Origin of the sequence: Pseudomonas sp. FP1154, from assembly GCF_030687245.1 — a bacterium.
Classification (GTDB): domain Bacteria; phylum Pseudomonadota; class Gammaproteobacteria; order Pseudomonadales; family Pseudomonadaceae; genus Aquipseudomonas; species Aquipseudomonas rhizophila.
The window spans coordinates 5278934-5332728 of sequence record NZ_CP117465.1 but is presented as its reverse complement, the minus strand read 5'-3'; the positions used below and the strand labels follow the sequence as shown (position 1 = coordinate 5332728).

Below are 53795 nucleotides of genomic sequence, written 5' to 3'. Positions count from 1 at the left end.
CACTCCAATCATCATCGGTTCGGCTCTGATGGCTCTGAACGGCCAAGACGACAACGAAATGGGCACCACCGCTGTCAAGAAGCTGGTGGAAACTCTGGACAGCTACATCCCAGAGCCAGAGCGTGCTATCGACAAGCCGTTCCTGATGCCAATCGAAGACGTATTCTCGATCTCCGGTCGCGGTACTGTTGTGACTGGTCGTGTTGAGCGTGGCATCGTCCGCATCCAGGAAGAAGTTGAGATCGTCGGTCTGCGCGACACTCAGAAAACTACCTGCACCGGCGTTGAAATGTTCCGCAAGCTGCTCGACGAAGGTCGTGCTGGCGAGAACTGCGGCGTACTGCTGCGCGGCACCAAGCGTGACGACGTTGAGCGTGGCCAGGTTCTGGTCAAGCCAGGCACCGTCAAGCCGCACACCAAGTTCACTGCAGAAGTTTACGTTCTGAGCAAGGAAGAAGGCGGCCGTCATACTCCGTTCTTCAAAGGCTACCGTCCACAGTTCTACTTCCGTACAACTGACGTGACCGGTAACTGCGAGCTGCCAGAAGGCGTTGAAATGGTAATGCCAGGTGACAACATCCAGATGACTGTCACTCTGATCAAGACCATCGCGATGGAAGACGGTCTGCGTTTCGCTATCCGTGAAGGCGGTCGTACCGTCGGCGCTGGCGTCGTAGCCAAAGTCATCGAGTAAGTCTCTTGTAGAGTCAGCTCGATGAGTTGAAGAGCCCCCGCCTAGCGGGGGCTTTTTTATTGGGTTGACACCTATCAGGGGCGTCTATAGAATTGCGCCTCCTTTTAACGGGCGTATTGCGCTCGGTGGGAATAGCAGCCGGAGTCTGAAATCCAATGCAAAATCAGCAAATCCGTATCAGGTTGAAGGCTTTTGACCATCGCCTGATCGACCAATCCACCCAGGAAATCGTGGAAACCGCGAAACGTACTGGTGCTCAAGTGCGTGGTCCAATTCCACTGCCTACCCGTAAAGAGCGGTTCACCGTTCTGGTCTCCCCGCACGTCAACAAAGACGCGCGTGACCAGTACGAGATCCGTACTCATAAGCGCGTTCTGGACATCGTCCAGCCAACGGATAAAACCGTTGATGCACTTATGAAGCTTGATCTTGCGGCCGGTGTGGAAGTGCAGATCAGCCTCGGCTAAGACTCGGTCTTGGTCGTGTAACGCTCTGAAATGGGCGGCCATAGCGGGTGAAAGCCCCGTACACTCATGAGGTTTACAACATGACTATTGGTGTAGTCGGTCGTAAATGCGGTATGACCCGTATTTTCACCGAAGAAGGTGTCTCCATTCCGGTCACGGTCATTGAGATCGAGCCGAATCGCGTCACCCAGTTCAAAACTGAAGAGACCGATGGCTATCGTGCAGTGCAAGTCACTGTCGGCGAGCGTCGTGCTTCGCGTGTAACAGCTGCTCAAGCTGGCCACTTCGCCAAGGCGAACGTTGCCGCTGGTCGTACCGTAATGGAATTCCGCCTTGAAGAAGGCGAGTACCAGGCCGGCGATCTGATCAACGCTGAAATCTTCGCTGCTGGTCAACTGGTTGATGTAACCGGTCAGTCCAAGGGTAAAGGCTTCCAGGGTACGATCAAGCGTTGGAACTTCCGCGGGCAAGATAACACCCACGGTAACTCCGTATCCCACCGCGTTCCAGGCTCTATCGGCCAGTGCCAGACTCCTGGTCGTGTATTCAAGGGCAAAAAAATGTCCGGTCATATGGGCGCTGAGCGCGTGACCGTGCAGTCCCTCGAAGTAGTGCGCGTGGACGCTGAACGCAATCTGTTGTTGGTCAAGGGCGCTGTTCCTGGCGCTACTGGCGGCAACTTGGTTGTACGTCCAGCAGCCAAGGCTCGCGGTTAAGGGGAAGCTGACATGCAATTAAATGTAAATGACGCTCAAGCGATCGAAGTTTCCGAACTGACATTTGGCGGCGAATTCAACGAGACGCTGGTTCACCAAGCAGTCGTGGCCTACATGGCTGGCGGCCGTCAAGGTAGCAAGCAGCAAAAGACCCGTTCCGACGTTTCTGGTGGCGGTAAGCGCCCATGGCGTCAGAAAGGTACTGGCCGTGCTCGTGCCGGTACTATCCGTAGCCCAATCTGGCGTGGCGGCGGTACCACTTTTGCAGCTCGTCCTCAGGATCACTCCCAGAAGCTGAACAAGAAGATGTATCGCGCAGCAATGCGTTCCATCCTTGCTGAGCTGGTGCGTACTGATCGTCTGGTCGTGGTTCAGGACTTCGCTGTTGAAGCACCGAAAACCAAAGATCTGCTGAACAAGCTGAACGGCATGGGCCTGACTGACGTCCTGATCGTGTCTGACGCTGTTGATCAGAACCTGTACCTGGCTGCTCGCAACCTGCCACACGTTGATGTTCGTGACGTGCAAGGTTCCGATCCGGTCAGTCTGATCGCATACGACAAGGTGTTGATCACCGTGTCGGCCGTGAAGAAATTCGAGGAGCTGCTGGGATGAACCAGGAACGCGTATTTAAAGTTCTGCTTGGCCCGCACGTTTCCGAGAAGGCTACGGTTCTGGCAGACAAGAAAGGCCAGTTCGTTTTCAAGGTTGCTACCGACGCAACCAAGCTGGAAATCAAGAAGGCCGTCGAAAGCCTGTTCAGCGTGAAAGTAGAGCGCGTTACTACCCTGAATGTTCTGGGTAAGAGCAAGCGCACTGCTCGCGGTCTGGGCAAGCGTAATGACTGGAAGAAGGCAGTTATCTCCCTTCAGCCAGGCCAAGATCTCGATTTCAGCAGCAGTGCTGAGTAAGGAAGGGGTGCATCATGGCAATCGTTAAATGCAAACCGACTTCCCCTGGCCGCCGTTTTGTGGTCAAGGTGGTCAACCAGGAGCTGCATAAAGGCGCTCCTCACGCACCGCTGCTCGAGAAAAAATCGAAGTCTGGTGGTCGTAACAACAATGGCCGTATTACCACTCGTCACATCGGTGGTGGTCATAAGCAGCATTATCGTCTGGTCGACTTCCGTCGCAACGACAAGGATGGCATCGCTGCCACCGTCGAGCGTATCGAATACGATCCAAACCGTACTGCTCACATCGCTCTGCTGCTGTACGCAGATGGCGAGCGTCGCTACATCATCGCCCCTAAAGGCGTGAGTGCTGGCGACCAGCTGATCGCAGGTGCTTTGGCACCGATCAAGCCGGGCAACGCTCTGCAGCTGCGTAACATTCCAGTTGGTAGCACCGTACACGGCATCGAATTGAAGCCAGGTAAAGGCGCACAGATCGCTCGTTCCGCTGGTGCTTCGGCTCAGTTGATCGCTCGTGAAGGTGTCTACGTGACCCTGCGTCTGCGTTCTGGTGAGATGCGTAAAGTACTGGCTGAGTGCCGTGCGACCCTGGGCGAAGTCTCGAACTCCGAGCACAGCCTGCGTTCGTTGGGTAAAGCTGGTGCCAAGCGCTGGCGTGGCGTTCGCCCAACCGTTCGTGGTGTTGCCATGAACCCGGTTGACCACCCACATGGTGGTGGTGAAGGTCGTACCTCTGGTGGTCGTCATCCGGTATCGCCATGGGGCTTCCCGACTAAGGGCGCGAAGACTCGTGGTAATAAGCGTACCGACAAAATGATCGTCCGTCGTCGCAAGTAAATAGAGGGATACGACAGTGCCACGTTCTCTGAAAAAAGGTCCTTTTATTGATCTTCACCTACTGAAGAAGATCGAAGTGGCGGCGGAAAAGAACGATCGCAAACCAGTTAAGACCTGGTCGCGTCGTTCGATGATCCTGCCACAAATGGTCGGTCTGACCATCGCAGTACACAACGGTCGCCAACACGTCCCAGTTCTCGTTAACGAAGACATGGTCGGCCACAAACTGGGCGAGTTTGCCGGTACCCGCACATACCGTGGGCACGTGGCTGACAAGAAAGCCAAGCGTTAAGGGGTAAGGAAATGGAAGTAGCCGCTAAGTTGTCGGGCGCTCGAATCTCCGCCCAGAAAGCCCGCTTGGTCGCCGACCAGATCCGCGGGAAGAAGGTGGGCGAAGCGCTCAACCTGTTGGCTTTCAGCAGTAAGAAAGCCGCCGAGATCATGAAGAAAGTGCTGGAGTCGGCCGTAGCCAACGCCGAGCATAACGAAGGCGCAGATGTTGATGACCTGAAGGTCAGCACCGTTTTCGTCAACGAAGGGCGTTCGCTGAAGCGCATCATGCCACGTGCCAAAGGCCGTGCTGATCGCATCGTCAAGCGGTCTTGCCATATCACTGTCAAGGTTGCTGACAAGTAACGGAGTCGAAGAGATGGGTCAGAAAGTACATCCCATTGGCATTCGCCTGGGAATCGTCAAGGAGCACACCTCCGTCTGGTACGCAGACGGTCGGACTTATGCGGACTACTTGTTCGCTGATCTGAAGGTGCGTGAGTATCTCCAAGACAAACTAAAAAGCGCGTCCGTAAGCCGTATCGATATCCATCGTCCGGCGCAGACTGCACGCATCACCATCCACACTGCTCGTCCAGGTATCGTTATCGGGAAGAAAGGTGAAGATGTTGAGAAGCTGCGTCAGGACCTGACCAAGCAAATGGGTGTGCCTGTGCACATCAATATCGAAGAGATCCGCAAGCCGGAGCTCGACGGTATGCTGGTTGCGCAGAGCGTAGCTCAGCAGCTGGAGCGTCGTGTAATGTTCCGTCGCGCTATGAAGCGCGCTGTACAGAACGCAATGCGCATTGGTGCCAAAGGCATCAAAATCCAAGTGAGCGGTCGTCTCGGCGGTGCTGAAATCGCACGTACTGAATGGTATCGCGAAGGTCGTGTGCCACTGCACACCCTGCGTGCCGACATCGACTATGCCAACTACGAAGCTCACACCACCTACGGTGTGATCGGTGTAAAGGTTTGGATCTTCAAAGGCGAAGTAATTGGTGGTCGCCAAGAAGAGCTGAAGCCACAAGCACCAGCGCCTCGTAAAAAAGCTGCTAAGTAAGGGGTACGCCAAATGTTGCAACCAAAGCGTACGAAGTTCCGCAAGCAGATGACCGGTCACAACCGTGGCCTGGCATTGCGCGGTAGCAAAGTCAGCTTCGGCGAGTTCGCGCTGAAGTCTGTTGCTCGTGGTCGTCTCACCGCTCGTCAGATCGAGTCAGCGCGTCGTGCTCTGACCCGTCACGTAAAACGTGGCGGCAAGATCTGGATCCGTGTATTCCCGGACAAGCCTGTCACCAAGAAGCCACTCGAAGTTCGGATGGGTAAAGGTAAGGGTAACGTGGAGTACTGGGTTGCCCAGATTCAGCCAGGCAAAGTCCTGTATGAAATCGAGGGTGTTTCTGAAGAGCTGGCGCGTGAGGCTTTCGCCCTGGCTGCTGCAAAGCTGCCGCTCGCCACCTCCTTTGTTAAACGGACGGTGATGTGATGAAAGCGAATGAACTTCGTGAAAAATCAGCACAGCAGCTGAACGAGCAACTGCTCGGCCTGCTGCGCGACCAGTTCAATCTGCGTATGCAGAAAGCAACTGGCCAGTTGGGGCAGTCTCATCTGCTCTCGCAAGTTAAGCGTGACATCGCTCGCGTGAAAACTGTGCTCAACCAGCAGGCAGGTAAGTAATCATGGCTGAAGCCGAAAAAACTGTCCGTACGCTGACTGGCCGTGTTGTCAGCGACAAGATGGACAAAACCATCACCGTTCTGATCGAGCGTCGCGTTAAGCACCCGATCTACGGTAAATACGTTAAGCGTTCGACTAAGCTGCACGCGCACGACGAAACCAATCAGTGCCACATCGGCGACAAAGTCACTATTCGTGAAACTCGTCCGATGGCCAAGACCAAGTCTTGGGCGCTGGTTGATGTTCTCGAACGCGCTGTGGAAGTCTAAGGGCTAGGGGTCGGAGAAATTATATGATTCAGACTCAATCCATGCTCGATGTGGCCGATAACAGCGGCGCTCGCCGTGTTATGTGCATCAAGGTGCTGGGTGGCTCCCATCGTCGTTACGCTGGTATTGGTGACATCATCAAAGTTACCGTCAAGGAAGCAATTCCTCGCGGTAAGGTGAAAAAAGGCCAAGTGATGACTGCTGTTGTAGTCCGCACTCGCCACGGTGTTCGTCGCGCTGACGGCTCCATCATCCGCTTTGATGGCAACGCTGCTGTTCTGTTGAACAACAAGCAAGAGCCAATCGGCACCCGTATCTTTGGGCCAGTGACCCGTGAGCTTCGTACTGAGAAGTTCATGAAGATCGTCTCGCTCGCCCCAGAAGTGCTGTAAGGAGATCCGACATGCAAAAGATTCGTCGTGACGACGAGATCATCGTGATCGCCGGCAAGGACAAGGGTAAGCGCGGTAAGGTGCTGAAGGTTCTCGCTGACAACCGTCTGGTTGTTGGTGGCCTGAACCTGGTCAAGCGCCATACCAAGCCTAACCCGATGTCGGGCGTACAGGGCGGTATCGTCGAGAAAGAAGCGCCACTGCACGCTTCCAACGTCGCCATTTTCAACGGCGAAACCAACAAGGCTGACCGCGTTGGTTTCAAAGTAGAAGACGGTAAGAAAATTCGTGTCTTCAAGTCGACCCAAAAAGCGGTTGATGCTTGAACACTGCTAGGTAGAAGACCATGGCACGACTAAAAGAGATTTACCGGAAGGAAATCGCACCGAAGCTTAAGGAAGAACTTAAGCTTTCGAACGTGATGGAAGTTCCGCGCGTTACCAAAATCACCCTGAACATGGGTCTGGGCGAAGCGATCGGCGACAAAAAAGTCATCGAGCACGCTGTTGCTGACCTGGAAAAGATCACCGGTCAGAAAGTCGTTGTGACTTACGCTCGGAAATCCATCGCTGGCTTTAAAGTCCGTGAAGGTTGGCCGATCGGCGTCAAAGTGACCCTGCGCCGTGAGCGTATGTACGAGTTCCTGGATCGTCTGCTGTCGATCTCCCTGCCTCGGGTTCGCGACTTCCGCGGCCTGAATGCCAAGTCCTTCGATGGTCGTGGTAACTACAGCATGGGCGTTAAAGAGCAGATCATTTTCCCGGAAATCGATTACGACAAGATCGACGCTCTCCGCGGTCTGGACATTACCCTGACCACCACTGCTCGGACGGATGACGAAGGTCGCGCACTGCTGCGCGCTTTCAAATTCCCGTTCCGCAACTGATTGGAGTAGGAAAATGGCCAAGAAGAGCATGAAAAACCGTGAGCTGAAGCGTCAGCTCACCGTTGCCAAGTACGCCACCAAGCGTGCAGCGCTGAAAGCTATCATCGTTGATCTGAACGCAAGTCCAGAAGCGCGCTGGGAAGCTACCGTAGCACTGCAGAAGCAGCCACGTGATGCAAGCGCTTCGCGCATGCGTAACCGCTGCCGCCTGACTGGTCGTCCGCACGGCGTGTACCGCAAGTTCGGCCTCGGCCGTAACATGCTGCGTCAAGCTGCAATGCGTGGTGACGTTCCAGGTCTGGTTAAAGCCAGCTGGTAAGCACTGTCAATGTCTCGGTGTTCGGGGTCGCAAGATCCTGACCGCCGGTGACCTTGAACTTGAATCAAGCCCCTTTTGGGGCTTGATTCATTTGTGGGGTGTGTCTAGAATACCCGGCTCGCCTGAGCCCGTGCTTTTATCGCGCGGATGTACTCGGCGACACGTAGTAGCCGAAAGGCTAATTTTTTGTGTATTAGGAGCGTCTAGCCCATGAGTATGCAGGACCCGTTAGCGGACATGCTAACTCGTATCCGTAATGCCCAGATGGCTGAAAAGTCCGTCGTAAGCATGCCATCTTCTACTTTGAAGGTAGCTGTTGCCAAAGTCCTGAAGGACGAAGGTTACATTGCGGGTTATCAGATCAGCAGCGAAATCAAGCCACTGCTGTCCATCGAGCTGAAGTACTTCGAAGGCCGTCCGGTCATCGAGGAAGTGAAGCGCGTTAGCCGTCCAGGCCTGCGTCAGTACAAGTCCGTCGAGGATCTGCCAAAAGTTCGTGGCGGTCTCGGTGTGTCTATCGTCTCCACCAACAAAGGTGTGATGACGGATCGTGCTGCGCGCGCTGCCGGTGTCGGCGGCGAAGTTCTTTGCACTGTGTTCTAAGGGGGGATAAGCATGTCACGCGTCGCTAAGAACCCCGTTAAGCTGCCAGCCGGTGTCGAAGTCAAATTCGCAGGCCAACAGCTTTCGGTGAAGGGTGCCAAGGGCACTCTGCAACTGAACATCCATTCGTCCGTTGAGATTGTTGAAGAAGCTGGTGAGCTGCGTTTCGCTGCTCGCAATGGCGATCAACAGACTCGCGCAATGGCTGGTACCACTCGTGCGTTGGTAAACAACATGGTCCAAGGCGTAAGCCAAGGCTTCGAGCGCAAGCTCCAGCTGGTCGGTGTTGGTTACAAGGCGCAAGCAAAAGGCACAGTGCTGAACCTGGCTCTTGGCTTCTCGCACCCAGTGGATTATGAACTGCCGGAAGGCATCACCGCTGAGACTCCTAGCCAGACCGATATCCTGATCAAGGGCATCGACAAGCAGCTGGTAGGTCAAGTGGCCGCCGAGATCCGCGACTTCCGTCCACCAGAGCCGTACAAAGGCAAAGGTGTGCGCTACGCGGACGAAGTCGTCCGTCGTAAAGAAGCCAAGAAGAAGTAGGGCATAGCAAATGACCGACAAAAAAGTTACTCGACTGCGTCGCGCTCGCAAAGCACGCCTGAAAATGCACGAACTCGAAGTCGTGCGTCTCTGCGTGTTCCGCTCGTCGCAGCACATCTACGCCCAGGTCATTTCGGCCGACGGCAACAAAGTCCTGGCAAGTGCCTCGACTTTGGATAAAGAACTGCGTGATGGCGCCACTGGCAACATCGACGCGGCCACTAAGGTTGGCCAGCTGGTCGCTACGCGTGCTAAAGCCGCTGGCGTCTCGCAGGTGGCTTTCGACCGCTCTGGCTTCAAGTACCACGGCCGCGTCAAGGCGCTGGCTGATGCTGCTCGTGAAGCTGGGCTGGAGTTCTAAGTTATGTCAAATAACGACCAAAAGCGCGACGAAGGCTACATCGAGAAGCTGGTTCAAGTTAACCGCGTAGCCAAAACCGTTAAAGGCGGCCGTATCTTCACTTTCACCGCGTTGACCGTGGTTGGTGATGGTAAAGGGCGTGTTGGCTTCGGCCGTGGCAAGTCGCGTGAAGTGCCTGCTGCGATCCAGAAGGCAATGGAAGCTGCTCGCCGCAACATGATCCAGGTTGATCTGAACGGCACCACTCTGCAGTACGCAATGAAGTCCGCCCATGGCGCTTCGAAGGTGTACATGCAGCCTGCTTCTGAAGGTACCGGTATCATCGCTGGCGGCGCTATGCGTGCTGTCCTCGAGGTTGCTGGCGTTCAGAACGTTCTGGCCAAGTGCTACGGCTCGACTAACCCAGTAAACGTGGTTCACGCCACTTTCAAGGGTTTGAAAGCAATGCAGTCTCCTGAATCCATTGCCGCCAAGCGTGGCAAAAGCGTCAAGGAGATCTTCTGATCATGGCTACCGTAAAAGTTACGCTGATCAAAAGCATGACCGGCCGCATCCCTAACCACAAACTGTGCGTTAAGGGTTTGGGTCTGCGTCGCATCGGTCACACTGTAGAGGTCCTGGATACTCCCGAGAATCGCGGGATGATCAACAAGGCCTACTACATGCTGCGTGTAGAGGGTTAATCGATGAAACTCAATGATCTGAGTCCAGCGCCGGGTTCCCGTCGCGAAAAGCATCGTCCGGGCCGTGGTATCGGCAGTGGTTTGGGCAAGACCGGTGGCCGTGGCCACAAAGGTCAAACCTCCCGCTCCGGTGGCACCATTGCTCCAGGCTTTGAAGGCGGTCAACAGCCGCTGCATCGTCGCCTGCCGAAGTTCGGTTTCGTTTCCCTGAAGGCCATGGATCGCGCAGAAGTGCGTCTGTCCGAGCTGGCTAAAGTGGATGGCGACATCGTCACCGTGCAGTCCCTGAAGGATGCCAACGTGATCAACCAGAACGTACAGCGTGTGAAAATCATGCTGTCGGGCGAAGTTGCTCGCGCTGTCACCATCGGAAAGGGAATCGGCGCCACCAAAGGTGCGCGTGCGGCTATCGAAGCAGCTGGCGGCAAGTTCGAGGAATAAATGGCTAAGCAAGGTGCTCTCTCTGCGCTCGGCAAAGGCGGTATGTCTGAACTCTGGGCTCGTCTGCGTTTTCTGTTCCTGGCGATTATCGTCTACCGAATAGGCGCACACATCCCGGTTCCAGGTATCAACCCGGACCGACTCGCGGACCTGTTTCGACAGAATGAGGGGACCATTCTTAGCTTGTTCAACATGTTTTCCGGCGGTGCGCTGGAACGGATGAGTATCTTTGCTCTGGGGATCATGCCGTACATCTCGGCATCGATCATCATGCAACTGATGACCGCCGTCAGCCCACAGCTGGAACAGTTGAAGAAGGAAGGTGAAGCTGGCCGTCGCAAGATCAGCCAGTACACCCGCTACCTCACCGTCGTCCTTGCTCTTGTCCAGGCTGTTGGCATGTCCATCGGTCTGGCAGGGCAAGGCGTAGCGTTCACTGGTGACTTTGGCTTCCATTTCGTCGCAGTAACCACGTTTGTGGCGGGTGCGATGTTCATGATGTGGCTGGGTGAGCAGATTACTGAGCGTGGTGTTGGCAACGGTATCTCGATGTTGATTTTCGCAGGTATCGTCGCCGGTCTTCCGAGAGCGATCGGGCAGTCTTTCGAGTCTGCGCGTCAGGGTGACATCAACATTTTTGCCCTGGTTGCGATCGGTTTGCTGGCAGTAGCGATTATCGGTTTCGTGGTGTTCATTGAGCGTGGTCAGCGTCGTATTGCTGTTCACTACGCCAAGCGTCAGCAGGGCCGCAAGGTATTTGCTGCGCAGACTAGCCACTTGCCGCTGAAGGTGAATATGGCCGGTGTTATCCCGGCTATTTTTGCGAGCAGCATTTTGCTGTTCCCGGCTTCGCTGGGTGCCTGGTTTGGTCAGTCTGAAGGTATGGGCTGGCTGCAGGACATCTCGCAGTCGATCGCTCCTGGTCAGCCGTTGAATATTCTGCTGTTTAGTGCAGGGATTATTTTCTTCTGCTTCTTCTATACGGCGTTGATGTTCAATCCGAAAGACGTAGCGGAAAACCTGAAGAAGTCCGGTGCCTTTATTCCGGGTATCCGTCCAGGCGAGCAGTCGGCGCGCTACATTGATGGCGTTTTGACTCGTTTGACCTTGTTCGGTGCTCTCTATATGACGGCCGTCTGCTTGCTTCCCCAGTTCCTGGTGGTTGCGGCAAACGTTCCGTTCTACCTTGGCGGGACCTCGTTGCTGATCGTGGTCGTGGTTGTGATGGACTTCATGTCCCAAGTACAATCGCACCTCGTTTCGCACCAGTACGAATCCCTGATGAAGAAAGCCAACCTGAAGGGCTACGGCAGCGGCATGTTGCGCTGAGTAGCGTCCATAAGGTTCGAGGAGTTGGTGATGAAAGTTCGTGCATCGGTGAAAAAGCTGTGCCGTAACTGCAAGATTATTCGCCGCGAAGGCGTTGTTCGGGTAATTTGCAGCGCGGAACCGCGTCACAAACAGCGCCAAGGCTGAGTGTGATTGTGCTTTAAGCCCGGCAGCTAGTGCGCTGCCGGGTTGATTATTTGTTATTACAGCGATATTATCTCGCGCCCTATTTCTTGGCTTCCGGGGCGTAGGTAGCTGTCAATTGGAGTCCCACTGAATGGCCCGTATTGCAGGCGTTAACATTCCAGATAACAAGCATACTGTTATCTCGCTGACCTACATCTATGGTGTTGGTCGCACTACTGCACAGAAAATTTGTGCAGTGTCTGGGGTAAACCCAGCGGCAAAGATCAAAGATCTGAGCGACGAGCAGATTGAACAGCTGCGTGGCGAAGTGGCGAAGTTCACCACTGAAGGTGACCTGCGTCGCGAAATCAACATGAAAATCAAGCGCTTGATGGACCTCGGTTGCTATCGCGGTCTGCGTCATCGTCGTGGTCTTCCAGTACGCGGTCAGCGTACCAAGACCAACGCGCGTACCCGTAAAGGTCCGCGTAAGCCGATCCGCAAGTAATCGCCCCAGCGAATCGACAGGAATTTAATCATGGCAAAACCTGCTGCTCGTCCTCGTAAAAAAGTTAAAAAGACAGTGGTTGATGGCATCGCCCACATCCATGCTTCTTTTAACAACACCATCGTGACCATTACCGACCGTCAAGGTAACGCTCTTTCCTGGGCAACCTCCGGTGGTTCGGGTTTCCGCGGTTCCCGCAAGTCCACCCCGTTCGCTGCTCAAGTAGCTGCTGAGCGTGCTGGTCAAGCTGCGCTGGAATACGGTCTGAAAAACCTCGACGTTAACGTCAAGGGTCCAGGTCCGGGTCGTGAATCCGCAGTCCGCGCTTTGAACGGCTGTGGCTACAAGATCGCCAGCATCACCGACGTGACGCCAATCCCGCACAACGGGTGCCGTCCGCCGAAGAAGCGCCGCGTGTAATCCAGGAGATTGTAAAGAATGGCTCGTTACATTGGTCCAAAATGCAAACTCGCTCGTCGCGAAGGCACCGATCTCTTTCTGAAGAGCGGCGTGCGCGCGATCGAATCGAAGTGCAACATTGAAGCAGCACCTGGTATCCACGGCCAACGCCGCGGTCGCCAGTCCGATTACGGCACCCAACTGCGTGAAAAGCAGAAGGTCCGTCGTATCTACGGCGTTCTCGAGCGTCAATTCAGCGGCTACTACAAAGAAGCAGCTGGCAAGAAGGGCGCAACCGGCGAAAACCTGTTGCAACTGCTCGAATGCCGTCTGGACAACGTTGTATACCGTATGGGTTTCGGTTCTACTCGTGCCGAATCCCGTCAGCTGGTATCGCACAAGTCGATCAGCGTTAACGGTCAGACCGTAAACGTTCCGTCCTACCAGGTTCGTGCTGGTGACGTGGTTGCTGTTCGCGAGAAAGCAAAGAACCAACTTCGCATTGTCCAAGCTCTCGATCTGTGTGCCCAACGTGGCCGCGTAGAATGGGTAGAAGTAGACACTGAGAAGAAGTCGGGCGTTTTCAAGAACGTTCCTGCTCGCAGTGATCTGTCCGCCGACATCAACGAAAGCCTGATTGTCGAGCTCTACTCCAAGTAAGGGCTAGAAAATAGGTGCATCCATGCAGATTTCGGTAAATGAGTTCCTGACACCCCGCCATATTGATGTGCAGGTTGTCAGTCCAACCCGCGCCAAGATCACACTCGAGCCTCTCGAGCGTGGTTTCGGCCACACCCTGGGCAACGCGCTGCGCCGCATCCTGTTGTCCTCAATGCCCGGCTGTGCAGTAGTCGAGGCCGAGATTGACGGTGTGCTCCATGAGTACAGCGCCATCGAAGGTGTACAGGAAGATGTAATTGAAATCCTGTTGAACCTTAAAGGTCTGGCTATCAAGCTGCACGGTCGTGACGAAGTTACGCTGACCTTGTCGAAGAAGGGTTCGGGGGTGGTTACCGCTGCCGATATTCAGCTGGATCATGATGTCGAGATCGTTAACCCCGATCACGTAATCGCTAACCTGGCGTCTAACGGCGCCCTGAACATGAAGCTCACCGTAGCTCGTGGTCGTGGTTATGAACCGGCAGACTCGCGTCAGAGCGATGAAGACGAAAGCCGCAGCATCGGTCGCTTGCAGCTCGACTCTTCGTTCAGCCCGGTTCGCCGTATCGCATACGTGGTGGAAAACGCCCGTGTCGAACAGCGTACCAACCTGGACAAGCTGGTTATTGATCTGGAAACCAACGGTACCCTGGATCCTGAAGAGGCCATTCGCCGCGCTGCAACCATCCTGCAACAGCAGTTGGCTGCGTTCGTCGACCTCAAGGGTGACAGTGAGCCAGTGGTTGTCGAGCAGGAAGACGAGATCGATCCGATCCTGCTTCGCCCGGTTGACGATCTGGAACTGACTGTACGTTCGGCTAACTGCCTTAAGGCGGAAAACATCTACTACATCGGCGACCTGATTCAGCGCACCGAAGTAGAGCTGTTGAAGACTCCGAACCTTGGCAAGAAATCCTTGACTGAAATCAAGGACGTTCTGGCCTCCCGCGGTCTGTCCCTCGGCATGCGCCTCGACAACTGGCCGCCTGCAAGTCTTAAGAAGGACGACAAGGCGACTGCCTGATCGTCGTAATCACCGAACGTTGTGTTTGGTAAGGAATGAACCATGCGTCATCGTAAAAGTGGTCGTCACCTGAGCCGCACCAGCTCGCACCGCAAGGCCATGTTCCAAAACATGGCGGTGTCGCTGTTCGAGCACGAGCTGATCAAAACTACACTGCCGAAAGCCAAAGAACTGCGCCGCGTTGCTGAGCCGCTGATCACTTTGGCCAAGACAGATAGCTTGGCTAACCGCCGTCTGGCTTTCGACCGTACTCGTTCGAAAGCTATCGTTGGTAAGCTCTTCAACGACCTGGGCAAGCGTTACGCTACCCGTGAGGGTGGCTACCTGCGCATCCTCAAGTGCGGTTTCCGCGCTGGCGACAACGCGCCTATGGCGTACGTCGAGTTGGTTGATCGTGCTACCAGCGGTGAAGCTGTATCCGCTGAGTAAGTCGGCAACATACAAATAACCGGGCCTTGTGCCCGGTTTTTTGTGCCCGGTCAAAAAGTGGCAGTCACCTCTGATGGCTGGCTTGCGCTTGGCAATGCGACAGCATTAGATAATGACTATCGATGTCCATGATTTAATGAATTTGGATACTGTCATTAACATGATCAATACTCCTTTCCAGCCGATTAGCCGGCAGTTTGAAGACCGACCTAGGAAGATTGAGCATGAGCCAGACCAAAACGCTTACGACCGCCAGCGGCGCTCCTGTCGCCGATAACCAGAACTCTCGCTCCGCTGGCCCGCGTGGCCCGCTGTTGCTCGACGACTTCCACCTTATCGAGAAGCTCGCTCACTTCAATCGCGAGAACATTCCCGAGCGCCGTGTACACGCTAAGGGATCGGGCGCTTACGGCACATTTACCGTAACCCGGGATATCACCCAGTACACCAGCGCCAAGCTGTTTGAGTCGGTCGGCAAACAGACCCCGACGTTCCTGCGTTTTTCCACCGTGGGTGGCGAGCGTGGCTCTGCCGATACTGAGCGCGATCCACGCGGTTTCGCCCTGAAGTTCTACACCGAGGAAGGGAACTGGGACATCGTGGGTAATAACACCCCTGTGTTCTTCATCCGCGATCCGCTGAAATTCCCCGATTTCATCCATACGCAGAAGCGCCTGCCCCAAAGCAATCTGAAAAGTGCCCAAATGATGTGGGATTTCTGGTCGCATTCGCCTGAGGCTTTGCACCAGGTCACCATTCTGTTCTCTGATCGTGGCATTCCCGATGGCTACCGTCACATGCACGGCTTTGGCAGCCACACCTATAGCCTGATCAGTGCCCAGGGTGAGCGTCACTGGGTGAAATGGCACTACAAGACCAAGCAAGGGATCAAGAACCTGACGCCGGCTGAAGCTGCACGCCTGGCGGGCACCGACCCGGATTACGCTCAGCGTGATCTGTTCAATGCGATCGAGCGTGGCGATTTCCCGAAGTGGAGCGTCTGCATCCAGATCATGACCGAGGCCCAGGCGGCGGCCCATTACGAGAACCCGTTCGACGTGACCAAGACCTGGTCGCAGAAGGAGTTTCCGTTGATCGAGGTCGGCGAGTTGGAACTCAACCGTAACCCGCTGAACTACTTCGCTGAAGTTGAGCAGGCGGCGTTCGGGCCGAGCAATATGGTTCCAGGGGTTGGCCTTTCGCCAGACCGCATGCTGCAAGGTCGTGTGTTCGCCTACGCTGATGCACACCGCTACCGTGTGGGTACCAATCACCAGCAATTGCCAGTCAACGCCCCGCGCAGCCCGGTCAACACTTACCAGCGCGACGGAGCCATGGCGTTCGGCAGCAATGGCGGTGCAGCACCGAACTACGAGCCCAACAGCTACGTCGAGGCCCCCAAGCAGGCTCCGCGTTATGCTGAACCGGCGCTGGCGCTCGGTGGTTCGGCAGACCGTTACGATCACCGCGAAGATACCGACTACTACAGTCACGCCGGTGCGCTGTTCCGCTTGATGAATGATGCCCAGAAAGCGCTGCTGATCAGCAACATCGCGGGTGCGATGGCCGGTGTATCGGCGGATGTCGTCGATCGTCAGTTGCAGCACTTCTTCAAAGCGGATGTCGCTTACGGTGAAGGCATCGCGAAAGCGTTGGGCGTACAGCTTAACTAAGTCTAAACGAGAAGCAGAACCGCCCTCAATTGGGCGGTTTTTGCGTTATTTAACCGGCTTTTCTCGGATTTTCTTCGCTTTTATCGCGATAGGCGAGTGACCTTGCGGTCAGCTTGGTTCAAACTAGAGCCTTCAAAGCTTGTGGAGATGTAGGGCGATGCAAGGTCACCCAGACGTAATCGATTACCTCAACACGCTGCTGACAGGCGAACTGGCAGCCCGTGATCAATATTTCATCCACTCGCGGATGTACGAGGACTGGGGTTTTACCGAGCTCTACGAACGTATCAACCATGAGATGGAAGAAGAGGCCCAGCACGCCGATGCGTTGATGCGCCGGATCCTCATGCTCGAAGGTACGCCACGCATGCGCCCTGATGATCTGGACATCGGCACCACGGTGCCAGACATGCTCGCGGCCGACCTGCGCCTGGAATACAAAGTCCGTGCCGCGCTGTGCAAGGGCATTGAGCTCTGCGAACAGCACAACGATTACGTGACCCGCGAGATCCTGCGCATCCAGCTCAACGACACCGAAGAAGACCATACCTACTGGCTCGAGAAGCAGCTGGGCCTGATCAAGTTGATAGGCCTGGAAAATTACCTGCAGTCGCAGTTCTGATTGCAGGGAAAGGGAACGCAGAGCGTCCCAAGCTGCATTCCCACGCGGAGCGTAGGAACGATCAAACAAAAAAGCCCCTGTCATTGATGAGATGACAGGGGCTTTTTCGTGGCCGGGGAAAAATCAGTCCCGGTCACGCTCCAGCAACGGCTTGAGGTAGTAGCCAGTGTACGACTGCTTCATCTCGGCCACTTCCTCGGGGGTACCCACCGCGATGATCTGACCACCCTTGGAGCCGCCTTCCGGCCCCAAGTCCACCAGCCAGTCCGCCGTCTTGATCACATCGAGGTTGTGCTCAATTACCACCACGGTGTTGCCATGGTCGCGAAGGCGATGCAGGACGTCGAGCAATTGCTGGATATCAGCGAAGTGCAAGCCCGTGGTCGGCTCGTCGAGGATGTACAGGGTCTTGCCGGTATCACGCTTGGACAGCTCGCGAGACAGCTTGACCCGCTGGGCCTCGCCGCCGGACAACGTCGTTGCCGATTGCCCAAGCTTGATGTACGACAGCCCCACATCCATCAGCGTCTGGAGCTTGCGCGCCAGGGCCGGCACCGCGTCGAAGAACACCCTGGCCTCTTCGATGGTCATCTCGAGGGTTTCGTGGATATTCTTGCCCTTGTACTTGATCTCCAGGGTTTCGCGGTTGTAGCGCTTGCTCTTGCACACGTCGCACGGCACATAGATGTCCGGCAAGAAGTGCATCTCGACCTTGATCAGGCCGTCGCCCTGGCAGGCTTCGCAGCGCCCGCCCTTGACGTTGAACGAGAAACGCCCCGGGCCATAGCCGCGTGAACGGGACTCCGGCACGCCGGCGAACAACTCGCGAATCGGCGTGAACAGCCCGGTATAAGTCGCCGGGTTGGAGCGCGGTGTGCGACCGATGGGGCTCTGGTCGATGTCGACGACCTTGTCCAGATGCTCCAGGCCCTTGATGCTGTCGTGGGCGGCGGCCTCCAGGGTCGTGGCGCCGTTCAGGGCCGTAGCGCTGAGGGGGAACAGGGTGTTGTTGATCAGCGTCGATTTGCCGGAGCCGGACACACCGGTCACGCAAGTCAGCAGCCCAATCGGGATGTCCAGGTCAACGTTGCGCAGGTTGTTGCCACGGGCGCCCTTGAGGCTCAGCGACAGCTTCTTGTTGCGCGGCGTACGCTTGGCCGGCACCTTGATCTTCACCCGGCCCGACAGGTATTTGCCGGTCAGGGAGTCGGGATGCGCCATGACTTCGGCGGCTGTGCCTTGGGCAACGATATGCCCGCCATGCACGCCCGCACCCGGACCGATGTCCACGACGTAATCCGCCAGGCGGATCGCATCCTCGTCGTGTTCGACCACGATCACCGTGTTGCCGATGTCCCGCAGGTGCTTGAGCGTCCCGAGCAGTCGATCGTTGTCCCGCTGGTGCAGGCCAATGGACGGTTCATCGAGGATGTACATCACCCCCACCAGGCCGGCACCGATCTGGCTGGCCAGGCGAATACGCTGGGCTTCGCCGCCGGACAAGGTATCTGCGCTGCGATCGAGGGTCAGGTAGTCCAGGCCAACGTTCACCAGAAATTGCAGGCGCTCGCGGATTTCCTTGAGGATCTTGTCGGCAATTTCGCCCCGGCGGCCGGTGAGCTTCAAGCCGCCGAAGTAGTCGGTGGCGTCCCCAATCGGCAGGTTGGTCACCGCCGGCAGGGTTTTCTCGCCGACCCACACATGCCGCGCCTCCCGACGCAAACGGGTACCGCGGCAATCGGGGCAGGGCTGGGTGCTGAGGAACTTGGCCAGTTCTTCGCGCACGCTGGCCGATTCGGTCTCGCGATAACGCCGCTCCAGGTTCGGCACGATGCCTTCGAACGGGTGGGAGCGTTTGACGATATCGCCACGGTCGTTCAGGTATTTGAAGTCGACACTTTGTGAGCCGCTGCCGTGCAGGATGAATTTCTGCTGGTCGGCGGGCAGCTCGTTGAAGGGTTTGTCCAGGCTGAACTTGTAGTGGGCCGCCAGCGACCCGAGCATCTGGAAGTAGTAGACGTTACGCCGGTCCCAGCCGCGAATTGCGCCCTCGGCCAGGGTCAGTTCGCCATTGACCAGGCGCTTGGTGTCGAAGAACTGCTTGACCCCCAGGCCATCGCAGGTCGGGCACGCGCCGGCCGGGTTGTTGAAGGAGAACAGCTTGGGTTCCAGCTCGCTGATGGCGTGGCCGCAGATCGGGCAGGCGAAGCGCGCCGAGAAGATGATTTCCTCGCCGGGCTCGTCGTCCATCGGCGCTACCAGGGCGATGCCGTCGGCCAGTTTCAGCGCGGTCTCGAAGGATTCGGCCAGACGCTGTTGCAGGTCGGCCCGGACCTTGAAGCGGTCGACCACCACATCGATCGAATGCTTTTTCTGTTTATCCAGCTTCGGCAGTTCGTCCAGCTCGCACAGCTTGCCGTTGACCCGTGCCCGAACGAAGCCTTGGGCGCGCAGTTCTTCGAAGACCATCAGGTGCTCGCCCTTGCGCTCGCGGATGACCGGCGCCAGCAGCATCAACTTGCTGCCTTCGGGCTGGGCCAGCACCAGGTCGACCATCTGGCTGACGGTCTGGGCTTCCAGCGGGATGTCGTGGTCGGGACACCGGGGAATACCGACCCGCGCATACAGCAGGCGCAGGTAGTCGTAGATCTCGGTGATGGTGCCGACGGTTGAGCGTGGGTTGTGGGAAGTCGACTTCTGTTCGATGGAAATCGCCGGCGACAGGCCTTCGATGGTGTCGACGTCGGGTTTTTCCATCATCGACAGGAACTGCCGGGCGTAGGCCGACAGGGATTCGACATAGCGCCGCTGGCCTTCAGCGTACAGGGTGTCGAAGGCCAGGGATGATTTGCCGGATCCGGACAGGCCGGTGATGACGATCAGCTTGTCCCGTGGCAGGGTCAGGTCGATGTTCTTCAGGTTGTGGGTACGGGCCCCACGAATCAGGATCTTGTCCAAAGTGGCCTCGCTCGGCGGGCGTCGAAAACGTAGGAGTATACGGGCAAATACTGGATGGATGCACACTATTGAAAGTGAGTTTGCAGTCATACATGAAGACTGCGCGGCAAACGGTCGCGATATACCCCCTCAATCGATGGGACTGGTAGAATCGCCGCCGGTTCACACGAGGTTTTTCCATGCACGATCCCCACAGCGAACGCATGAGCAGCGGCGAGACACGCGCAGCAAGCGGTCTGGCTCTTGTGTTCGCCTTCCGTATGCTGGGCATGTTCATGGTGTTGCCGGTGCTGGCGACCTATGGGATGGATCTGGCAGGCGCGACCCCGGCCCTCATCGGGTTGGCGATTGGCGCGTACGGCCTGACCCAGGCGATTTTCCAGATCCCGTTCGGGGTCATTTCCGACCGCATAGGCCGGCGTCCCGTCATCTACCTGGGCTTGATTGTCTTCGCCCTGGGCAGTGTGCTGGCGGCCAATGCCGATTCGATCTGGGGCGTGATCGCCGGACGCATCCTGCAAGGCGCCGGGGCGATTTCCGCAGCCGTCATGGCTTTGCTGTCGGACCTGACCCGCGAACAGCATCGGACCAAGGCCATGGCCATGATCGGCATGACGATCGGTCTGTCGTTCGCCGTCGCCATGGTCGTCGGGCCGTTGCTGACCCGCGCCTTTGGCTTGTCGGGGCTGTTTCTGGTCACGGGGGCGATGGCGCTGGTGGGCATCCTGATCGTGGCGTTCATGGTGCCGCGCTCCACCGGGCCGTTGCAGCACCGCGAATCAGGGGTGGCTCGCCAGGCGCTGATGCCGACGCTCAAGCACCCGGACCTGCTGCGTCTGGACCTGGGCATCTTCGTGCTCCACGCCATGTTGATGTCCAGCTTCGTTGCCTTGCCGCTGGCGCTGGTGGAGAAGGCCGGCCTGCCCAAGGAGCAGCACTGGTGGGTTTACCTGACTGCGCTGCTGATTTCGTTTTTCGCCATGATTCCGTTCATCATCTACGGCGAGAAGCGACGCAAAATGAAACGAGTTTTGCTCGGCGCCGTCGTGACGCTGATGCTCACTGAGCTATTCTTCTGGCAGTTCGGCGACAGCCTGCGGGCCCTGGTGATCGGCACAGTGGTGTTCTTCACCGCGTTCAATCTGCTGGAGGCGTCGCTGCCGTCGCTGATCAGCAAGGTTTCACCGGCGGGTGGCAAGGGCACGGCGATGGGGGTTTACTCCACCAGCCAGTTCCTCGGTTCGGCGTTGGGCGGGATCCTCGGCGGCTGGTTGTTCCAGCATGGCGGTTTGTCGGTTGTGTTCCTGGGATGCGCCGCGCTGGCTGCACTTTGGCTGGTCTTTGCTGTTACCATGCGCGAACCTCCGTATGTGACGAGCCTGCGCTTGCCGTTGTCGCCCGAAGCCATCCGCGAAGCAGGCCTGACCGAGCGCCTTAAGGCCGTCGTTGGAGTAACCGATGCAGTGGTGGTCGCCGACGAAGCGGCCGTTTATATCAAACTGGACACCGAATTATTGGATCGCGCGACGCTCGAGCGCCTGGTGAACAACCCGGCCCCGACCACGTGCGAAGCCTAGGAGAACGTTATGGCCCGTGGGGTTAACAAAGTCATATTGGTCGGTACTTGCGGCCAGGATCCCGAAGTTCGCTACCTGCCCAATGGCAACGCTGTGACCAACCTGAGTCTGGCGACCAGCGAACAGTGGACCGACAAGCAGACCGGCCAGAAGGTCGAGAAGACCGAATGGCACCGCGTGTCGATGTTCGGCAAGGTGGCCGAAATCGCCGGCGAATACCTGCGCAAGGGTTCGCAGGTGTACATCGAAGGCAAGCTGCAGACCCGCGAGTGGGAAAAAGACGGCATCAAGCGCTACACCACCGAAATCGTGGTCGACATGCAAGGCACCATGCAACTGCTGGGCGGTCGTCCACAGGGTGACCAGCAGCAAGGTGGCAACAACTACCAGCAGGCTGCTCCGCGTCAGCAAGCACCTCGCCCGCAGTCGGCGCCTCAGCCACAGCGTGAACGTCCAGCGGCTCCGCAACAGGCCGCGCCGCAACCGGCTCCGGATTTCGACAGCTTTGATGACGATATTCCGTTCTAAAGCCGCTGGAAGCTCCAGGCAGCGAGCTTCAAGCTAAAAACAAAACCGCGCTTCGGTTTACGAGGCGCGGTTTTTTTTTAGCCTTGAATTTGCCGCTTGGGGCATCACTCAGTGGCGGGCAGCCAAAAACTGTTCAGTGCTCACCACATCCGCATAGGCAAAACCCAGGGCCGACATGAAGGCCGCATGTACTTGAGCCGCCGGGACGACGAGCCCATTGAATTCCAGATCGCGGCTGGCACAAGCATCGTGAATCACCGTGACCTCATAGCCCATGTCCGCCGCCGCTCGGGCGACCCCGTCGATGCACATGTGGCTCATGCTGCCGACGATCACCAGGTGCTTAATGTCGTGGCGGTCAAGGATGGCTTGCAATTGGGTTTCGCGAAACGAGTTGACGAAGTGCTTGAGCACCACCGGTTCGTCGGTGCGGTTGAGCACTTTGGGATGCAGTTGCGCACCTTCAGAGCCTGGGGTGAAGAACGGTGCGGAATCGGAGGTGAATTCGTGACGGATGTGCACCACCTGATCCGCGGCCTGGCGAAAGGCTTCGATCAGTCTGGCGGCGTTATCGGCGGCCGCTTCGGCACCGACCAATGGCCATTTTCCCTGGGGGAAGTAGTCGTTCTGGATATCGACTACGATGAGCGCTTGCTTGGACATAAGGCTTCCTCGATCAGTGGGGTCTGAAGCCAGTATTGGCTCATGCCACCGGTTTCAGAATGGGCCGTAACGACAATAAGCGAGGGAAAACTGACAATGACGCAGCAAAGGGCAGTCGCTGAGCTCGGGGTGCTCATCTACCCCGGCGCGCAACTGGCGGCGGTGCATGGCTTGACCGATCTGTTCGCCGTGGCGCAGCGGATTGCCGACGAGCAAGCCAGTTCTCAGTTGCCGCGCCTGCGGGTCAGTCATTGGCGAGCGCAGGAGGGAGAAGTGCCGACCCGGGTGTTCGAGAGTTTCGCCGGTCCTCAGGGCAGACTGGTTGCGCTGCTGATTCCACCGTCCATCGCCGGTTTCAGTGAGGGGCTGGTGTCGCAGGCGCTGATGACCTGGTTGCGAGCGCGGCATGCCGACGGCACGGTGCTGGGTGGGGTGTGTGTCGGTTCGATGCTGTTGGCCGAAAGCGGCCTGCTCGATGGGCGCAGCGCCACGACCCACTGGACCTCGGCCAAGACCTTTGCCGCGCGTTATCCGAAGATCAAGCTCGACGCTGATAAACCCATCGTCGACGATGGCGACCTGATTACCACGGCCGGGCTGATGGCCTGGTCAGAGCTGGGGCTACGACTGGTGGACCGCCTGCTCGGCCCCAGCATCGCCACGCGCACGGCGCAGTTTCTGGTGATCGAACACAGCGACAGCGCCAGCCAATGTGGCAGTAACTTTGCGCCCATCCTCGGACACGGTGACGCGGCCATTCTCAAGGTCCAGCACTGGTTGCAAGGCAGCGGCGCAGTGGACGTTTCCCTCGGCGCCATGGCCGAACAGGCCGGGCTGGAGGAACGCACCTTCCTGCGCAGGTTTCGCGCCGCCACCGGGCTCAAGCCCACCGAATACTGTCAGCACTTGCGCGTCGGCAAGGCCCGGGAAATGCTGGAGTTCACCAATGGCACCATCGACCACATTGCCTGGACGGTGGGTTATCAGGACCCGGGGGCTTTTCGTACGACGTTCAAGAAAATTACTGGGTTGGCGCCCAGTGATTATCGGGCGAGGTTTGGGGTCAGCCCGATGAATGCGCCAAAGTAGTCATCGATCTCTTCGCCACCGTCGCAGTCGTCGTGCAATTTGCCGGATGTCCTCAGGGTGTCGTGCAGAATGAAACAGGCCCGGTGCTATCAATCCTCCCTCAGACGCCCGTTTCGTTGCTCGTCCTGGCTCGCAACACCGTTGGCCTGATCTCTGCACCCCTTTATCTAAAGCCATCGAGCGCAGTTAAAAGGGCACCGCATGACGACGGTCAATCGTAACAAACTGGTAGTGGACCATTCGATCAACCCCCACGCGCCGCTTCATGAAGTCGAAACCAATCGGGCGCTGGCCCGTTGGCTGGCGCAGATTCTCGGCCTTGAATACGGCGGCAGTTATGACCAACAGCATCATGCTGGCCATGATCTGTACTTGCTGCCCACGCAAACCGTCATAGGTGCCGAAGCCGCCCTGCGCTTGGGCGTCAAAGGGCCGGAGGATCTATGGGGCGGTTACGTCGAGCATGATTTTATCTGCACCAAGGCAATCACCCACGGTCTGCTGAGCAGGCACGCGGTCGCGCCCTTGGGCTGGTCACCGCTGTTTGCCAAGTTGACCCGGGGGGCGGTGCTCGATGGCGTGACGGTATTTGCGCTCCAGGACGCGCGCCAGGCGGCCGAGCACCTGCTGTACACCGGAGCGATCCGCTTCAAGCCTATCCATGCCTGTGCCGGACGCGATCAGCGGGTGATCAAGAGTCTGGCGCAATTCGATGAAATCGCCGCCGGCCCCGAGGCTCAAGCGCTGTTTCGCGACGGTGTGGTGCTTGAGCAGAACCTCGAACAGGTCAAGACCCAAAGCGTCGGCCAGAGCTTCATCAACGGCAAGGTCTTGAGCTATTGCGGTGTGCAACATCTGACGCGGGACAGTGAAGGGCTGGAGGTTTACGGCGGCTCGGACCTGTTGGCGGTGCAGGGCGGCTATATTGAATTGCTCAAGCTTGAGCTGCCCGACGATGTGCGTGAGGCGGTGCGGTTGGCGCAGGTGTTTGACGATGCCGCCAATCAGGCTTTTCCAACGTTCTTTGCCTCGCGGCGCAACTACGACATCGCCCAGGGCATTGACGTCAGTGGTCAGCCTCGCGGTGGTGTGCTGGAGCAGTCATGGCGCATGGGCGGCGCCAGCAGTGCTGAGCTCGCGGCGTTGCAGGCGTTCATTGAGGATCCTACGTCCAGCGCGGTCCGTGTGTCCTCGGTGGAGACCTACACTGACCAGCCCCTGCCTCCTGGGGCCAGGGAGGTCTATCGCGGCCCCGCGCACAATGGTGACTTTCTTCTTAAATACGTAACGGTTCATTCCTATGACGGCTAGAAGCGAAACCATTCAGATCGAGATCGACGACGAATACATGAACGGCACCTTTCTGAGCCCTAAATCCAAGGTTCCAGGGGTGTTGTTCGTCCACGGTTGGGGCGGTAGCCAGGAGCGTGACCTGGAGCGCGCCAAAGGCATTGCCGGCCTGGGTTGCGTCTGTCTGACCTTTGACTTGCGCGGGCATACCGGCGGGGCGGGCATTCCGTTATCCCGGGTAACCCGGGAAGACAACTTGCGGGATTTGCTCACCGCCTATGACCGGCTGCTCGCCCATCCAGCCTTGGACACCTCGGCGATCGCCGTGGTGGGCACCAGCTACGGCGGTTACCTGGCGGCGATCCTGACGTTGCTGCGGCCAGTGCGCTGGCTGGCTTTACGAGTGCCGGCGCTGTATCGCGACGAGCAATGGCACACGCCCAAGCGTGACCTGGACAAGACTGACCTGCTGGATTATCGCAGTACCCTGGTGCACGCCGACACCAACCGCGCCTTGCACGCATGCTCGCAGTTCACCGGTGATGTGTTGCTGGTGGAGTCGGAGACCGACGACCATGTGCCCCACGCGACGATCATGAGCTACCGAGCGGCGTGCCAGCAGACCCATTCGCTGACGCACCGGATCATCGACGGCGCCGACCATGCCTTGAGCGACCCAGTGTCCCAACAGGCCTACACCTCAATCCTGGTGGACTGGATCACCGAGATGGTAGTGGGTGAGCGGTTGAGCATTATTCAGGCGCGGTGATTGCGTTGTGTTCATGCGGCCCTTATCGCGAGCAGGCTCGCTCCCACAGGAGATCTTTGGTGGACAGGAATCCTATGTTCGCCGCAGATCAATTGTGGGAGCGAGCCTGCTCGCGAAGAGGCCCGCTCAGACAACCCATAACTCAGAACCCTGTCACTTAGGCCCCGGCTTGACCCGCAATGCCTTGGCCTTCGCCTCGATCACCAGGTACATCACCACCGTGATCAACAACGGCAAGATGAAGTAGATCGCTCGATAGGCAATCAGCCCCGCCAGCAGGCTGCCACGAGAAACCTCGTGCTGCAGCAGGGCAATGAACACCGCCTCCAGCACCCCCAATCCCGCCGGAATGTGCGTGATGACCCCGGCAATGCTGCTGATCATCAGCACCCCGAGCACCACCGGATAATCCAGCTTGCCCGGCAGCAGGGTGAAGATCACCGCCGCCATCAGCGACCAGTTCAACGCCCCCAGCGCCAGTTGCAGCCCCGCCATGCGCAGCGACGGCAGGTTGATTTCCATGCCGCGGATGGTCCAGGCCCGACGTTTGGAAAACCGACAGGCCACCAGATAACCGGCACTGATGCACAGCAGCAGCACGCCCACGCCTTGCAGCGCAGTGCTGCTCAGTTTCCACCCCGGCGGCATCGTTACCAGGCCACTGCTGAACACCACCCCGGCCAACGTCATGTAGCCAAACCAGTTCGTGGCCAGGCTCAGGCCGAGGATCTTGGCGATGTTCCCGTTGCTGACCCCCAGCCGTGAATACAGCCGGTAGCGCATGGCGATGCCGCCGACCCAGGCACTGAGGTTCAGATTGAAGGCGTAGCTGATCACCCCCACCGGCAATATCTGCCGCCAGCCCAGTTTCTGCCGTATGTAGGTGCGGCCGATCAGGTCGTAGCAAGCGTAAGTGATGAAACTGGTAACGGTGAGCGCAGCGGCAATGAGCAACGTGCGCAGTTTGAAGTCCGCCAGGGTCGCGAACACTTCGGCCCAGTCAATGCGCCGGGCCAGGGCAGTGAACAACACGATCAGCAACAGGAAGAAGGCCAGGGTCAGTGGGCGTTTCCAGCGGCTCCAGCGTGATTTGGGTTTGCTGTGTTCGGCCGCGTGGGCATCAGATGCGTGGGCATCACTTGGCGCCGTGTGCGCGTCAGAGTGGTTCATGGGGTTCGCTCCGAACCGCCGTGGGCGGCGAAAAAGGTTTCAGGCGCGGCTTATGGGCTGGCAGCCAGCCGGCCCAGGCCGGAAAGTGGCGCAGGAAGTGAAACACCATGAAGCCGATGGTCATGCGCCACAGCAGGCCCCGAGGGGCAGGGTTGGCCGGCATGACGGTGCAATGGTTGCGGCTCAGATCATCGAGGCGCTCGAACAATTCACGGTTGAAGGCCCGGTCGCGGATCAGCACATTGGCTTCCAGGTTCAGGGACAGGCTCAGGGGGTCGAGGTTACTTGAGCCCACCGTGCTCCAGTCCTCATCCACCAAGGCGACTTTGCCGTGCAACGGCCGTTCGCAATACTCGTAGATCACCACGCCGGCCTTGAGCAGATAGTTGTACAGCATCCGCGCTGCGAGCTTGGCGATCATCATGTCCGGCTGGCCCTGCAGGATCAGTCGTACTTCCACGCCACGCCGCGCGGCATTGCGGATCTCGCGCAGCAGCCGGAAACCGGGGAAGAAATAGGCATTGGCAATGACCACGCGTCGCTGGGCGCTGCGCAATACTTGCAGGTACACCTCTTCGATGTCGGTCTGATGCTCATGGTTGTCGCGATAGACCAGCCGCACCTGACCGTCATGATCGTTGAAGGCCAACTCGTTGCGGCGGCTGCGGCGGCGTTGCCACCAATATTTGGCCCGGCTGGGCCGACCGCTCTGCAACAGCGCGAAGTGATGGATATCCACCACCGCCGGTCCTTTGACCTCCACGGAATAATCCTGCTTGGCCTCGGGACCGAAGTCGCCCAGATGGTCTGCGGAAAAATTGATCCCGCCGATAAACGCGATCACACCGTCCACCACGACGATCTTGCGGTGCAGGCGCCGGAACCAGTTGGTGCGGATGCCCAGGTGCCGGGGCGCGGGATCGAATATCTGCAAACGCACCCCGGCGTCGCTCAATGTCGCCAGAAATTCCGGGGTCAGCTCGCCGCAGCCAAAACCGTCCAGGCTGACGGTGATGCGCACGCCACGTCCGGCCGCGTCCACCAACAGGTCCCGTAGTTCGATACCGACTTTGTCCTCGAACAGAATGAAGGTCTCAAGGAGGATTTCCTTTTCGGCCCGGCGTATGGCCTCAAAGACCCTGGGAAAATATTCCTCGCCGTTCTCCAACAGCGTGACCCGGTTATTGCCGTGCCAACCGTACTCGATGTCCACCAGCGCCGGATTGCGCTCGGTCGGCGGAACCTCTACCTGTTCCACCGTCGCCTTGTTCATAGTCGCGCTCATAATTCGATCTCCACCGAAAGCGGTGCATGGTCGGAAAGGTGAGACCAGGGGCGTACGTTCAATACCTTGGGATGACGGGCCTTGAGGTTGCGCACGTAGATGCGGTCCAGACGCAGGACCGGCAGGCGCGCCGGAAAGCTGCGGGCCGGCTTGCCCCATTGCTCGGCGAACACCTCCCGCAGGCCGCTGGGTTCAAGCAGCTCGCTGGCTTTGCCGCGCCAGTCATTGAAATCCCCGGCGACGATGACCGGCGCCTCGGGCGGCAGTTCGCTCAAACGCTGGCAAAGCAGTTTCAATTGCTCGACACGATGCCCCTCGCGCAACCCCAGATGCACGCAGATGGCGTGGATTTCCCGCTCATCGCCGCCCGGCAGACGCAGCACGCTGTGGAGCATGCCGCGGCTTTCATGGCCGCTGATAGACACGTCCAGGTTGTCGTGGCGAATGATCTGGAATTTGGACAGCAATGCGTTGCCATGGTCCCCCGCCGGGTACACCGCGTTGCGCCCGTAGGCGAACTGTGGCCAGAGGCTATCGGCGAGGAATTCGTATTGCGGCATGCTCGGCCAGTTGGAATAGCGCTGCGGGTGGTGCTCGTGGGTGCCGTGGACTTCCTGCAAGAACACCACGTCGGCGGACACACTGCGCACCGCCTCGCGCAGTTCCGGGAGGATGAAGCGCCGGTTCAGGGCGGTGAAACCTTTATGGGTGTTGACCGTCAGGACGGTGAAGCGATTGATCCGGTCGAGGTCTTGCGTCCGTTCCTGGGTTGGATCGCGGGTCGTTTCGGTGAACTCCGGGATGCTCATGGCAATACCCCCTCGGCCGGGCGCTCGCCGGGCGTGGTGGCCAGGTCCTTGTCCAGGTCGAAGTGCTCCAACAAGTGACGCGCGTCATAGGGCGCACGGACTTTGATGTCATTGTCGAAATAGCAGAACACCTCCCGGCTCTTGCGGGCGCGGGGTTTCTTTTTCGGGTCGATCAAATGGGCATCGCGCGGTTGTGTGCCGTGGCTCCAGGCCTCGATCCGCTCGCCCCAGCGTTTCAAGGCCGCATCGGTGTAGCCGCTGGCGTATAGCTCCTCGGCTCCGTGCAGGCGCAAGTACACGAAGTCGCTGGTAACGTCTTCGCGATACGGCCATTTTCCCGCAGTGTCAGCGATCACCAGTGCCACGTCGTAGCGTTTGAGCAAGGTGATGAAGTGTGGATCGATAAAGCTTTCATGACGGATCTCCACCGCGTGACGCAGCGGCCGCTTCTTGTCGGCCTGGGTGCTGGCGTGGCCGTTCAGGCGCGGTTCGTGCTCCCGGGCCAGGGCGGCGGCATCTTCGGTGTTGTGGGGCAGTTGCTTGAGAAAGTCTTCGAACAACTCGGGATCGAATTTGAAACTGGGAGGAAACTGCCAGAGGATCGCGCCGAGTTTCTCCTTGAGCTCCAGCACGCCGGAAGCGAAGAAATTGGCCAACGGCTTGTGAATGTCCCGAAGACGTCTGATGTGGGTGATGAAACGCGGCGCCTTGACGCTGAAGACGAAGCCGGGCGGGGTCTCGGCGTACCACTGGGCATACCGTTCGGGGCGTTGCAGGGCGTAGAACGATCCATTGATTTCGATGCTGTTGACCGCTCGCGAGGCGAATTGCAATTCCCGTTTCTGGGTCAGCCCCTTGGGGTAGAAATCCCCCCGCCAAGGCGTATAACGCCAACCGGAAATGCCAATGTGGATCGCCGTCATGTGTCCCTCCCGTGCCAATGACCTCGTACCGCCTGTGTCTTTTGATGACTGTCGCGCGGGGTAGAAAGTTTCGATGGAGTTACCGATGGTGAGGGCAGGTGAAGTCCTGCAGTCTTGTTCGCTGTGTTTCAGTAGTTGCTGAATGGGCCCCCAGCGCAGATCAAATGTGGGAGCGAGCCTGCTCGCGATGAGGTCCGTCCAGACACCCTCAACTTCTCTGGATCAGCTTGTTCCTTACCTCAGTCATGCCCTGCGCATCCAGCTCCAGCCACACATGCTGTTTGCCCGCGATCTGCGCCGCCGCCGGCAGGCCATCGCGATACACCAGCCGATTGCTCGCCAGCGCCGGTACTTTCGCTCCCGGCAACAAGGTGCCGGCCAGGTTCAGCGGGTCGACACCGCACACCGCGACCAGGGCGCCGTCGCTGGGGCGGCGGCGCACTTCCCGCAGCAATGGAATGGCTTCGGGCAGGGCGAATTGCTCGCCCGCCAGGCCGCTGACAAAACGTCCGCCACGAATCTCTCCCCGCGCCTCCAGGCGATGAAACGTGCGCAGTAACTCGCGCCAGCTCGGCAACCAATCCGCCTCCCGCTCCAACAGGCGCCAGAACACCACGCCATAACGGCGCAGCAAGGTCATGGCGATGTGTTCGAGGGTGTCGGGCGGTATCGCCGTTGGCCGGTTTCCTTCCTCGGGCACTGGGGCGCTACGGCGTAACAAGGCCCAGCGCCCGGCATCGTCCATGCCGCCAACGAATGCCCCGCGCCCGCGCCGACTGCTGCGCGCCTGGCGCTTACTGGCAGGGGTGATCAACGCGCGCAACCCGGCGAAGCTGTCGGCATTCACCAGCCCGGCGCCTACCAGTTCCTGTAGCGCGATTTCCAGTTCGCTGCGCAGCAAGTGCGCCTCGTGCAACAACTCATCGAAAAACAGCGCGCCGTGTTCGCTGAGGGCCTTATGGACTTTTTGCGTCTTGGGTGACAGCTCGCTGGGTGGGGTCTGTTCAGTCAGGCTGCTCCAGAGGGCGACCTGATTGCGCGGCAGCAACACAATCGGCGTGCTGCGCAAGGCGCTGGAAGATGGCTTCTGACGAGCGCTCAGGCGCGTCCACACCAGCTTGCCGCTGCGGCACAGCTCATCGAGCCAGCTCGGGGAATAGTCCTTGATCCGCGCCGGCAACAGGTCACTGTCCCACGCCGAGGCGGCGGCCGGATAGCCTTCGAACTGACTGATGATCGACGGCAGCACCGCGTTGCCCCGGCCTTGGGTGGACGGCGACAGATGCTGCCAGTCGAACAGGAACCGCATGAAATCCTGCAACATCACCGGCTCGATTTCCCGGCGCAGGCGCTTGACGGTGTAGCGGTGGATACGCGCCAGCAAATGCCGCTCGCACCATTCTTCCTGTCCGCTGCCGGGGGTGAATCGGCCACGCAGCACGTAGCCTTGCTGTTCCAGTTGCGCCAGGGCCTGGGTGATGGGCGGGGGCGTTAGCCCCAGCGGGTAGGCGATGGCCTCCAGCGGCAGTGGACCAAAGGCGCTGAGCCGCGCGCGCAGTACCTCCACCATGGCCTCATCGCGGTCCCAGGGTTCATCGAAACCCGCCAGCGGCGTCAGCGGCGGTCGCCATTGAGCCTGTGGATAAATGGCTTGCAGACACGTCAGCCGTTCCAGCGCCACCCACACACCTCGTTCGGTGCTGATCTGTACATGACTGGCGCGGCCGCGCTCGGCCAGGGCCTGCAGCCAGTCCAGCCACGACGGCTGAGCACCTGCCTCGCTGTCGGCGATGCAGGCCAGGCTCATCAGTGCTTCGTGCATTTCATCGAGGTTGGTGGGGGCCGGCCAGGCTTCGTCCCGTACCGCCTGGATGGCGTCGGCGTCGAGTGCACCGAGGTCGTCGGTAGACTGCGGGTCGCTCCAGCGCCGGTTGATCACCGCTTGAGTGCGGCGTTCTTCCAGCGGGGCGTCGTCGAGAAAGGTGTAGGGCCGGGCGCTGAGGATTTCCGCCGCCAGGGGCGAGGGCGCCGGCAGATCGCGGCTGATCAGACGAACCTCGCCGGCTTCCATGCGCCGCAACAGCGTCAGCCAGCCTTCGCTGTCCATGGCTTCGTGCAGGCAGTCGTCGAGGGTCTGTTCCACCAGTGGGTGATTGGGGATTTCCCGTTCGCCGGCGAGGTTCTCCAGGCAGGCGATCTGGTCCGGGAATACGCTGGCGATCAGGTCTTCGCTTTTCATGCGCTGGATCTGCGGAGCGACTTTGCGTCCGCCCGAATAGCGCGGCAAGGCCAGGGCGACACTGGCATTCCAGCGCCAGCGCACGCCGAACAGCGGCGCATCCAGCACTGCCTGGATCAATATCTGTTCGGCGCTATGGCTATTGAGATAGCGCCAGACCTCGTCCAGCTCGAAGCTGTGGCTGGTGGACAGCGACAGCACGATCGCGTCTTCGCTGGCGGCGGCCTGCAATTCGAAATTGAAGGTGCGGCAGAAACGCTTGCGCAGGGCCAGGCCCCAGGCGCGGTTGATGCGGCTGCCGAACGGCGTATGGATGATCAGTTGCGTGCCGCCGGACTCGTCGAAAAAACGTTCCATCACCAGTGTGTCCTGGGACGGCAGGGCGCCGAAGGCCAGGCGTGCCGGGGCCAGATAGTCCACCAGTTGTTCGGCACTGGCCAGGTTCAGTTGCAAGGTGCCGGTCAGCCAGTCGAGGGCCGGTTGCAAGTTGCCCGGCGTGGCACCGAGCAGTTGGTCCAGTTGGGCTTGCAGGCGGGCTACCGCCAGGGACAACTCGGCGCTGCGGCCAGGGGCTTCGCCAAGCCAGAACGGAATGGTCGGCGGCTGGCCCTGGGCGTCCTCGACCCGCACCCGACCGGTCTCCACGCGAATGATGCGGTAAGAGGTATTGCCCAGTTGGAACACGTCGCCGGCAATGCTCTCCACGGCGAAGTCTTCGTTGACGCTGCCGATGTTCAATCCTTGGGGTTCGAGCAGCACGCTGTAGTCGGCGTTGTCCGGGATGGTGCCGCCGCTGGTCACGGCGGTCAGCTTGCTGCCCCGGCGCCCGCGCAGGGTGCGGGTGACGGCGTCGCGATGCAGGTACGCACTGCGCACGCCCTGACGACCATTGAGGCCCTCGGCGAGCATGTGCAGCAGCGCCTGATAGTGGCCGTCGTCCAGCTCGGCATAGGGCGCGGCGCGGCGAAAGGTTTCCAGCAGCGCCTGTTCCGGCCATTCCTGGCAACTGACCTCGGCGACGATCTGCTGGGCCAGCACATCCAGTGGCGCCTTGGGAATGTGCAGAATGTCCAGCTCGCCACGGCGCACGCAATCGAGCAGGGCGACGCATTCGATCAAGTCGTCGCGGGTGGTGGCGAACAGGCGTCCCTTGGGCGTGCCGCCAACCTGATGGCCCGAGCGGCCGACCCGTTGCAAAAACGCCGAGATCGACCGCGGCGAGGCGATCTGACACACCAGGTCGACGTCGCCGATATCGATGCCCAGTTCCAGGGACGCGGTGGCGATCAACACCTGCAACTCGCCGCGCTTGAGCCGTTGTTCGGCGTCGAGGCGAAACTCCTTGGCCAGGCTGCCGTGGTGGGCGGCCACGGCGTGCTTGCCCAGGCGTTCGCTCAAATGACGGCTCAGGCGTTCGGCCAGTCGCCGGGTGTTGACGAAAATCAGGGTGGTGCGGTGTTCCCGGGCCAGTTCGGCGAGGCGGTTGTAGACCAGTTCCCAAACATCATTGGCCATCACCGCCGAGAGCGGCACGGGTGGCACTTCTATGTCCAGGTCCCGGGGGCGGGCGTGGCCGATGTCGACGATTTCACAGCTGCGCCCCTGGCCAACGAGAAAACGCGACACCGCTTCGATGGGTTTTTGCGTGGCGGACAGACCGATGCGCATCAGCGGTTCGGCGCACAGCGCTTGCAAACGCTCCAGGCTCAGGGCCAGGTGACTGCCACGTTTGCTGGCGGCGATGGCGTGGATCTCGTCGACAATGACGGTGCGGGTGCTGGCGAGCATTTGCCGGCCGGAATCGGAGCCGAGCAGCACGTAAAGCGATTCGGGGGTGGTCACCAGAATGTGCGGCGCGGTCTTGCGCATCGCTGTGCGGTCTTTTTGTGGCGTGTCTCCGGTGCGCACGGCGGTGGTGATGTGCAACGGCGGCAGGCCCATCTTCCGCAATTGTTCGGTAATGCCGGCCAGTGGGTTTTGCAGGTTGATCTGGATGTCGTTGCTCAGTGCCTTGAGCGGCGAGACGTAGACCACCAGGGTCTGGTCCGGCAGACCGCCCTGTTCCAGGCCTCGGTGTACCAGGTCATCCAGTACGGCAAGAAATGCCGTCAGGGTCTTGCCCGATCCCGTGGGCGCAGCCACCAGGGTCGAACGGCGCTGCCCGATCAACGGCCAGGCCCGGGCCTGAGCGGCCGTGACCGCCGGGAATGTCTGGCTGAACCAGGCGCGAACGGCGGGATGAAAGCCTGCCATGGCGTGGTCGGCTGGGAAGGGCAGATTCATGTGGGCAGTTATGCGGGTGGGATGGGGAAGATGCAAGTACCTCTGAGCGATGCCTGGCCTGGGAGGGCCTCATCGCGAGCAGGCTCGCTCCCACCGCATTCTTTCTGAAGAGACTCGCTCCATTGTGGGAGCGAGCCTGCTCGCGATAGAGCCTGTGAACCTTACACAAATACCGGATCTGCACTTTACGGATGACGGTTGCGCACTAAACCCGCAAAATGCAACGATTCCGACAACGCCTGCGGGCGTTGTCGACCCAATTCTTTTGCCAACAGACCGGGCCTGCTGACTTTATGCGAATGCGCCTTATGTTACTGGGCGGCGGAAATGCCCTTGGGCAGGCGCTGATTCGCCTCGGTGCGGAAGAAGACATCGGTTTTCTTGCCCCCCGCCCCCCCGAAGACGGCTGGGATGCCGCGAGCCTGACGCAGCTGCTGGACGACACTCGACCGGACGCCTTGATCAACCTGGCGTACTACTTCGACTGGTTCCAGGCTGAGACCGTCAGCGAGCAGCGCCTGGCCAGCCAGGAGCGCGCCGTCGAGCGGCTGGCCGAGCTGTGCCAGCATCACAACATCATTTTGCTGCAACCGTCGAGCTATCGCGTGTTTGATGGATCCCGCGCTACGGCGTACAGCGAAAAGGACGAACCTGTGCCCTTGGGGCTGCGCGGGCAGGCGTTGTGGCGGATTGAGCAGAGCGTGCGCGCCACCTGTCCACAACATGTGCTGTTGCGTTTCGGCTGGCTGCTGGACGACAGCGCCGACGGCATCCTGGGACGTTTCCTGGCCCGGGCCGAACAACCCGAAGACTTGCTGTTGGCCGACGACCGTCGGGGCAATCCGACGCCGGTGGACGACGCGGCGCGGGTGATCATCTCGGTGCTCAAGCAACTCGATTGCGCCGCGCCGTTGTGGGGCACCTACCACTATGCCGGGCATGAGGCGACCACGCCGCTGGCGCTGGGGCAGGCGATCCTCACCGAAGCCCGGGCCCTGCATCCCCTGGCAATCGAATCGCCTACTCCCCAGGCACACGCCGCACGGCCGGACGCCGCGGAAGAACCGCAGCATGCGGTGCTGGCCTGCAAGAAAATTCTGCACACGTTCGGGATCAAGCCCCGCGCCTGGCGCGCTGCACTCCCGGGCTTACTGGATAGGTTTTATCGTCATGGCTGAAGGTCCTGTTTTAATCACCGGCGGCGCTGGTTTCATTGGTTCGCACCTGACCGACGCCTTGCTTGCCAAGGGCCATTCGGTGCGCATCCTCGATGACCTGTCCACCGGCAAGCGCAGTAACCTGCCGCTGGACAACCCTCTGGTTGAACTGATCGAAGGCGACGTGGCCAATGCGGCGCTGGTAGCCCGGGCCGTGGCCGGTTGCAGCGCCGTGGCGCACCTGGCAGCGGTGGCTTCGGTGCAGGCCTCGGTGGACGACCCGGTGCGTACGCACCAGAGCAATTTCATCGGCACCCTCAATGTCTGCGAAGCCATGCGCCAGGCCGGGGTGAAGCGGGTGCTGTTCGCCTCCAGCGCAGCGGTCTATGGCAACAACGGCGAAGGTGAGTCCATCGACGAAGACACGCCCAAGGCTCCGCTCACGCCATATGCTTCGGACAAGCTGGCCAGCGAGTTCTACCTGGACTTCTACCGCCGCCAGCACGCACTGGAGCCGGTGGTGTTCCGCTTCTTCAACATCTACGGCCCGCGCCAGGATCCGTCCTCGCCCTATTCCGGGGTCATCAGCATCTTCAGCGAACGGGCACAGAAAGGCCTGCCGATCACGGTGTTCGGCGACGGCGAGCAGACCCGGGATTTTGTCTACGTCGAAGATCTGGTGGACCTGTTGGTGCAGGCTATCGAAACACCTGAGGTGCAAGTGGGCGCGGTGAACGTCGGCTGGAACCAGGCCACGACCCTCAAGCAATTGCTCCAGGCCCTGGCCACGGTGGTGGGCGATCTGCCGCCGATCAGCTACGGCCCGGCGCGCTCCGGCGACATCCGCCATTCCCGGGCTGACAATCGCCGGCTGTTGGAGCGCTTCAGCTTTCCACAACAGACGCCGATGAGCGTGGGGCTGGCGCGGCTGCTGGGACGCTGAATCCTACGCCACCAAAAACTGTGGGAGCGAGCCTGCTCGCGATAGCGGTTTGTCAGCTGGCATCAATGCCGGCTGATCCAACGCAATCGCGAGCAGGCTCGCTCCCACAGGTTTTTTCTTACTCTCAAGAATGAGTTAGAACTTGTAACCCAACCCCACCATGTAGATCCAAGGGTCCACATCGACATTCACCTTGGCCCGGGTACCGCTGGCCACGGCGTTGTTGTCCACATAGGCGGTGGTGTCGATGTCGATGTAGCGAATCTGGCCGTTGACCATGATGTTGTCGGTCAGCATGTAGTCGGCGCCCACTTGCCACGCCATGCCCCAACTGTTGCTCGCCCGGAAGTTGCTGAAGCCGTTGGCGCTGGCTTCGCTGCCGACGTGTTCATCGTAGATCCAGGTGTAGTTGATGCCGGCGCCGACGTAAGGCTGGAAGGCCGACGTGGCGTCGAGCGGGTAGTAGACCAGGCTCAGGGTTGGCGGCAGGTGCTTGAGGGTACCGAGCTTGTTGTTGGCCGCACCCAGGGCGGTGCCTTTGATCTTCACATCGTGCTCGAACGGCGATGCGGCCAGCAGTTCGATGCCCAGGTTGTTGGTGATCATGTAGGCGAAGTTCAGGCCCAGCTGTGTGTCGCTGCTCATGGTTGCCTTGCCGCCCAGGTCGGCGCCGGCCAGCGGGCCACGATCGACCTTGACGCTGGAACTGTCGGCTTCCGGGTTGACGGTGATGGCGCCGGCGCGAACGATGATGTCGCCAGCGGTATGAGCCTGGGCGAGCGGGGAGGCGAGCGCGAGGGCCACGAGGGAAGCGCTGAGCAGAGACTTTTGCATGGGAGCTCCAGAGGGCATCTAAAATTGATGTCTCATGGTACGCAGCGCTCTAGGGCGGTCTTTTGACTCAGCTCAATGAGTCTGGGTCTATTAATTGACTCAGCTCAATAAAATGATGATGAGGAAATCTTGAGGGCCCCATCGCGAGCAGGCTCGCTCCCACATTGGACCGGATTCCTTCTGAAGCAACTCGGTCAACTGTGGGAGCGAGCCTGCTCGCGATAGCTATTCCATTGCCAACACATCACCACCAGATTCACTCCGGCAGCTCATACACATAAATCTTCTCAGCCGCCATCTGATACCCGGCATCGGCCAGTTCACTGGTGGACGGCTTGACCTGCATCGGCCCTTCGACCCAGTACGGCTGGTACAACTCGTCGAGCTTGACCCCGATTTCACTTTTCACATGCACGATCTGATTCGACGGCGGTGGCGGTACGTGGATGCAAGCGCCGAAATACGGCACCAGCAAAAAGTCCGTGGTGCGGCCTTCTTCGCTGACTTCCAGCGGCACGATGTAACCCGGCAAACGAATCTGCTGGCCGTCGAGTTCCTTGACCACCGGCGCGTTGGGCAGATCCTGCTTGGCCGCGGGGGCCGCTTCGGCGGCCAGGGCATCGCTCATCTGCGACAGGTCGTGCAGCGGCGTCATGTTCGGCACTTCCGGCGGTGCGTCCGGCGGGATCATTTCCTGCCACGACAAGTCCCTCGGTTCGGCCGCCCACAGCGGTAGGGCGACCGTCATCAACAGCGCAAGCAAAGCGCGGGGCATCTTCAACGTCCTCATAAACGGATCGACAGGCCATCGGCCAACGATTGGCGATAGGCGCGCCAGGCCGGCACGCTGCCCATCAGTAGAGCGGCGACCAGAATGCCAGCCATCAGCGTCCATTCATATTCGCTCGGCCAGGCCAAGGGCAGATACAACCCATAGGCCGACTGCACATAACCCTGCGCGGCGGCGATGCCGATGTACAGCAGGGCCAGCCCGGCGGCGACCCCGGCCAGCGCCAGGGCGAAGGCTTCGAGCACCAGCAGGGTCGCGATGTGCCACGGCCGCGCGCCCACCGAGCGCAGGATCGCCATCTCCCGCCGCCGCTCGTTGAGGCTGGTGAGAATCGCCGTGAGCATGCCGATCAGACCGGTCAGCACCACGAACAGCGAAATCACGAACAAGGCTTTTTCCGCCGTGCCCATCAGGCTCCATAACTCCTGCAACGCCACGCCGGGCAGGATCGCCAGCAACGGCTCGCCGCGAAACTCGTTGATCTCGCGCTGCAGGGCGAAGGTGGAAATCTTGCTGTTGAGGCCAAGCATGAACGCTGTGATCGCCTTGGGCGTCAGGTCCATGTTGCGGGCCTGGTCGGCGCTGATGCGGCCCTTGCCCTGGGCCGGCACACCGTTTTTCCAGTCGATGTGGATCGCTTCCATGCCGCCGAGGCTGATGTGCAGCGTGCGGTCTACCGGGGTGCCGGTGCGCTTGAGAATACCGACCACGGTGAAGGGCTTGTCATCGTGCTTGACCAGGCTGACCACCGCCACGCCGTGGGCCAGCACCAGTTTGTCGCCCAGCTTGTAATGCAGCGCCTCGGCCACTTCGGCGCCGAGCACCACTTCGAATGGATCGGTGGCGAAGGCGCGGCCCTCGGCCAGCGCCAGGTGTTGCCGGCGACCGTATTGGTAATGCTCGAAGTAGGCCTCGGTCGTGCCCATCACCCGGTAGCCGCGATGGGAATCGCCCAGGGACATGGGGATCGCCCACTTCACTTTCGGGTTGCTGGCGAACTGCTCGAAGCTGTCCCAGCGGATGTTGTTGGTGGCGTTGCCGATGCGAAACACCGAATACAGCAGCAGGTTCACCGAACCCGAGCGGGCACCGACGATCAGGTCGGTGCCACTGATGGTGCTGGCGAAACTGGCCCGCGCCTCGGTGCGTACCCGCTCTACCGCCAGCAGCAGGCACACCGAAAGGGCAATGGCGAATGCGGTGAGGATCGCGGTGAAACGGCGGTTCGCCAGGCTGGCCATGGCAAGACGGAACAAATACATCTCAGACCTCGAGTGGCGTGGCGGCGCGATTGAGATCGGCCAGCGAGAGGTTGCGGTCGAACAGCGGCGCCAGGCTCTGGTCATGGCTGACGAACAGCAGGCTCGATCCAGCCTCGCGGCATTCAGCGAACAGCAGCCGCAGGAAGTTTTCCCGGGCGTCGTAGTCCAGTGCCGAGGTGGGTTCGTCGGCGATCACCAGTTCCGGCTGGCCGATCAATGCCCGGGCGGCTGCTACCCGTTGCTGCTGGCCGATGGACAGCGAGTCGGCGCGGCGCCCAAGCAGATTCGTGTCGGTCAGGCCCAAGTGCGCCAGCAGCGTGGCAGCAGCTTGATCGACGCTGCCGTGACGCTGGATCGCCCGTTGCGCACGCAGTTTCGAGAAGTGACAGGGCAGTTCAGCGTTCTCGCGCACCGAGAGAAACGGCAGCAGGTTGAATTGCTGGAAGATGTAGCCGGTGTGGTCGACGCGAAAGCGGTCGCGGGCCCCGGCGCCCAGTTCGGTGAGTTCCTGGCCGAGCAGGCGAATGCTGCCCCGGTCCGGTGTCTGCACACCGCCCAGCAGCCCCAGCAGCGTGGTCTTGCCGCTGCCGCTGGGGCCTTTGAGAAACAGCGTCTCTCCCGCCTCCAGGCGAAACGCCGGGATATCCAGCAAGGGTGGATGTCCGGGCCAACTGAAGCCCAGGTCGGACAGTTCGATGAGTGCTTGAGTCATGTTTGCGGGTTCAAAAGATGAATACCTGTGGGAATACCGGTGGGAGCAAAGCTTGCTCGCGATGAGGCCGTCACATTCAACTTGGGTGTCGACAATCGAACCGCCATCGCGAGCAAGCTTTGCTCCCACCAGGCTCGCTCCCACATTGGTTTTGCGGTCAATCAGAATTTCAGGGTGGGTGCCTTGGCCGTCACTTCCACGCCTTGCTGGCCGCTCGGGCTGATCAGTTGTACCTGAATTTTCTGAGTGGCCGGGAAGGTTTTGAACAGGGTCGCCAGGTCCAGGTTTTTCAACGCGCCCGGGGTGGCGCAGGTGAACTGGTAGTGGGCATGGATTTCACTGTGTTCGCCGTGGTGTTCGTCGCCATGCTCATCTTCGTCGTGGTCATCGTGGTCCGGTTCATCGCCAAACAGCGGACTCTCCAGTTCCTGCTGGGCCACGGTGCATTTGGCGGCGTCGGGCAGGCTGAACAGCGCCAGCGGCTTGTCCAGTTGCGCACGCACGGCGGCGACCTTGGCCTTGTCGGCATCGCTGGTGGCGGCGTGTTCGAAGCCCACCAGGTTCATCGCCGGGCTTTCCAGCTCCAGTTCCAGGGTCTGGCCGTCCAGCGCGGCATTCAGCCGGCCGACACCGTGTTCATGGGCGCCGAGGCTGCCGTGCTCGTGATCATGATCGTGGTCATGCTCGACCGCCGCATGGGCGACAGCCAAGGGCAGCAGGGCGAACGGCAGGGCGAGAAGCAGACGGCGCATGACGAGTCTCCAGATAAAATGAGTTTTCTGTTATGTAATCTTATAACGAAAGTGCGCAGAGTTTGACCGGCTGCTTGGCGTCGCGCAAGGCCCATGGGAGCATGGGCACATGAAATTTTCAGGAGCACGGTAATGTTGCGGATACGCGGAACCGTCGGTGATTGGCCGGTGGACTTGTCGATCGACATGGATGAGGGCGACTGGGCGCAGCTCGGCGCGCAGTTGCAAACGGTCAGGCCCGATAACACGGCGACGGCTGCGGCCAGGCCGGCCAACCAGGACGATGCCTTGTGGCAGATCGCCAGGGAATTGCTGCGCAAGGCCGGGCAACTGAGCGGTCCGGACCTGCTGGAACAGCTCGAAGGCCTGACCGGCAGCGCCCCGGCCGGCAAACGCCTGTTAGTGCGCTTGCGCCATAGTCCGGACGTGAAAGTCATCAGCGGCGGCGATACACCGCTCTACAGTTGGCACGCAGATTGAGCCGCAAGCCCCAAGCTGAAACGAATCGCCGCTTGCAGCTCGAAGCTTACAGCTTGCAACGGCTCCTCTAGTACAACGCCGCAAACAGCTTGCGGCGATAGGTCGTCACCAGCGGATGGTCGTTGCCCAGCAATTCGAAGACTTGCAGCAACGTCTTGTGGGGCAGGCCTTCGCTGTAGCTGCGGTTGCGGATGAACAGCTTGAGCAGCGCGTCGAGGGCCGGTTCGTACTGTTGGCGGGCCAATTGCTGGATTGCCAGTTGATACACCGCTTCGTCGTCCTGCGGATCTTTCGCCAGGCGGGCCTTGAGATCGGCGGCGTCCGGCAGATCCTTGGCCAGGCCGAGGAACTGGATCTGCGCCTTGGCCCCGGCCAGCGCGGCCTTGTGCTCGTCGCTTTTCACCGCGTCGAGCACGGTTTGTGCCTCAGTCAGCTCACCGCGCTCGGTCAGGCAGCGGGCATACAGGATCAGCGCCTTGGCGTTGGTATTGTCTTCCCCCAGCAGTGCAGTGAGCACGGCCTCGGCATCAGCGAAACGCCCCTCGTCGAACAGCGCCTGGGCCTGTTCAAACGGGTCGGCGGCGGCCGGAGGCGGCATCTGTACATGAGGTTCGAGCATCGCCCGCACGGCGGACTCCGGCTGGGCCCCGGCGAAACCGTCGACGGGCTGGCCGTCCTTGAACAGCACCACGGTAGGCAAGCTGCGAATGCCGAAGCGGGCGACGATGTCCTGCTCGATGTCGCAGTTGACCTTGGCCAGCAGCAGTTCGCCTCGATAGCTCTCGGCAATGCCTTGCAGCATCGGCATCAACGCCTTGCACGGCGCGCACCACTCGGCCCAGAAATCCACCAGCACCGGTTTGTGAAAAGAGTTGGCGATCACCGACTGGTCGAAGTCGGCGGTGGTGGCGTCGAAGATGTACGGGGTGTCCTGGGTCATGGGGAATCTCGTAGAACGCTTGAATGGGGCAACTATACGGCTTGGTGGGGGGCGGCTGAAAGCGGGGGGGCGGTGCCTTATCGCGAGCAGGCTCGCTCCCACATGGGATTTGTGATGAACACACATTTTGTATTCGACACAAAACCCTGTGGGAGCGAGCTTGCTCGCGATGCTCTTGAGGCTAACGCCGCGCGTGGTACAGGCTCACATGCCGAAACTCCTCGGGCTCGGCCAGATCCGGCAAGGTCATGGCTTCGAGCATTTCGATGCGCCGGTACAGCGGATGCTGGAAATCCCGCACCCGGGAGTCGGCCACCAGGGCCTCGCGGCCGCGACTGAGGAACTGGTCGAGCAACGGCAGGTTGGCGCGGTCGTAAAGCACATCTGCGACCAGGATCAGGTCGAAGCGATCGTCCTCGGCGAAAAAATCCTCCGAGTACCCAAGCGTTACGTCATTGAGCAGGGCATTGGCCTGGCACGCAGCAAGCGCCAGAGGATCCAGATCACAGGCCACCACCTCCAGCGCCCCGGCCTTGAGCGCGGCAATACCCGCCACGCCGGAACCGGCGCCGAAGTCCAGCACTCGCTTGCCTGCGACCCAATGCGGCTGTTCGACAAGGTAGCGTGCCATGGCCAGGCCGCTGGCCCAGCAGAAGCTCCAGTAAGGTGGTTCGTGGAGAATGCGCCGGGTTTCTTCCGGGCTGAACGCGCGGTCCATGTTGTCGCCGTCGATCAGCCACAGTTTCAGCTCAGTCTCAGGCAGTGGGCAAGCCACTAGGCGCGCGTCTCCAAGCAACTGGCCCAACGCGTGTTGCAGGTCTTGCGGTGAATTCATGGCGCTTTGACAAATTGCAGCGCGCCCAGCGCCTGAGTGGTCGGCTGGCTGATGCGTTGCTCCGGCAGATGCAGGATCAACTGGCCCGACTGGCTGGCGCGGCCGCGCAGTTCCACACGGGCGCCAACCGGGAAGGCTTCGGGGTTGAAGCGCAGACGAAAGGGCAGCGCCTGGTTGGTGCCGATCAGGCTGGAGCTGGCGAGCAATTGTTGCGGACGGTCCTTGTCATCGATCACCAGCAGCGCCAGTTCGACCTCGGCCCCGGCCGGTATCCCTTGCAGGGTGCCGCTCAACTCCCGCTGGTGCGCCGGAAGCGGCCCCAGTTCGGCGGCCTGGCGGGCTTTTTCCTGGGCCTGTTTCGGCGCAGGGGTCTTGGCCGGGGCGGGGGCATCGGGTTTGGGGGCGTCGCTGCTGCACGCCATCAGCAGGCTGAATAGACTGAGCAAAACGAGCGATCGTAGCGGCATGTGTGGCTCCAGCAAGGTAAATTCCAGGGGGCTGACGGTAACCCCGTCTGTATACCGTAAACCCTATGGCTTGTCTTGCCAGTGGGATGCGCTACCATGGCCCTCCCTTTTTTTGTTGCCTGCCACCATGCACTGTCCCTTCTGCGGTGCCAACGACACCAAGGTCATCGACTCGCGACTGGTCGCCGAGGGCGAACAAGTCCGCCGCCGGCGCGAATGCCTGGCCTGCGGCGAGCGTTTCACGACGTTCGAGACCGCTGAACTGGTGTTGCCGCGCCTGATCAAGACCGACGGCAGCCGTCAGCCGTTCGACGAAGACAAACTGCGCGCTGGCATGCAGCGCGCCCTGGAAAAACGCCCGGTGAGCGTCGAGCGCCTGGAAGCGGCGCTGGTGCACATCAAGCACAAGCTGCGCGCCACTGGCGAACGCGAGGTCAAATCCCTGGTGGTCGGTGAACTGGTGATGGCCGAGCTGCAGAAGCTCGATGAAGTCGCCTACATCCGTTTCGCCTCGGTCTATCGCCGTTTCCAGGACTTGAACGAATTTCGCGAAGAAATCGACCGCCTGGCCCGCGAACCGGTGAAAGAATGACCAGCCCGGCGCAGCAGGCGGTCCTCGACGCCCAACACATGGCCCGTGCCCTGGAATTGGCGCGGCGCGGTCACTACACCACGCATCCCAATCCCCGGGTAGGTTGCGTGATCGTGCGTGACGGTCAGGTTGTCGGCGAAGGCTGGCACATTCGCACCGGCGAACCCCATGCCGAAGTCCATGCCCTGCGCGCCGCCGGTGAACAGGCTCGGGGCGCCACGGCTTACGTGACCCTCGAACCCTGCAGCCATCACGGGCATACGCCGCCCTGTGCCGATGCGTTGGTCAATGCCGGCGTGGCGCGGGTGGTGGCGGCGATGCAGGACCCGAACCCGGAAGTCGCCGGGCGCGGCCTGCAGCGGCTGGCCCAGGCCGGTATCGCCACCGAAAGCGGCGTGCTGGAAGGCGAAGCCCGCAAGCTCAATGAAGGTTTTCTCAAGCGCATGGAACACGGCTTGCCGTTCGTGCGGGTCAAGCTCGCCATGAGCCTCGATGGCCGCACCGCCATGGAAAGCGGCGAAAGCCAGTGGATCACCGGCCCGGCTGCACGTTCGGCGGTGCAACGCCTGCGCGCCCAGGCCAGTGTGGTGCTGACCGGCGCCGATACGGTGCTGGCCGACAACGCCCGGCTGACCGTGCGCGCCGATGAACTGGGCCTGGATGCGCAGCAGACCGCGCTGATCATGAGTCGTCCGCCGTTGCGGGTACTGGTGGACGGTCGTCTGCGCGTGCCGCTGGACGCACCTTTCTTTAAGGCCGGCCCGGCGCTGGTCGCTACCTGCATGGCGGTGGAAGAACAATACGCCAATGGCCCAGAATGCATGATCGTGGCGGGCGACGATGGCCAGGTCGATCTGCGTCGCCTGCTGATGGAGCTGGCGGGCCGCGGCGTCAATGAAGTGCTGGTGGAAGCCGGCCCACGCCTGGCGGGGGCTTTTGCCCGGCAAGGATTGGTGGATGAGTTCCAGATTTTCATCGCCGGCAAGTTCCTCGGCTCTTCGGCACGACCGTTACTGGATTGGCCGCTGGCGCAGATGAAAGATGCCCCGGAGCTGAAAATCACCGAAATCCGTGCCGTGGGCGATGACTGGCGAGTCATCGCCGTTCCCGTTTCGCAGGCCCGCGTATAATTCCCGGCTTTCGCTCAAGCGGCGGCCCGTTCTCGAGGAGGACTCCATGTTTACCGGCATCATCGAATCCATCGGCAGCATCCGTGCACTGACCCCCAAGGGCGGCGACGTGCGGGTTCATGTCGAAACCGGCAAGCTCGACCTGAGCGACGTCAAACTGGGCGACAGCATCGCGGTAAACGGCGTGTGCCTGACCGCCGTCGAACTGCCGGGCAATGGTTTCCTGGCGGACGTCAGCCGCGAAACCCTCGACTGCACCGCCATGAACGATCTCAAGAGCGGCAGCCCGGTCAACCTGGAAAAAGCCCTGACCCCTACCACCCGCCTGGGCGGACATCTGGTCAGTGGCCATGTCGACGGCGTGGGTGAAGTGGTTGCGCGCAGCGATAACGCCCGGGCCGTGGAGTTTCGCATCCGCGCCCCGAAAGAGCTGGCCAAGTACATCGCCCATAAAGGCTCGATCACCGTCGATGGCACCAGCCTGACGGTCAATGCGGTGGATGGCGCCGAGTTCCTGCTGACCATCATTCCGCACACCTTGAGCGAAACCATCATGGCCTCGTATCGGCCCGGTCGCCGGGTCAACCTGGAGGTTGACCTGCTGGCCCGTTATCTGGAGCGCCTGCTGTTGGGTGACAAGGCAGCAACGCCTGCAGCCGGTAACATCACTGAAAGCTTTCTGGCCGCCAACGGCTACCTCAAATCCTGACCCAAGGGGGTGCCGCGTGGCGCTCAATAGTATCGAAGAACTGGTTGAAGACATCCGCCAAGGCAAGATGGTCATCCTCATGGATGACGAAGACCGCGAGAACGAAGGCGACCTGATCATGGCCGCCGAGTGCTGCAAAGCCGAACACATCAACTTCATGGCCAAGCACGCCCGTGGCCTGATCTGCATGCCCATGACCCGCGAGCGCTGCGAGCTCTTGAAGCTGCCATTGATGGCGCCGCGCAACGGTTCCGGCTTCGGCACCAAGTTCACCGTGTCCATCGAGGCCGCCGAGGGCGTGACCACCGGGATCTCCGCCGCTGACCGTGCTCGCACTGTGCAGGCGGCCGCCGCGAAAGACGCCAAGGCCGAAGACATTGTCAGCCCCGGCCACATCTTCCCGCTGATGGCCCAGGCCGGCGGCACCCTGGCCCGTGCCGGCCACACCGAAGCGGCGTGCGACCTGGCGCGCATGGCCGGTTTTGAAGCCAGCGGCGTGATCTGCGAAGTCATGAACGACGACGGCACCATGTCCCGTCGCGCGGAACTGGAAGCCTTTGCCGCCGAACACAACATCAAGATCGGCACCATCGCCGACCTGATCCACTACCGGATGATCCACGAACGTACCGTTCAGCGGATTGCCGAGCAGCCGCTGGACAGCGAACTGGGCCAGTTCAACCTGGTGACCTACCGCGACTCGGTGGAAGGTGACGTGCACATGGCGCTGACCCTGGGCACCGTGTGCGCCGAAGAACCGACCCTGGTGCGCGTGCATAACATGGACCCGCTGCGCGACCTGCTGATGGTCAAGCAGCCCGGCCGCTGGAGCCTGCGGGCCGCCATGGCCGCGGTGGCCGAGGCCGGCAGCGGCGTGGTCCTGCTGCTCGGACACCCGCTCGATGGCGACGTGTTGCTGGCGCACATCCGTGAAACCGGCGATAACACCATCGTGAAAAAACCGACCACCTACAGCATCGTCGGCGCCGGTTCGCAGATCCTGCGGGACCTGGGCGTACGAAAAATGCGCCTGATGAGCGCACCGATGAAATTTAATGCGATATCCGGTTTCGACCTGGAAGTTGTAGAATACGTGCCCTCCGAATAATGGCCCGGGATTTCCGGCTCAGTATTCGCGGCTAATATCACTAAGGAGCGCGTATTCGAACGCGCTCTGGCTCTTTAAGAGATCTGACGAATGACCCTGAAGACCATCGAAGGTACCTTCATCGCCCCTCAAGGCCGCTACGCTCTGGTAGTGGGCCGTTTCAACAGCTTCGTGGTTGAGAGCCTGGTTGGCGGTGCGGTCGATGCCCTGGTTCGCCATGGCGTGAGCGAAAGCGACATCACCATCATCCGTGCGCCTGGCGCCTTCGAAATCCCTCTGGTTGCGCAGAAAGTCGCTCAAAAGGGCGAATATGCGGCGATCATCGCCCTGGGCGCGGTCATTCGTGGCGGTACTCCGCACTTCGAATACGTGGCCGGCGAATGCACCAAGGGCCTGGCCCAGGTGTCCATGGAATTCGGCGTGCCGGTCGCCTTCGGCGTGCTGACCGTTGATTCCATCGAGCAAGCCATCGAACGTTCCGGCACCAAGGCCGGTAACAAAGGCGCCGAAGCTGCCCTGTCCGCCCTGGAAATGGTCAGCCTGCTGGCGCAGTTGGAGGCCAAGTGATTAGCGACGAAAGCGATCGTTTCAACCCGCGCGATCCCAAGCCAGCCGATGCCGGCAAGCCTTCGAAGAGCGTCAAGCGTCGTGAAGCCCGTCAGCTCGCGACCCAGGCGCTGTATCAATGGCACATGGCCAAGCAATCGCTGAACGAGATTGAAGCGCAGTTTCGGGTCGACAACGACTTCAGTGACGTTGACGGCGCGTACTTCCGCGAGATCCTGCATGGCGTCCCGGCCCACAAGACCGAAATCGACATTGCCCTGGCCCCTTGCCTGGACCTGACCATCGAAGAGCTGGACCCGGTTGAACTGGCCGTGTTGCGCTTGTCCACCTGGGAGCTGATGCAGCGCGTCGACGTTCCTTACCGCGTAGTGATCAACGAAGGGATCGAGCTGGCGAAAGTCTTCGGGTCCACCGATGGGCACAAGTTCGTCAACGGTGTACTCGACAAGCTGGCCCCGCGTCTGCGTGAAGCTGAAGTGAAGGCGTTCAAGCGCTGACCGGCGTTTGCAGCGACTATGGGCGAATTTGAGCTGATCCGTCATTACTTCGCCGCTGCGTCTTGCGCGCAGGGCGGCGAGGGCGTTGCGCTCGGGATCGGCGACGACTGCGCCTTGCTGGCCGTTCCACCCGGGGAGCAGTTGGCGGTGTCCACCGATACCCTTGTGGCCGGTGTGCATTTTCCAGACCCTTGCGACCCGTTCCTGCTCGGCCAGCGCTCGCTGGCCGTGGCGGTCAGTGACCTGGCCGCCATGGGCGCTACTCCTTTTGCATTTACCCTGGCCCTGACCTTGCCGACGGTGACCGCCGATTGGTTGCAAGCCTATGCCCGTGGTTTGAACCAGATGGCCCAGGCGTGTGATGTCGCGCTGGTGGGCGGTGATACTACGCGTGGGCCGTTGAGCATGACCCTGACGGTGTTCGGTCGCGTGCCGTGCGGCCAGGCCCTGACTCGCGGCGGCGCGCAGCCTGGTGATTGGCTATGTGTCGGTGGCGAGTTGGGCAATGGTGCTGGCGCATTGCCGCTCGTGCTGGGGCAGCGCACCGCCGAACCTGATATCGCCGAGCCGCTGCTGGCGCATTATTGGTCGCCACGCCCGCAAATCGACCTCGGCCTGGCGCTGCGGGGCAAGGCTGGCGCGGCGATGGATATCTCTGATGGCCTGCTGGCCGATTGCGGGCATATCGCCCTGGCGTCAGGTGTGGCGTTACACGTTGAACGTGACCGCCTGCCATTGTCCAAGGCTTTGGTAGCGTTCCTGGGCCGAGCGAATGCCGCGCACGCCGCGTTGAGCGGTGGTGACGATTACGTGTTGCTATTCACCTTGCCATCTGTCCGACTGATGGCGTTGCAGGCCGAGGGCTGGCCGATCCATGTGATCGGTCGCGTGGTGGCCGGGCAAGGTGTCGCGCTGCTCGACAGCGATGGACACGACATCACCCCGAAAATCCGGGGCTATCAACATTTTCGGGAGACACCGTGACAGATCATCCCAACCAGGTCCCGGCGGAATTCGTTCCGCCCTCGGTCTGGCGTAATCCCTGGCATTTCCTGGCGTTCGGCTTCGGTTCGGGCACTTTACCTAAAGCTCCGGGCACCTGGGGCTCGCTGGTTGCGCTACCCTTTATACCGTTGTGGCAGATGTTGCCGGACTGGGGCTACTGGCTGATGCTCGGCATCACCATGCTGTTCGGCTTCTGGCTGTGCGGCAAGGTGGCGGATGACCTGCGGGTGCACGATCATGAGGGCATCGTCTGGGACGAAATGGTCGGCATGTGGATTACCCTGTGGCTGGTGCCTGAAGGATGGTATTGGCTGTTGGCGGGTTTTCTGATGTTCCGCTTCTTCGATATCCTCAAGCCATGGCCGATCCGCTGGATCGACCGCAAGGTGCATGGAGGCGTAGGCATCATGCTTGACGATGTATTGGCCGGTGTCTTCGCCTGGCTGGCGATGCAAGGATTGGTGTGGTGTTTCTCCTGAGGGATTCAGGCATGGGCGCAAGCCGCGCACTCTTACTGCTGTTGTGTCTGGTGGGCTGCTTCGGCGCGCGGGCGGCCGAGCCGACGGCGCTGCCCGACAAGGTGCGCGCGGCCAGCGAGGAATGGGCGGATTACTCCCAGGCTGATGGCAAGGGCATGGCGTGGGACATCTTGCGTGAAGTGTTCGAGCCCGCAGGCGTGAGGCTGGAAACCCGCAGCGTGCCGTACACCCGTTCAATCGGGCTGGTGCAGCGCGGTGAGGTCGATGTGCAGGTGGGCGCTTATCTCGATGAGTCGGAGGGGGTGCTTTATCCTCAATGGCACTACGATGTCGATCACATCTACGCCTTGGGGCTGGCCTCCAAACCGTCTCCTACATTGGCAACGGTCGGCAACTATCGGCTGGTGTGGATGCGTGGCTACGAATACGACAGCTACCTGCCTAACATCCGCAAATTCAACGAAATTCACCGTGCTGTGGGCATCCTGCCGATGCTGGTCCATGATCGCGCCGATTTTTATATCGATGCGTTGATGGAAATCGAGAACGTACTTGCCAAGGCCGAGAATCCACAGCAATTCAAACTTTCGCCGCTGATCAATCTGCCGCTCTATCTGGGGTTTGCCAACACCGAAAACGGTCGGGTGCTACGGGGCCTGTTTGACCGGCGCATGGCTGAGCTGGTGAAGAACGGTCGACTGAAGCCGATTTTTGCACGCTGGAAACAACCCTATCCCTTCGACGAGCACGGCAGGCCACCAAAGCCGTAATCAATCTTTTCGATGTTTATGGCCGATAATTCAGCCTGAGCGTCGGTCGGGACGTGCTGTTACAATGCCCGCCTCTGCGAATCTCCAGTAATAGATCAGGAGCACACCGGTGCCTGTCGTTTTTGTTGCCGCTTCCAAGCTGCCAACGCCTTTTGCGCAATTCACCATGCATGGTTTTCTCGATGAAGCCACTGGCCGCGAGCACGTCGTGCTGAGCCTGGGTGATTTCGCCGACGGTGCCCCGGTACTGGGCCGCCTGCACTCTGAATGCCTGACGGGCGATGCCTTGTTCAGCCAGCGCTGTGATTGCGGCTCGCAACTTGAGGCCGCGCTGCGGGCCATTGCCCGCGAAGGGCGTGGCGTGCTGCTTTACTTGCGCCAGGAAGGCCGCGGCATTGGCCTGCTGAACAAGATTCGCGCCTATGAGCTGCAAGATGGCGGCGCCGACACGGTCGAAGCCAACGAGCGCCTGGGGTTTGCGGCCGACCTGCGTGACTACAGCATCTGCCTGCCGATGCTCGAACATCTGGGCGTCAAGTCGTTGCGCTTGATGACCAACAACCCGCGCAAGGTCAAGGCGATGTCCGATATGGGCATCGTGGTGGCCGAGCGCGTGCCACTGCACACCGGGCACAACCCCCACAACAAGCTTTACCTGGCGACCAAGGCCAGCAAGCTCGACCACATGATGGGCAACGAGCACCAGGGCGAGGTTGATCGGGCGTGACGCGCGGTCAGGTTCGGCGGCGACTGTCCGTCAGTTGGTGGCAATACCTGGCGCTGGCCTTGCTGCCGCTGTTCGTGATCAACGCGGTATTCGGCCAGGGCGAAGCGATTCTGCCGGTGCTGGCGATGCCGCTGTTTATCGCTGGCGTGGCCTCCATGTTCGTCAGCCTGCGCTTCTTTGGCGCTTACAAACACGCCTTGATCGCCACCCAAAAAGCCCTCGATACCCCCGAAGAGCCTCAAGCCTGGATCGCCTTGGCGGCCCGGCGGCGTGTGGCCTTTCTCGCTGCTGGCCTGCCGGCCTGGATCGGCGCCCTGGCGGTGTTCGTGGGCCTGGAAGCGGTGCCGTTGATGCTGCTGGCGTTGTCCACGACGGTCTTGTTCTACCTGTATCGCATCCCGCGTCAGCTCGGTTGATGATCCGCTGGCTGGCGGTCCTGCTGTTGGCCGTCAGCGCCTCGACGGTGGCGGCCCAGCGTGTGGTCAGCCTGGCTCCGTCCCTGTCTGAAATCGTGGTTGAACTGGACTCCGCCGATCTGCTGGTGGGCGTGTTGGATGGCGGCGATCGGCCCTTGGCGTTGAAAGACCTGCCTTCTGTGGGGCGTTATGGGCAATTGGACATGGAGCGCTTGCTCAGTCTCAGGCCCGATCTACTCCTGCTCTGGCCCGGCAGCGTCGGCAACGCCCAGCGCCGGCAGCTCAAGGGATTGAAGATTCCTGTCTACGTCGCCGAACCCCACAGTCTCGACCAGCTCATCACCCAAATCGAAGCCATCGCCACGCAACTCGGCCGCCCGGAACGGGGCGTGGAGCGAGCGGCGCAGTTGCGCGGGCGTCTTGAGGCGTTGCGTCAGCGCTACCGGCGCGACACGCCGTTGCCGGTGTTCTATCAGGTCTGGGACCGGCCGCTGTACACCGTTGGCGGCGAGCAGATCATCAGTGATGCGCTGGCGGTTTGCGGGGCACGCAATGTGTTTGCCGACCTGACCTTGCCGGCGCCGCAGGTGAGTGTGGAGTCAGTGTTGCAGCGCAATCCGCAGATCATCCTGGCCACGGACCAAGCCCAGCTCGACGCGTGGAAAGCCTGGCCGCAGCTGGCGGCGGTGGCGCAGGGGCGGCTGCTGTTGGTCAGTGACAAGGGGCTGGAGCGGCCCAGTGGGCAGATGATCGAGGCGACGGCGCGGTTGTGCGGGCTAATTGCGCCGGACAGATAAATCGCGGGGCTGACCTCATCGCGAGCAGGCTCGCTCCCACAGGGATTTGTGGCACCGCTGATTTTGTATTCACATCGGATCAAATTGTGGGAGCGAGCCTGCTCGCGATGAGGTCAGTCCCGGCACCACAATCTCTGGATCAAAGCGCCGGCGTCCAGGTCACCCCAAACAACCAGGCCCGGCCTTCCTCACGATACCCATACTGCCCACCTTCATGGCTATACAGCGCCCGGCTGTAGCCCTTGTCCAGCAGGTTATCGACCTTCATCTCCAGCTTCACCTCGCGGTTCAACGTCCAACTGCCGCGCAACCCGAGCAGGGCGTATCCGCCCAGGGTGTTGCGGTTGTTCTCATCGTCGTAGCTGCTGCTCACCGCTTGCCAGCTGGCGCCCAGGCTCAAGCGGTCAAATTGGCGATCCAGATCCAGGCTCAAGGTCCGGCGGGCGCGGCGGGCCAGGGTGTGGCCGCTGTCGCGGTCCCGTGGGTCGATGATGGCCAGGCCCAAATTGCCCTGCCAGCCGAATAACTCTTGGCTCAGGGCAGCTTCGAAACCGTTGATTCGTGCCGAGGCGACGTTTTGTGGGCGTGAATTGCTGCCGAAAATAATCGCGTCTTCCAGGTCCGTGCGGTACAGCGAAGTCTCCAGGCGGGCGCTGTCGCTCAGTTGGCTGCGCCATTGCAGTTCGTAGCTTTTGGCGGTTTCGGGCGCAAGGTCCGGGTTGCTGAAGTTCGGGTAGTACAGGTCGTTGAAGGTCGGTGCGCGGAAGCTTTCGCTGTAGGTCAGCAGCACATCATTGTCCGGATTCACCGGCAGGGTGAACGTGCCGCTCCAACTATTCTGGGCGCCGAATTGCTGGTTCTGGTCGCGGCGCACGCCCAGTTCGGTGGAGAACGTTTCGCCCCGGAAACGATGCTGGATAAACGCCGCACGGTTCCAGCGGCTGTCTTCGTCATACGGCGTGCTGCTGTTGATCCGATCCTCATACCAATCACCACCGACAATCAGGCTGTTGCGATCGTCCAGCGTTACATCGTTCTGCCAGGTCAGCGAGTCGCGGTAGGTGTTGAACACTTCCCGGACATCACTGAGCTTGTCGAAGGTTTTTTCACGGTTTTCGCTGTGGCCCAGTTCCAGGCGCGATTTCCACGCGTCGTTGATGCGCCCATCGACATAAGTGCTGAAACTGCTCACCGCAAATTCACTGTAGGGCTGCTGGGGCAACGACTCGAAGGTGTTCGGGTCGAAGCGGCCGAACGGGTTGTCGTATTCGCTTTTGCCGCGGTTATCCAGCAGGTTCAGGCCCACTTCCAGGTCAGCGTTGAGCTCATGACTCAAGCTCAGGCTCAAGGACTGGTTGCGGTTGGCATCAAGGTCACGGTCGCTGGCGTAGGA

General features: G+C 60.3%; 67 protein-coding genes (2 of these 67 running past the window's edge). 51 read left to right on the top strand and 16 right to left on the bottom strand.

Annotated features, from left to right (window positions below):
• The 31 genes from tuf to bfr all read left to right on the top strand — a co-directional run.
• Positions 1 to 694 carry the 3' portion of an elongation factor Tu gene (gene tuf / locus PSH91_RS23910; RefSeq protein ID WP_003186103.1) on the top strand. 500 nt of this gene lie to the left of the window's left edge, so 694 of the gene's 1194 nt are visible here — the last part of the coding sequence; its start codon lies beyond the left edge, outside the window; it ends in the stop codon at positions 692 to 694.
• A gap of 155 nt (positions 695 to 849) precedes the next feature.
• Entirely contained in the window at positions 850 to 1161 is a 312-nt protein-coding gene (gene rpsJ / locus PSH91_RS23905; protein WP_003186070.1) for a 30S ribosomal protein S10, read from the top strand.
• Positions 1162 to 1241: 80 nt separating this feature from the next.
• Positions 1242 to 1877, top strand: coding sequence for a 50S ribosomal protein L3 (rplC, locus tag PSH91_RS23900; protein WP_003186059.1), 636 nt, complete (start codon positions 1242 to 1244; stop codon positions 1875 to 1877).
• A gap of 12 nt (positions 1878 to 1889) precedes the next feature.
• The gene (gene rplD, locus PSH91_RS23895; protein WP_003186057.1) at positions 1890 to 2492 is read left to right on the top strand and encodes a 50S ribosomal protein L4; all 603 of its coding nucleotides are present in this window, start codon (positions 1890 to 1892) and stop codon (positions 2490 to 2492) included.
• Positions 2489 to 2788 (top strand): 50S ribosomal protein L23, encoded by a 300-nt coding sequence (rplW, locus tag PSH91_RS23890; RefSeq protein WP_002555488.1) that lies wholly within the window; start codon positions 2489 to 2491, stop codon positions 2786 to 2788. The genes rplD and rplW overlap by 4 nt, the downstream gene beginning before the upstream one ends.
• A 14-nt stretch (positions 2789 to 2802) precedes the next feature.
• Positions 2803 to 3627, top strand: coding sequence for a 50S ribosomal protein L2 (gene rplB, locus PSH91_RS23885; RefSeq protein WP_003186055.1), 825 nt, complete (start codon positions 2803 to 2805; stop codon positions 3625 to 3627).
• A gap of 16 nt (positions 3628 to 3643) precedes the next feature.
• The gene (gene rpsS / locus PSH91_RS23880; RefSeq protein ID WP_002555486.1) at positions 3644 to 3919 is read left to right on the top strand and encodes a 30S ribosomal protein S19; all 276 of its coding nucleotides are present in this window, start codon (positions 3644 to 3646) and stop codon (positions 3917 to 3919) included.
• A gap of 11 nt (positions 3920 to 3930) precedes the next feature.
• Entirely contained in the window at positions 3931 to 4263 is a 333-nt protein-coding gene (gene rplV, locus PSH91_RS23875; protein WP_003103908.1) for a 50S ribosomal protein L22, read from the top strand.
• Between the two features lie 13 nt (positions 4264 to 4276).
• The gene (gene rpsC / locus PSH91_RS23870) at positions 4277 to 4963 is read left to right on the top strand and encodes a 30S ribosomal protein S3 (RefSeq protein WP_003176422.1); all 687 of its coding nucleotides are present in this window, start codon (positions 4277 to 4279) and stop codon (positions 4961 to 4963) included.
• 12 nt (positions 4964 to 4975) lie between these two features.
• Entirely contained in the window at positions 4976 to 5389 is a 414-nt protein-coding gene (rplP, locus tag PSH91_RS23865) for a 50S ribosomal protein L16 (protein ID WP_003186052.1), read from the top strand.
• A complete protein-coding gene (rpmC, locus tag PSH91_RS23860) occupies positions 5389 to 5580 on the top strand; it encodes a 50S ribosomal protein L29 (protein WP_002555481.1) in 192 nt (63 codons plus the stop codon). Before rplP ends, rpmC begins: the two co-directional genes overlap by 1 nt.
• Positions 5581 to 5582: 2 nt before the next feature.
• Positions 5583 to 5849, top strand: a complete 267-nt coding sequence (gene rpsQ / locus PSH91_RS23855; RefSeq protein WP_003194644.1) for a 30S ribosomal protein S17 — start codon at positions 5583 to 5585, stop codon at positions 5847 to 5849.
• Between the two features lie 23 nt (positions 5850 to 5872).
• A complete protein-coding gene (gene rplN / locus PSH91_RS23850; RefSeq protein WP_002555479.1) occupies positions 5873 to 6241 on the top strand; it encodes a 50S ribosomal protein L14 in 369 nt (122 codons plus the stop codon).
• An 11-nt stretch (positions 6242 to 6252) separates the two neighbouring features.
• Positions 6253 to 6567 carry a 50S ribosomal protein L24 gene (gene rplX, locus PSH91_RS23845; RefSeq protein ID WP_003186046.1) on the top strand — a complete coding sequence of 105 codons (315 nt, stop codon included), beginning with the start codon at positions 6253 to 6255 and terminating at the stop codon, positions 6565 to 6567.
• Between the two features lie 20 nt (positions 6568 to 6587).
• Entirely contained in the window at positions 6588 to 7127 is a 540-nt protein-coding gene (gene rplE / locus PSH91_RS23840) for a 50S ribosomal protein L5 (RefSeq protein WP_003186044.1), read from the top strand.
• Between the two features lie 13 nt (positions 7128 to 7140).
• Positions 7141 to 7446 carry a 30S ribosomal protein S14 gene (gene rpsN, locus PSH91_RS23835; RefSeq protein ID WP_003186042.1) on the top strand — a complete coding sequence of 102 codons (306 nt, stop codon included), beginning with the start codon at positions 7141 to 7143 and terminating at the stop codon, positions 7444 to 7446.
• Positions 7447 to 7656: 210 nt separating this feature from the next.
• Positions 7657 to 8049 carry a 30S ribosomal protein S8 gene (gene rpsH / locus PSH91_RS23830; RefSeq protein ID WP_017848802.1) on the top strand — a complete coding sequence of 131 codons (393 nt, stop codon included), beginning with the start codon at positions 7657 to 7659 and terminating at the stop codon, positions 8047 to 8049.
• Between the two features lie 12 nt (positions 8050 to 8061).
• Positions 8062 to 8595 (top strand): 50S ribosomal protein L6, encoded by a 534-nt coding sequence (gene rplF / locus PSH91_RS23825; protein ID WP_003186039.1) that lies wholly within the window; start codon positions 8062 to 8064, stop codon positions 8593 to 8595.
• A 10-nt stretch (positions 8596 to 8605) separates the two neighbouring features.
• The gene (gene rplR, locus PSH91_RS23820) at positions 8606 to 8956 is read left to right on the top strand and encodes a 50S ribosomal protein L18 (RefSeq protein WP_003186037.1); all 351 of its coding nucleotides are present in this window, start codon (positions 8606 to 8608) and stop codon (positions 8954 to 8956) included.
• Positions 8957 to 8959: 3 nt separating this feature from the next.
• Complete coding sequence (rpsE, locus tag PSH91_RS23815; RefSeq protein ID WP_003186035.1) at positions 8960 to 9460, top strand: 30S ribosomal protein S5; 501 nt, start codon at positions 8960 to 8962, stop codon at positions 9458 to 9460.
• A 2-nt stretch (positions 9461 to 9462) separates the two neighbouring features.
• Positions 9463 to 9639: a 50S ribosomal protein L30 gene (gene rpmD, locus PSH91_RS23810; RefSeq protein ID WP_003186033.1), complete on the top strand. Its 177-nt coding sequence runs from the start codon at positions 9463 to 9465 to the stop codon at positions 9637 to 9639.
• A gap of 3 nt (positions 9640 to 9642) precedes the next feature.
• Complete coding sequence (gene rplO, locus PSH91_RS23805; protein ID WP_003186032.1) at positions 9643 to 10080, top strand: 50S ribosomal protein L15; 438 nt, start codon at positions 9643 to 9645, stop codon at positions 10078 to 10080.
• Positions 10081 to 11409, top strand: coding sequence for a preprotein translocase subunit SecY (gene secY, locus PSH91_RS23800; RefSeq protein ID WP_047229771.1), 1329 nt, complete (start codon positions 10081 to 10083; stop codon positions 11407 to 11409).
• A 30-nt stretch (positions 11410 to 11439) separates the two neighbouring features.
• Positions 11440 to 11556, top strand: coding sequence for a 50S ribosomal protein L36 (gene rpmJ, locus PSH91_RS23795; RefSeq protein WP_002555468.1), 117 nt, complete (start codon positions 11440 to 11442; stop codon positions 11554 to 11556).
• A gap of 130 nt (positions 11557 to 11686) precedes the next feature.
• Positions 11687 to 12043 (top strand): 30S ribosomal protein S13, encoded by a 357-nt coding sequence (gene rpsM / locus PSH91_RS23790; protein ID WP_047229770.1) that lies wholly within the window; start codon positions 11687 to 11689, stop codon positions 12041 to 12043.
• A gap of 30 nt (positions 12044 to 12073) precedes the next feature.
• Positions 12074 to 12463, top strand: coding sequence for a 30S ribosomal protein S11 (rpsK, locus tag PSH91_RS23785; protein WP_002555466.1), 390 nt, complete (start codon positions 12074 to 12076; stop codon positions 12461 to 12463).
• Positions 12464 to 12481: 18 nt separating this feature from the next.
• Positions 12482 to 13102, top strand: a complete 621-nt coding sequence (rpsD, locus tag PSH91_RS23780; RefSeq protein WP_003176404.1) for a 30S ribosomal protein S4 — start codon at positions 12482 to 12484, stop codon at positions 13100 to 13102.
• A 22-nt stretch (positions 13103 to 13124) separates the two neighbouring features.
• Positions 13125 to 14126 carry a DNA-directed RNA polymerase subunit alpha gene (rpoA, locus tag PSH91_RS23775; RefSeq protein ID WP_003186012.1) on the top strand — a complete coding sequence of 334 codons (1002 nt, stop codon included), beginning with the start codon at positions 13125 to 13127 and terminating at the stop codon, positions 14124 to 14126.
• A gap of 42 nt (positions 14127 to 14168) precedes the next feature.
• Positions 14169 to 14555 (top strand): 50S ribosomal protein L17, encoded by a 387-nt coding sequence (rplQ, locus tag PSH91_RS23770; RefSeq protein ID WP_003186009.1) that lies wholly within the window; start codon positions 14169 to 14171, stop codon positions 14553 to 14555.
• Between the two features lie 224 nt (positions 14556 to 14779).
• Positions 14780 to 16228, top strand: a complete 1449-nt coding sequence (locus PSH91_RS23765; RefSeq protein WP_047229769.1) for a catalase — start codon at positions 14780 to 14782, stop codon at positions 16226 to 16228.
• 157 nt (positions 16229 to 16385) lie between these two features.
• Positions 16386 to 16850 carry a bacterioferritin gene (gene bfr, locus PSH91_RS23760; RefSeq protein ID WP_025215751.1) on the top strand — a complete coding sequence of 155 codons (465 nt, stop codon included), beginning with the start codon at positions 16386 to 16388 and terminating at the stop codon, positions 16848 to 16850.
• A gap of 123 nt (positions 16851 to 16973) precedes the next feature.
• Here the strand turns inward: bfr and uvrA are convergent, their stop codons facing one another.
• Complete coding sequence (gene uvrA / locus PSH91_RS23755; protein WP_047229768.1) at positions 16974 to 19808, bottom strand: excinuclease ABC subunit UvrA; 2835 nt, start codon at positions 19806 to 19808, stop codon at positions 16974 to 16976.
• A gap of 179 nt (positions 19809 to 19987) precedes the next feature.
• Here uvrA and PSH91_RS23750 point away from each other — a divergent pair, with 179 nt between their 5' ends.
• Together PSH91_RS23750 and PSH91_RS23745 are read left to right on the top strand one after the other, a co-directional pair.
• Positions 19988 to 21385: an MFS transporter gene (locus PSH91_RS23750; protein ID WP_047229767.1), complete on the top strand. Its 1398-nt coding sequence runs from the start codon at positions 19988 to 19990 to the stop codon at positions 21383 to 21385.
• A gap of 9 nt (positions 21386 to 21394) precedes the next feature.
• Complete coding sequence (locus PSH91_RS23745; RefSeq protein ID WP_047229766.1) at positions 21395 to 21913, top strand: single-stranded DNA-binding protein; 519 nt, start codon at positions 21395 to 21397, stop codon at positions 21911 to 21913.
• Positions 21914 to 22021: 108 nt separating this feature from the next.
• Here PSH91_RS23745 and PSH91_RS23740 read toward each other — a convergent pair whose 3' ends face one another.
• Positions 22022 to 22576 (bottom strand): cysteine hydrolase family protein, encoded by a 555-nt coding sequence (locus PSH91_RS23740; protein WP_139049050.1) that lies wholly within the window; start codon positions 22574 to 22576, stop codon positions 22022 to 22024.
• 96 nt (positions 22577 to 22672) lie between these two features.
• On the opposite strand from PSH91_RS23740, the gene PSH91_RS23735 reads away from it, so the two are divergent.
• From PSH91_RS23735 to PSH91_RS23725, 3 genes are all read left to right on the top strand, one after another.
• The gene (locus tag PSH91_RS23735) at positions 22673 to 23665 is read left to right on the top strand and encodes a GlxA family transcriptional regulator (protein ID WP_173406491.1); all 993 of its coding nucleotides are present in this window, start codon (positions 22673 to 22675) and stop codon (positions 23663 to 23665) included.
• A gap of 201 nt (positions 23666 to 23866) precedes the next feature.
• Positions 23867 to 24976, top strand: a complete 1110-nt coding sequence (locus tag PSH91_RS23730; RefSeq protein WP_305466870.1) for a DUF3182 family protein — start codon at positions 23867 to 23869, stop codon at positions 24974 to 24976.
• On the top strand, positions 24966 to 25724 hold the full coding sequence (locus PSH91_RS23725) for a S9 family peptidase (RefSeq protein WP_047229762.1): 759 nt from the start codon (positions 24966 to 24968) through the stop codon (positions 25722 to 25724). Before PSH91_RS23730 ends, PSH91_RS23725 begins: the two co-directional genes overlap by 11 nt.
• A 153-nt stretch (positions 25725 to 25877) precedes the next feature.
• Here the strand turns inward: PSH91_RS23725 and PSH91_RS23720 are convergent, their stop codons facing one another.
• The 5 genes from PSH91_RS23720 to PSH91_RS23700 form a co-directional block, all read right to left on the bottom strand.
• Positions 25878 to 26894, bottom strand: a complete 1017-nt coding sequence (locus tag PSH91_RS23720; protein ID WP_160893667.1) for a lysylphosphatidylglycerol synthase domain-containing protein — start codon at positions 26892 to 26894, stop codon at positions 25878 to 25880.
• Positions 26881 to 28179, bottom strand: a complete 1299-nt coding sequence (gene clsB / locus PSH91_RS23715; RefSeq protein ID WP_047229760.1) for a cardiolipin synthase ClsB — start codon at positions 28177 to 28179, stop codon at positions 26881 to 26883. Before clsB ends, PSH91_RS23720 begins: the two co-directional genes overlap by 14 nt.
• Positions 28176 to 28988 (bottom strand): endonuclease/exonuclease/phosphatase family protein, encoded by an 813-nt coding sequence (locus PSH91_RS23710; protein ID WP_076383448.1) that lies wholly within the window; start codon positions 28986 to 28988, stop codon positions 28176 to 28178. The genes clsB and PSH91_RS23710 overlap by 4 nt, the downstream gene beginning before the upstream one ends.
• Entirely contained in the window at positions 28985 to 29911 is a 927-nt protein-coding gene (locus tag PSH91_RS23705; RefSeq protein WP_047229758.1) for a DUF72 domain-containing protein, read from the bottom strand. Before PSH91_RS23705 ends, PSH91_RS23710 begins: the two co-directional genes overlap by 4 nt.
• A 208-nt stretch (positions 29912 to 30119) precedes the next feature.
• Entirely contained in the window at positions 30120 to 34433 is a 4314-nt protein-coding gene (locus PSH91_RS23700) for a DEAD/DEAH box helicase (protein WP_305466869.1), read from the bottom strand.
• Positions 34434 to 34726: 293 nt separating this feature from the next.
• On the opposite strand from PSH91_RS23700, the gene PSH91_RS23695 reads away from it, so the two are divergent.
• Positions 34727 to 35611 (top strand): sugar nucleotide-binding protein, encoded by an 885-nt coding sequence (locus tag PSH91_RS23695; RefSeq protein ID WP_076386543.1) that lies wholly within the window; start codon positions 34727 to 34729, stop codon positions 35609 to 35611.
• Positions 35604 to 36533 carry an NAD-dependent epimerase/dehydratase family protein gene (locus PSH91_RS23690; protein ID WP_076383450.1) on the top strand — a complete coding sequence of 310 codons (930 nt, stop codon included), beginning with the start codon at positions 35604 to 35606 and terminating at the stop codon, positions 36531 to 36533. Before PSH91_RS23695 ends, PSH91_RS23690 begins: the two co-directional genes overlap by 8 nt.
• A gap of 135 nt (positions 36534 to 36668) precedes the next feature.
• Here PSH91_RS23690 and PSH91_RS23685 read toward each other — a convergent pair whose 3' ends face one another.
• The 5 genes from PSH91_RS23685 to PSH91_RS23665 form a co-directional block, all read right to left on the bottom strand.
• On the bottom strand, positions 36669 to 37367 hold the full coding sequence (locus PSH91_RS23685) for an OmpW family protein (protein ID WP_107321784.1): 699 nt from the start codon (positions 37365 to 37367) through the stop codon (positions 36669 to 36671).
• A gap of 256 nt (positions 37368 to 37623) precedes the next feature.
• On the bottom strand, positions 37624 to 38142 hold the full coding sequence (locus PSH91_RS23680; protein WP_047229754.1) for a DUF3299 domain-containing protein: 519 nt from the start codon (positions 38140 to 38142) through the stop codon (positions 37624 to 37626).
• An 11-nt stretch (positions 38143 to 38153) separates the two neighbouring features.
• Positions 38154 to 39419: an ABC transporter permease gene (locus PSH91_RS23675; protein ID WP_092394810.1), complete on the bottom strand. Its 1266-nt coding sequence runs from the start codon at positions 39417 to 39419 to the stop codon at positions 38154 to 38156.
• Between the two features lies 1 nt (position 39420).
• Positions 39421 to 40131, bottom strand: a complete 711-nt coding sequence (locus PSH91_RS23670; protein ID WP_305466868.1) for an ABC transporter ATP-binding protein — start codon at positions 40129 to 40131, stop codon at positions 39421 to 39423.
• 161 nt (positions 40132 to 40292) lie between these two features.
• Positions 40293 to 40883 carry a DUF2796 domain-containing protein gene (locus tag PSH91_RS23665; protein ID WP_305466867.1) on the bottom strand — a complete coding sequence of 197 codons (591 nt, stop codon included), beginning with the start codon at positions 40881 to 40883 and terminating at the stop codon, positions 40293 to 40295.
• 132 nt (positions 40884 to 41015) lie between these two features.
• Between PSH91_RS23665 and PSH91_RS23660 the strand changes: the two genes are divergently transcribed.
• Positions 41016 to 41363, top strand: a complete 348-nt coding sequence (locus PSH91_RS23660; protein ID WP_047229750.1) for a hypothetical protein — start codon at positions 41016 to 41018, stop codon at positions 41361 to 41363.
• A gap of 67 nt (positions 41364 to 41430) precedes the next feature.
• On the opposite strand, the gene trxA is transcribed toward PSH91_RS23660, so the two are convergent.
• The 3 genes from trxA to PSH91_RS23645 all read right to left on the bottom strand — a co-directional run bounded on the left by trxA (position 41431) and on the right by PSH91_RS23645 (position 43605).
• Positions 41431 to 42303 (bottom strand): thioredoxin, encoded by an 873-nt coding sequence (trxA, locus tag PSH91_RS23655; protein WP_047229749.1) that lies wholly within the window; start codon positions 42301 to 42303, stop codon positions 41431 to 41433.
• Between the two features lie 181 nt (positions 42304 to 42484).
• Positions 42485 to 43138 carry a methyltransferase gene (locus PSH91_RS23650; RefSeq protein WP_076383455.1) on the bottom strand — a complete coding sequence of 218 codons (654 nt, stop codon included), beginning with the start codon at positions 43136 to 43138 and terminating at the stop codon, positions 42485 to 42487.
• Positions 43135 to 43605 (bottom strand): YbaY family lipoprotein, encoded by a 471-nt coding sequence (locus PSH91_RS23645; protein ID WP_076383456.1) that lies wholly within the window; start codon positions 43603 to 43605, stop codon positions 43135 to 43137. The genes PSH91_RS23650 and PSH91_RS23645 overlap by 4 nt, the downstream gene beginning before the upstream one ends.
• A 127-nt stretch (positions 43606 to 43732) precedes the next feature.
• Here PSH91_RS23645 and nrdR point away from each other — a divergent pair, with 127 nt between their 5' ends.
• From nrdR to PSH91_RS23585, 12 genes are all read left to right on the top strand, one after another.
• Complete coding sequence (gene nrdR, locus PSH91_RS23640; protein ID WP_024778359.1) at positions 43733 to 44197, top strand: transcriptional regulator NrdR; 465 nt, start codon at positions 43733 to 43735, stop codon at positions 44195 to 44197.
• On the top strand, positions 44194 to 45327 hold the full coding sequence (ribD, locus tag PSH91_RS23635; protein WP_047229746.1) for a bifunctional diaminohydroxyphosphoribosylaminopyrimidine deaminase/5-amino-6-(5-phosphoribosylamino)uracil reductase RibD: 1134 nt from the start codon (positions 44194 to 44196) through the stop codon (positions 45325 to 45327). Before nrdR ends, ribD begins: the two co-directional genes overlap by 4 nt.
• 46 nt (positions 45328 to 45373) lie before the next feature.
• Entirely contained in the window at positions 45374 to 46036 is a 663-nt protein-coding gene (locus PSH91_RS23630) for a riboflavin synthase (RefSeq protein WP_047229745.1), read from the top strand.
• 16 nt (positions 46037 to 46052) lie between these two features.
• The gene (gene ribBA, locus PSH91_RS23625; RefSeq protein WP_076383459.1) at positions 46053 to 47144 is read left to right on the top strand and encodes a bifunctional 3,4-dihydroxy-2-butanone-4-phosphate synthase/GTP cyclohydrolase II; all 1092 of its coding nucleotides are present in this window, start codon (positions 46053 to 46055) and stop codon (positions 47142 to 47144) included.
• Between the two features lie 90 nt (positions 47145 to 47234).
• The gene (gene ribE, locus PSH91_RS23620; protein WP_047229743.1) at positions 47235 to 47711 is read left to right on the top strand and encodes a 6,7-dimethyl-8-ribityllumazine synthase; all 477 of its coding nucleotides are present in this window, start codon (positions 47235 to 47237) and stop codon (positions 47709 to 47711) included.
• Positions 47708 to 48208 (top strand): transcription antitermination factor NusB, encoded by a 501-nt coding sequence (nusB, locus tag PSH91_RS23615; protein ID WP_047229742.1) that lies wholly within the window; start codon positions 47708 to 47710, stop codon positions 48206 to 48208. Before ribE ends, nusB begins: the two co-directional genes overlap by 4 nt.
• An 18-nt stretch (positions 48209 to 48226) precedes the next feature.
• Positions 48227 to 49192: a thiamine-phosphate kinase gene (gene thiL / locus PSH91_RS23610; RefSeq protein WP_076383460.1), complete on the top strand. Its 966-nt coding sequence runs from the start codon at positions 48227 to 48229 to the stop codon at positions 49190 to 49192.
• Positions 49189 to 49692, top strand: a complete 504-nt coding sequence (locus PSH91_RS23605; RefSeq protein WP_047229740.1) for a phosphatidylglycerophosphatase A — start codon at positions 49189 to 49191, stop codon at positions 49690 to 49692. Before thiL ends, PSH91_RS23605 begins: the two co-directional genes overlap by 4 nt.
• An 11-nt stretch (positions 49693 to 49703) precedes the next feature.
• A complete protein-coding gene (locus PSH91_RS23600) occupies positions 49704 to 50462 on the top strand; it encodes an ABC transporter substrate-binding protein (protein ID WP_076383461.1) in 759 nt (252 codons plus the stop codon).
• A 109-nt stretch (positions 50463 to 50571) separates the two neighbouring features.
• Positions 50572 to 51189, top strand: coding sequence for a GTP cyclohydrolase II (gene ribA, locus PSH91_RS23595; protein WP_047229738.1), 618 nt, complete (start codon positions 50572 to 50574; stop codon positions 51187 to 51189).
• Entirely contained in the window at positions 51186 to 51605 is a 420-nt protein-coding gene (locus PSH91_RS23590) for a hypothetical protein (RefSeq protein WP_047229737.1), read from the top strand. Before ribA ends, PSH91_RS23590 begins: the two co-directional genes overlap by 4 nt.
• Positions 51605 to 52402 carry a cobalamin-binding protein gene (locus PSH91_RS23585; RefSeq protein WP_305466866.1) on the top strand — a complete coding sequence of 266 codons (798 nt, stop codon included), beginning with the start codon at positions 51605 to 51607 and terminating at the stop codon, positions 52400 to 52402. Before PSH91_RS23590 ends, PSH91_RS23585 begins: the two co-directional genes overlap by 1 nt.
• 139 nt (positions 52403 to 52541) lie before the next feature.
• Here the strand turns inward: PSH91_RS23585 and PSH91_RS23580 are convergent, their stop codons facing one another.
• On the bottom strand, positions 52542 to 53795 hold the 3' portion of the coding sequence (locus PSH91_RS23580; RefSeq protein ID WP_305466865.1) for a TonB-dependent receptor domain-containing protein. The gene runs 627 nt beyond the window's last position; the window shows 1254 of its 1881 coding nt (coding positions 628-1881); the start codon falls outside the window, past its right edge — the gene reads right to left on this strand; it ends in the stop codon at positions 52542 to 52544.

Coding starts and splice junctions, on each gene's coding strand:
- rplX (WP_003186046.1), top strand. CDS start 6,253: ATGCAAAAGATTCGTCGTGACGACGAGATCATCGTGATCGCCGGCAAG.
- rplQ (WP_003186009.1), top strand. CDS start 14,169: ATGCGTCATCGTAAAAGTGGTCGTCACCTGAGCCGCACCAGCTCGCAC.
- rplN (WP_002555479.1), top strand. CDS start 5,873: ATGATTCAGACTCAATCCATGCTCGATGTGGCCGATAACAGCGGCGCT.
- rplO (WP_003186032.1), top strand. CDS start 9,643: ATGAAACTCAATGATCTGAGTCCAGCGCCGGGTTCCCGTCGCGAAAAG.
- rpsK (WP_002555466.1), top strand. CDS start 12,074: ATGGCAAAACCTGCTGCTCGTCCTCGTAAAAAAGTTAAAAAGACAGTG.
- rplV (WP_003103908.1), top strand. CDS start 3,931: ATGGAAGTAGCCGCTAAGTTGTCGGGCGCTCGAATCTCCGCCCAGAAA.
- PSH91_RS23740 (WP_139049050.1), bottom strand. CDS start 22,576: ATGTCCAAGCAAGCGCTCATCGTAGTCGATATCCAGAACGACTACTTC.
- bfr (WP_025215751.1), top strand. CDS start 16,386: ATGCAAGGTCACCCAGACGTAATCGATTACCTCAACACGCTGCTGACA.
- nrdR (WP_024778359.1), top strand. CDS start 43,733: ATGCACTGTCCCTTCTGCGGTGCCAACGACACCAAGGTCATCGACTCG.
- rplB (WP_003186055.1), top strand. CDS start 2,803: ATGGCAATCGTTAAATGCAAACCGACTTCCCCTGGCCGCCGTTTTGTG.
- PSH91_RS23745 (WP_047229766.1), top strand. CDS start 21,395: ATGGCCCGTGGGGTTAACAAAGTCATATTGGTCGGTACTTGCGGCCAG.
- PSH91_RS23600 (WP_076383461.1), top strand. CDS start 49,704: ATGGGCGCAAGCCGCGCACTCTTACTGCTGTTGTGTCTGGTGGGCTGC.
- PSH91_RS23670 (WP_305466868.1), bottom strand. CDS start 40,131: ATGACTCAAGCACTCATCGAACTGTCCGACCTGGGCTTCAGTTGGCCC.
- rpsE (WP_003186035.1), top strand. CDS start 8,960: ATGTCAAATAACGACCAAAAGCGCGACGAAGGCTACATCGAGAAGCTG.
- rplD (WP_003186057.1), top strand. CDS start 1,890: ATGCAATTAAATGTAAATGACGCTCAAGCGATCGAAGTTTCCGAACTG.
- PSH91_RS23720 (WP_160893667.1), bottom strand. CDS start 26,894: ATGAACCACTCTGACGCGCACACGGCGCCAAGTGATGCCCACGCATCT.
- rpsC (WP_003176422.1), top strand. CDS start 4,277: ATGGGTCAGAAAGTACATCCCATTGGCATTCGCCTGGGAATCGTCAAG.
- rpsD (WP_003176404.1), top strand. CDS start 12,482: ATGGCTCGTTACATTGGTCCAAAATGCAAACTCGCTCGTCGCGAAGGC.
- rpsM (WP_047229770.1), top strand. CDS start 11,687: ATGGCCCGTATTGCAGGCGTTAACATTCCAGATAACAAGCATACTGTT.
- rplW (WP_002555488.1), top strand. CDS start 2,489: ATGAACCAGGAACGCGTATTTAAAGTTCTGCTTGGCCCGCACGTTTCC.
- PSH91_RS23665 (WP_305466867.1), bottom strand. CDS start 40,883: ATGCGCCGTCTGCTTCTCGCCCTGCCGTTCGCCCTGCTGCCCTTGGCT.
- PSH91_RS23645 (WP_076383456.1), bottom strand. CDS start 43,605: ATGCCGCTACGATCGCTCGTTTTGCTCAGTCTATTCAGCCTGCTGATG.
- rpsQ (WP_003194644.1), top strand. CDS start 5,583: ATGGCTGAAGCCGAAAAAACTGTCCGTACGCTGACTGGCCGTGTTGTC.
- rplP (WP_003186052.1), top strand. CDS start 4,976: ATGTTGCAACCAAAGCGTACGAAGTTCCGCAAGCAGATGACCGGTCAC.
- PSH91_RS23735 (WP_173406491.1), top strand. CDS start 22,673: ATGACGCAGCAAAGGGCAGTCGCTGAGCTCGGGGTGCTCATCTACCCC.
- rpmC (WP_002555481.1), top strand. CDS start 5,389: ATGAAAGCGAATGAACTTCGTGAAAAATCAGCACAGCAGCTGAACGAG.
- PSH91_RS23700 (WP_305466869.1), bottom strand. CDS start 34,433: ATGAATCTGCCCTTCCCAGCCGACCACGCCATGGCAGGCTTTCATCCC.
- trxA (WP_047229749.1), bottom strand. CDS start 42,303: ATGACCCAGGACACCCCGTACATCTTCGACGCCACCACCGCCGACTTC.
- PSH91_RS23585 (WP_305466866.1), top strand. CDS start 51,605: ATGATCCGCTGGCTGGCGGTCCTGCTGTTGGCCGTCAGCGCCTCGACG.
- rpsN (WP_003186042.1), top strand. CDS start 7,141: ATGGCCAAGAAGAGCATGAAAAACCGTGAGCTGAAGCGTCAGCTCACC.
- ribD (WP_047229746.1), top strand. CDS start 44,194: ATGACCAGCCCGGCGCAGCAGGCGGTCCTCGACGCCCAACACATGGCC.
- PSH91_RS23750 (WP_047229767.1), top strand. CDS start 19,988: ATGCACGATCCCCACAGCGAACGCATGAGCAGCGGCGAGACACGCGCA.
- PSH91_RS23685 (WP_107321784.1), bottom strand. CDS start 37,367: ATGCAAAAGTCTCTGCTCAGCGCTTCCCTCGTGGCCCTCGCGCTCGCC.
- PSH91_RS23680 (WP_047229754.1), bottom strand. CDS start 38,142: ATGCCCCGCGCTTTGCTTGCGCTGTTGATGACGGTCGCCCTACCGCTG.
- PSH91_RS23690 (WP_076383450.1), top strand. CDS start 35,604: ATGGCTGAAGGTCCTGTTTTAATCACCGGCGGCGCTGGTTTCATTGGT.
- ribE (WP_047229743.1), top strand. CDS start 47,235: ATGACCCTGAAGACCATCGAAGGTACCTTCATCGCCCCTCAAGGCCGC.
- PSH91_RS23765 (WP_047229769.1), top strand. CDS start 14,780: ATGAGCCAGACCAAAACGCTTACGACCGCCAGCGGCGCTCCTGTCGCC.
- PSH91_RS23675 (WP_092394810.1), bottom strand. CDS start 39,419: ATGTATTTGTTCCGTCTTGCCATGGCCAGCCTGGCGAACCGCCGTTTC.
- PSH91_RS23650 (WP_076383455.1), bottom strand. CDS start 43,138: ATGAATTCACCGCAAGACCTGCAACACGCGTTGGGCCAGTTGCTTGGA.
- PSH91_RS23695 (WP_076386543.1), top strand. CDS start 34,727: ATGCGAATGCGCCTTATGTTACTGGGCGGCGGAAATGCCCTTGGGCAG.
- PSH91_RS23705 (WP_047229758.1), bottom strand. CDS start 29,911: ATGACGGCGATCCACATTGGCATTTCCGGTTGGCGTTATACGCCTTGG.
- rplF (WP_003186039.1), top strand. CDS start 8,062: ATGTCACGCGTCGCTAAGAACCCCGTTAAGCTGCCAGCCGGTGTCGAA.
- rpmD (WP_003186033.1), top strand. CDS start 9,463: ATGGCTACCGTAAAAGTTACGCTGATCAAAAGCATGACCGGCCGCATC.
- PSH91_RS23710 (WP_076383448.1), bottom strand. CDS start 28,988: ATGAGCATCCCGGAGTTCACCGAAACGACCCGCGATCCAACCCAGGAA.
- PSH91_RS23730 (WP_305466870.1), top strand. CDS start 23,867: ATGACGACGGTCAATCGTAACAAACTGGTAGTGGACCATTCGATCAAC.
- rpmJ (WP_002555468.1), top strand. CDS start 11,440: ATGAAAGTTCGTGCATCGGTGAAAAAGCTGTGCCGTAACTGCAAGATT.
- PSH91_RS23630 (WP_047229745.1), top strand. CDS start 45,374: ATGTTTACCGGCATCATCGAATCCATCGGCAGCATCCGTGCACTGACC.
- rpsH (WP_017848802.1), top strand. CDS start 7,657: ATGAGTATGCAGGACCCGTTAGCGGACATGCTAACTCGTATCCGTAAT.
- rplE (WP_003186044.1), top strand. CDS start 6,588: ATGGCACGACTAAAAGAGATTTACCGGAAGGAAATCGCACCGAAGCTT.
- secY (WP_047229771.1), top strand. CDS start 10,081: ATGGCTAAGCAAGGTGCTCTCTCTGCGCTCGGCAAAGGCGGTATGTCT.
- rpoA (WP_003186012.1), top strand. CDS start 13,125: ATGCAGATTTCGGTAAATGAGTTCCTGACACCCCGCCATATTGATGTG.
- PSH91_RS23725 (WP_047229762.1), top strand. CDS start 24,966: ATGACGGCTAGAAGCGAAACCATTCAGATCGAGATCGACGACGAATAC.
- rplC (WP_003186059.1), top strand. CDS start 1,242: ATGACTATTGGTGTAGTCGGTCGTAAATGCGGTATGACCCGTATTTTC.
- thiL (WP_076383460.1), top strand. CDS start 48,227: ATGGGCGAATTTGAGCTGATCCGTCATTACTTCGCCGCTGCGTCTTGC.
- rpsJ (WP_003186070.1), top strand. CDS start 850: ATGCAAAATCAGCAAATCCGTATCAGGTTGAAGGCTTTTGACCATCGC.
- PSH91_RS23660 (WP_047229750.1), top strand. CDS start 41,016: ATGTTGCGGATACGCGGAACCGTCGGTGATTGGCCGGTGGACTTGTCG.
- rplR (WP_003186037.1), top strand. CDS start 8,606: ATGACCGACAAAAAAGTTACTCGACTGCGTCGCGCTCGCAAAGCACGC.
- clsB (WP_047229760.1), bottom strand. CDS start 28,179: ATGAGCGCGACTATGAACAAGGCGACGGTGGAACAGGTAGAGGTTCCG.